General features: G+C 70.6%; 57 protein-coding genes (2 of these 57 running past the window's edge). 16 read left to right on the plus strand and 41 right to left on the minus strand.

The window, feature by feature from the left end:
- The 17 genes from ASD84_RS01370 to mraZ all read right to left on the minus strand — a co-directional run.
- On the minus strand, positions 1-89 hold the 5' portion of the coding sequence (locus ASD84_RS01370) for a cell division protein SepF (RefSeq protein WP_056705990.1). Its footprint begins 397 nt before the window's first position; 89 of the gene's 486 nt are visible here — the first part of the coding sequence; it begins with the start codon at positions 87-89; its stop codon lies beyond the left edge, outside the window.
- A gap of 61 nt (positions 90-150) precedes the next feature.
- Entirely contained in the window at positions 151-849 is a 699-nt protein-coding gene (locus ASD84_RS01375; protein WP_056705992.1) for a YggS family pyridoxal phosphate-dependent enzyme, read from the minus strand.
- Positions 846-1,580 (minus strand): peptidoglycan editing factor PgeF, encoded by a 735-nt coding sequence (pgeF, locus tag ASD84_RS01380; RefSeq protein WP_056705994.1) that lies wholly within the window; start codon positions 1,578-1,580, stop codon positions 846-848. Before pgeF ends, ASD84_RS01375 begins: the two co-directional genes overlap by 4 nt.
- 31 nt (positions 1,581-1,611) lie before the next feature.
- A complete protein-coding gene (gene ftsZ, locus ASD84_RS01385; RefSeq protein ID WP_056705995.1) occupies positions 1,612-2,781 on the minus strand; it encodes a cell division protein FtsZ in 1,170 nt (389 codons plus the stop codon).
- 172 nt (positions 2,782-2,953) lie between these two features.
- Positions 2,954-3,709 carry a cell division protein FtsQ/DivIB gene (locus tag ASD84_RS01390; RefSeq protein ID WP_056705997.1) on the minus strand — a complete coding sequence of 252 codons (756 nt, stop codon included), beginning with the start codon at positions 3,707-3,709 and terminating at the stop codon, positions 2,954-2,956.
- Between the two features lie 3 nt (positions 3,710-3,712).
- Positions 3,713-5,113: a UDP-N-acetylmuramate--L-alanine ligase gene (gene murC, locus ASD84_RS01395; RefSeq protein WP_056705999.1), complete on the minus strand. Its 1,401-nt coding sequence runs from the start codon at positions 5,111-5,113 to the stop codon at positions 3,713-3,715.
- Positions 5,110-6,204: an undecaprenyldiphospho-muramoylpentapeptide beta-N-acetylglucosaminyltransferase gene (gene murG, locus ASD84_RS01400; RefSeq protein ID WP_056706001.1), complete on the minus strand. Its 1,095-nt coding sequence runs from the start codon at positions 6,202-6,204 to the stop codon at positions 5,110-5,112. Before murG ends, murC begins: the two co-directional genes overlap by 4 nt.
- A gap of 9 nt (positions 6,205-6,213) precedes the next feature.
- Positions 6,214-7,578: a putative lipid II flippase FtsW gene (gene ftsW / locus ASD84_RS01405; protein WP_082573087.1), complete on the minus strand. Its 1,365-nt coding sequence runs from the start codon at positions 7,576-7,578 to the stop codon at positions 6,214-6,216.
- On the minus strand, positions 7,491-8,981 hold the full coding sequence (gene murD, locus ASD84_RS01410) for a UDP-N-acetylmuramoyl-L-alanine--D-glutamate ligase (protein WP_056706004.1): 1,491 nt from the start codon (positions 8,979-8,981) through the stop codon (positions 7,491-7,493). The genes ftsW and murD overlap by 88 nt, the downstream gene beginning before the upstream one ends.
- A 10-nt stretch (positions 8,982-8,991) precedes the next feature.
- Positions 8,992-10,062: a phospho-N-acetylmuramoyl-pentapeptide-transferase gene (gene mraY / locus ASD84_RS01415; protein ID WP_056706006.1), complete on the minus strand. Its 1,071-nt coding sequence runs from the start codon at positions 10,060-10,062 to the stop codon at positions 8,992-8,994.
- The gene (locus ASD84_RS01420) at positions 10,059-11,441 is read right to left on the minus strand and encodes a UDP-N-acetylmuramoyl-tripeptide--D-alanyl-D-alanine ligase (protein WP_056706007.1); all 1,383 of its coding nucleotides are present in this window, start codon (positions 11,439-11,441) and stop codon (positions 10,059-10,061) included. The genes mraY and ASD84_RS01420 overlap by 4 nt, the downstream gene beginning before the upstream one ends.
- A complete protein-coding gene (locus tag ASD84_RS01425) occupies positions 11,438-12,961 on the minus strand; it encodes a UDP-N-acetylmuramoyl-L-alanyl-D-glutamate--2,6-diaminopimelate ligase (RefSeq protein WP_235530923.1) in 1,524 nt (507 codons plus the stop codon). The genes ASD84_RS01420 and ASD84_RS01425 overlap by 4 nt, the downstream gene beginning before the upstream one ends.
- Entirely contained in the window at positions 12,958-14,772 is a 1,815-nt protein-coding gene (locus ASD84_RS01430; protein ID WP_235530924.1) for a peptidoglycan D,D-transpeptidase FtsI family protein, read from the minus strand. The genes ASD84_RS01425 and ASD84_RS01430 overlap by 4 nt, the downstream gene beginning before the upstream one ends.
- A gap of 64 nt (positions 14,773-14,836) precedes the next feature.
- Entirely contained in the window at positions 14,837-15,355 is a 519-nt protein-coding gene (locus ASD84_RS01435) for a hypothetical protein (RefSeq protein WP_056706017.1), read from the minus strand.
- A complete protein-coding gene (rsmH, locus tag ASD84_RS01440; RefSeq protein ID WP_056706018.1) occupies positions 15,352-16,332 on the minus strand; it encodes a 16S rRNA (cytosine(1402)-N(4))-methyltransferase RsmH in 981 nt (326 codons plus the stop codon). Before rsmH ends, ASD84_RS01435 begins: the two co-directional genes overlap by 4 nt.
- Positions 16,333-16,338: 6 nt before the next feature.
- Positions 16,339-16,503 (minus strand): hypothetical protein, encoded by a 165-nt coding sequence (locus ASD84_RS24955; RefSeq protein ID WP_156391521.1) that lies wholly within the window; start codon positions 16,501-16,503, stop codon positions 16,339-16,341.
- A gap of 275 nt (positions 16,504-16,778) precedes the next feature.
- Entirely contained in the window at positions 16,779-17,192 is a 414-nt protein-coding gene (gene mraZ / locus ASD84_RS01445; RefSeq protein ID WP_321164000.1) for a division/cell wall cluster transcriptional repressor MraZ, read from the minus strand.
- A 324-nt stretch (positions 17,193-17,516) separates the two neighbouring features.
- Here mraZ and ASD84_RS01450 point away from each other — a divergent pair, with 324 nt between their 5' ends.
- Genes ASD84_RS01450 through ASD84_RS01460 form a run of 3 tightly spaced genes read left to right on the plus strand, consistent with a single transcriptional unit; the run spans position 17,517 to position 22,043 of the window.
- Positions 17,517-18,476, plus strand: coding sequence for an AAA family ATPase (locus ASD84_RS01450; RefSeq protein ID WP_056710506.1), 960 nt, complete (start codon positions 17,517-17,519; stop codon positions 18,474-18,476).
- Between the two features lies 1 nt (position 18,477).
- On the plus strand, positions 18,478-19,707 hold the full coding sequence (locus ASD84_RS01455) for a DUF58 domain-containing protein (protein WP_056706022.1): 1,230 nt from the start codon (positions 18,478-18,480) through the stop codon (positions 19,705-19,707).
- On the plus strand, positions 19,704-22,043 hold the full coding sequence (locus ASD84_RS01460; protein ID WP_056706025.1) for a transglutaminaseTgpA domain-containing protein: 2,340 nt from the start codon (positions 19,704-19,706) through the stop codon (positions 22,041-22,043). Before ASD84_RS01455 ends, ASD84_RS01460 begins: the two co-directional genes overlap by 4 nt.
- A gap of 99 nt (positions 22,044-22,142) precedes the next feature.
- Here the strand turns inward: ASD84_RS01460 and ASD84_RS01465 are convergent, their stop codons facing one another.
- The 5 genes from ASD84_RS01465 to ASD84_RS01485 all read right to left on the minus strand — a co-directional run bounded on the left by ASD84_RS01465 (position 22,143) and on the right by ASD84_RS01485 (position 25,801).
- A complete protein-coding gene (locus tag ASD84_RS01465) occupies positions 22,143-22,586 on the minus strand; it encodes a DUF3040 domain-containing protein (RefSeq protein ID WP_056706027.1) in 444 nt (147 codons plus the stop codon).
- 110 nt (positions 22,587-22,696) lie between these two features.
- The gene (dinB, locus tag ASD84_RS01470; RefSeq protein ID WP_056706029.1) at positions 22,697-23,908 is read right to left on the minus strand and encodes a DNA polymerase IV; all 1,212 of its coding nucleotides are present in this window, start codon (positions 23,906-23,908) and stop codon (positions 22,697-22,699) included.
- A 66-nt stretch (positions 23,909-23,974) separates the two neighbouring features.
- Positions 23,975-24,688, minus strand: coding sequence for a methyltransferase domain-containing protein (locus ASD84_RS01475; RefSeq protein ID WP_056706031.1), 714 nt, complete (start codon positions 24,686-24,688; stop codon positions 23,975-23,977).
- 18 nt (positions 24,689-24,706) lie between these two features.
- Complete coding sequence (locus tag ASD84_RS01480) at positions 24,707-25,168, minus strand: SAV_6107 family HEPN domain-containing protein (protein WP_156391522.1); 462 nt, start codon at positions 25,166-25,168, stop codon at positions 24,707-24,709.
- 75 nt (positions 25,169-25,243) lie between these two features.
- Entirely contained in the window at positions 25,244-25,801 is a 558-nt protein-coding gene (locus tag ASD84_RS01485) for a hypothetical protein (protein WP_056706033.1), read from the minus strand.
- Between the two features lie 61 nt (positions 25,802-25,862).
- Between ASD84_RS01485 and ASD84_RS01490 the strand changes: the two genes are divergently transcribed.
- Together ASD84_RS01490 and ASD84_RS01495 are read left to right on the plus strand one after the other, a co-directional pair.
- Complete coding sequence (locus ASD84_RS01490) at positions 25,863-26,342, plus strand: YbaK/EbsC family protein (protein ID WP_056706035.1); 480 nt, start codon at positions 25,863-25,865, stop codon at positions 26,340-26,342.
- 9 nt (positions 26,343-26,351) lie between these two features.
- A complete protein-coding gene (locus ASD84_RS01495; RefSeq protein WP_056706037.1) occupies positions 26,352-27,668 on the plus strand; it encodes a phytoene desaturase family protein in 1,317 nt (438 codons plus the stop codon).
- Between the two features lie 21 nt (positions 27,669-27,689).
- Here ASD84_RS01495 and metF read toward each other — a convergent pair whose 3' ends face one another.
- Complete coding sequence (metF, locus tag ASD84_RS01500; RefSeq protein WP_056706039.1) at positions 27,690-28,580, minus strand: methylenetetrahydrofolate reductase [NAD(P)H]; 891 nt, start codon at positions 28,578-28,580, stop codon at positions 27,690-27,692.
- A 76-nt stretch (positions 28,581-28,656) separates the two neighbouring features.
- On the opposite strand from metF, the gene ASD84_RS01505 reads away from it, so the two are divergent.
- Both ASD84_RS01505 and ASD84_RS01510 read left to right on the plus strand, forming a co-directional pair.
- Positions 28,657-29,745, plus strand: coding sequence for a polyprenyl synthetase family protein (locus tag ASD84_RS01505; protein WP_056706041.1), 1,089 nt, complete (start codon positions 28,657-28,659; stop codon positions 29,743-29,745).
- A gap of 96 nt (positions 29,746-29,841) precedes the next feature.
- Entirely contained in the window at positions 29,842-31,710 is a 1,869-nt protein-coding gene (locus ASD84_RS01510; RefSeq protein WP_162251476.1) for a M48 family metallopeptidase, read from the plus strand.
- Between the two features lie 8 nt (positions 31,711-31,718).
- Here the strand turns inward: ASD84_RS01510 and ASD84_RS01515 are convergent, their stop codons facing one another.
- From ASD84_RS01515 to ASD84_RS01525, 3 genes are read right to left on the minus strand one after another with little or no spacing between them, the layout of a single operon-like run.
- Complete coding sequence (locus tag ASD84_RS01515) at positions 31,719-32,132, minus strand: barstar family protein (protein WP_056706045.1); 414 nt, start codon at positions 32,130-32,132, stop codon at positions 31,719-31,721.
- Between the two features lie 7 nt (positions 32,133-32,139).
- Positions 32,140-32,640 carry a ribonuclease domain-containing protein gene (locus ASD84_RS01520; protein ID WP_056706046.1) on the minus strand — a complete coding sequence of 167 codons (501 nt, stop codon included), beginning with the start codon at positions 32,638-32,640 and terminating at the stop codon, positions 32,140-32,142.
- Positions 32,641-32,661: 21 nt separating this feature from the next.
- Positions 32,662-33,045, minus strand: a complete 384-nt coding sequence (locus ASD84_RS01525) for an Rv2175c family DNA-binding protein (protein ID WP_056706048.1) — start codon at positions 33,043-33,045, stop codon at positions 32,662-32,664.
- A gap of 115 nt (positions 33,046-33,160) precedes the next feature.
- Here ASD84_RS01525 and pknB point away from each other — a divergent pair, with 115 nt between their 5' ends.
- From pknB to ASD84_RS01545, 4 genes are all read left to right on the plus strand, one after another.
- Entirely contained in the window at positions 33,161-35,248 is a 2,088-nt protein-coding gene (gene pknB / locus ASD84_RS01530) for a Stk1 family PASTA domain-containing Ser/Thr kinase (RefSeq protein WP_235530925.1), read from the plus strand.
- Positions 35,249-35,250: 2 nt separating this feature from the next.
- The gene (locus ASD84_RS01535; RefSeq protein ID WP_082573090.1) at positions 35,251-36,159 is read left to right on the plus strand and encodes a DMT family transporter; all 909 of its coding nucleotides are present in this window, start codon (positions 35,251-35,253) and stop codon (positions 36,157-36,159) included.
- A 93-nt stretch (positions 36,160-36,252) separates the two neighbouring features.
- Positions 36,253-36,735, plus strand: coding sequence for an SRPBCC family protein (locus ASD84_RS01540; RefSeq protein WP_056706051.1), 483 nt, complete (start codon positions 36,253-36,255; stop codon positions 36,733-36,735).
- A gap of 61 nt (positions 36,736-36,796) precedes the next feature.
- Positions 36,797-37,822, plus strand: a complete 1,026-nt coding sequence (locus ASD84_RS01545; protein WP_156391523.1) for a zinc ribbon domain-containing protein — start codon at positions 36,797-36,799, stop codon at positions 37,820-37,822.
- On the opposite strand, the gene ASD84_RS01550 is transcribed toward ASD84_RS01545, so the two are convergent.
- The 5 genes from ASD84_RS01550 to ASD84_RS01570 form a co-directional block, all read right to left on the minus strand.
- On the minus strand, positions 37,809-38,810 hold the full coding sequence (locus tag ASD84_RS01550; RefSeq protein WP_056706054.1) for a threonine aldolase family protein: 1,002 nt from the start codon (positions 38,808-38,810) through the stop codon (positions 37,809-37,811). The genes ASD84_RS01545 and ASD84_RS01550 overlap by 14 nt on opposite strands.
- Positions 38,807-40,144 (minus strand): class II 3-deoxy-7-phosphoheptulonate synthase, encoded by a 1,338-nt coding sequence (locus tag ASD84_RS01555; protein ID WP_056706056.1) that lies wholly within the window; start codon positions 40,142-40,144, stop codon positions 38,807-38,809. The genes ASD84_RS01550 and ASD84_RS01555 overlap by 4 nt, the downstream gene beginning before the upstream one ends.
- A 33-nt stretch (positions 40,145-40,177) precedes the next feature.
- Positions 40,178-41,680, minus strand: coding sequence for an APC family permease (locus tag ASD84_RS01560; protein WP_056706058.1), 1,503 nt, complete (start codon positions 41,678-41,680; stop codon positions 40,178-40,180).
- A gap of 88 nt (positions 41,681-41,768) precedes the next feature.
- Positions 41,769-42,977, minus strand: a complete 1,209-nt coding sequence (locus tag ASD84_RS01565; protein WP_056706059.1) for an amidohydrolase family protein — start codon at positions 42,975-42,977, stop codon at positions 41,769-41,771.
- A 54-nt stretch (positions 42,978-43,031) separates the two neighbouring features.
- Entirely contained in the window at positions 43,032-44,060 is a 1,029-nt protein-coding gene (locus ASD84_RS01570; protein ID WP_056706062.1) for a 6-phosphofructokinase, read from the minus strand.
- Positions 44,061-44,100: 40 nt separating this feature from the next.
- On the opposite strand from ASD84_RS01570, the gene ASD84_RS01575 reads away from it, so the two are divergent.
- Positions 44,101-44,919 carry a DUF1028 domain-containing protein gene (locus ASD84_RS01575; protein WP_056706063.1) on the plus strand — a complete coding sequence of 273 codons (819 nt, stop codon included), beginning with the start codon at positions 44,101-44,103 and terminating at the stop codon, positions 44,917-44,919.
- 6 nt (positions 44,920-44,925) lie between these two features.
- On the opposite strand, the gene ASD84_RS01580 is transcribed toward ASD84_RS01575, so the two are convergent.
- The 5 genes from ASD84_RS01580 to ASD84_RS01600 form a co-directional block, all read right to left on the minus strand.
- Complete coding sequence (locus ASD84_RS01580) at positions 44,926-45,822, minus strand: hypothetical protein (protein ID WP_056706066.1); 897 nt, start codon at positions 45,820-45,822, stop codon at positions 44,926-44,928.
- A complete protein-coding gene (locus ASD84_RS01585; RefSeq protein WP_056706068.1) occupies positions 45,815-46,459 on the minus strand; it encodes a response regulator in 645 nt (214 codons plus the stop codon). The genes ASD84_RS01580 and ASD84_RS01585 overlap by 8 nt, the downstream gene beginning before the upstream one ends.
- Before the next feature lie 93 nt (positions 46,460-46,552).
- The gene (locus tag ASD84_RS01590; protein ID WP_056706070.1) at positions 46,553-47,062 is read right to left on the minus strand and encodes a flavin reductase family protein; all 510 of its coding nucleotides are present in this window, start codon (positions 47,060-47,062) and stop codon (positions 46,553-46,555) included.
- Positions 47,059-48,210 carry a MacS family sensor histidine kinase gene (gene macS / locus ASD84_RS01595; protein ID WP_082573091.1) on the minus strand — a complete coding sequence of 384 codons (1,152 nt, stop codon included), beginning with the start codon at positions 48,208-48,210 and terminating at the stop codon, positions 47,059-47,061. The genes ASD84_RS01590 and macS overlap by 4 nt, the downstream gene beginning before the upstream one ends.
- Before the next feature lie 11 nt (positions 48,211-48,221).
- Entirely contained in the window at positions 48,222-48,959 is a 738-nt protein-coding gene (locus ASD84_RS01600; protein WP_056706074.1) for a lysophospholipid acyltransferase family protein, read from the minus strand.
- 103 nt (positions 48,960-49,062) lie between these two features.
- Between ASD84_RS01600 and ASD84_RS01605 the strand changes: the two genes are divergently transcribed.
- Genes ASD84_RS01605 through ASD84_RS01615 form a run of 3 tightly spaced genes read left to right on the plus strand, consistent with a single transcriptional unit; the run spans position 49,063 to position 51,691 of the window.
- Positions 49,063-49,836, plus strand: coding sequence for an alpha/beta hydrolase (locus ASD84_RS01605; RefSeq protein WP_082573336.1), 774 nt, complete (start codon positions 49,063-49,065; stop codon positions 49,834-49,836).
- Entirely contained in the window at positions 49,833-51,209 is a 1,377-nt protein-coding gene (locus ASD84_RS01610; RefSeq protein ID WP_156391524.1) for a hypothetical protein, read from the plus strand. The genes ASD84_RS01605 and ASD84_RS01610 overlap by 4 nt, the downstream gene beginning before the upstream one ends.
- A gap of 56 nt (positions 51,210-51,265) precedes the next feature.
- Complete coding sequence (locus tag ASD84_RS01615) at positions 51,266-51,691, plus strand: hypothetical protein (RefSeq protein ID WP_056706079.1); 426 nt, start codon at positions 51,266-51,268, stop codon at positions 51,689-51,691.
- A 16-nt stretch (positions 51,692-51,707) separates the two neighbouring features.
- On the opposite strand, the gene ASD84_RS01620 is transcribed toward ASD84_RS01615, so the two are convergent.
- The 5 genes from ASD84_RS01620 to ASD84_RS01640 are packed head-to-tail and all read right to left on the minus strand — an operon-like array spanning position 51,708 to position 55,710.
- Positions 51,708-52,622 (minus strand): ROK family protein, encoded by a 915-nt coding sequence (locus ASD84_RS01620; RefSeq protein ID WP_056706081.1) that lies wholly within the window; start codon positions 52,620-52,622, stop codon positions 51,708-51,710.
- Positions 52,623-52,632: 10 nt separating this feature from the next.
- Complete coding sequence (locus ASD84_RS01625; RefSeq protein ID WP_082573092.1) at positions 52,633-53,580, minus strand: ROK family glucokinase; 948 nt, start codon at positions 53,578-53,580, stop codon at positions 52,633-52,635.
- Positions 53,577-54,011: a hypothetical protein gene (locus tag ASD84_RS01630; RefSeq protein ID WP_056706083.1), complete on the minus strand. Its 435-nt coding sequence runs from the start codon at positions 54,009-54,011 to the stop codon at positions 53,577-53,579. The genes ASD84_RS01625 and ASD84_RS01630 overlap by 4 nt, the downstream gene beginning before the upstream one ends.
- Positions 54,008-55,240, minus strand: coding sequence for an ArsA family ATPase (locus ASD84_RS01635; protein WP_235530926.1), 1,233 nt, complete (start codon positions 55,238-55,240; stop codon positions 54,008-54,010). The genes ASD84_RS01630 and ASD84_RS01635 overlap by 4 nt, the downstream gene beginning before the upstream one ends.
- Positions 55,241-55,251: 11 nt before the next feature.
- Positions 55,252-55,710 (minus strand): SRPBCC family protein, encoded by a 459-nt coding sequence (locus ASD84_RS01640; protein WP_056706085.1) that lies wholly within the window; start codon positions 55,708-55,710, stop codon positions 55,252-55,254.
- Between the two features lie 87 nt (positions 55,711-55,797).
- On the opposite strand from ASD84_RS01640, the gene ASD84_RS01645 reads away from it, so the two are divergent.
- On the plus strand, positions 55,798-56,919 hold the 5' portion of the coding sequence (locus ASD84_RS01645; protein WP_056706086.1) for an AMP-dependent synthetase/ligase. 669 nt of this gene lie beyond the right edge of the window; 1,122 of the gene's 1,791 nt are visible here — the first part of the coding sequence; the start codon lies at positions 55,798-55,800; the stop codon falls past the right edge of the window.

Genomic DNA, 56,919 nt, shown 5'->3' on the forward strand with positions numbered 1-56,919 from the left:
GCCTCGTTCACCTCGTCGTCGTACTCGTCATAGCCGGTGTCTTCCAGCAGGCCGAGGTACTCGCCGATCCTGCGCATCGCACCGCTCATGACTGTTGCCTCCGTGATTCGTGCCCCTGGGTAGAAGGGACATCTGGTGGTGTTCTGGACATTACTGGACTCCAGGCCTCGATCCGAGGACCGCAGTGCCGACGCGCACGTGTGTCGCGCCAGCGGAGATCGCCGCCTCGAGGTCGCCGCTCATGCCGGCGGAGAGGATGGATGCTTCGGGGTGGTCCTCGACGAAGGTCGAGCGGATCTCGGCGAGCCGGGCGAAGGCCTGATCCGGGTCCTCGCCGAGGGGCGCGACCGCCATCAGGCCGCGCAGCTCGAGCTCGGAATGAGCGGCGACGGCGGCAGCCAGATCGTCGAGCCTGCCCGGGTCGGCACCGGCGCGGTGCTCGCTCCCGGGCGCATCCAGGCTCACCTGCAGGAGTACGTCGACCGGCCGACCACGCTCGGCTGCGCCTCGTGCGATCCGGGCGATCAGCTCGGGCCGGTCCACGGACTCGATCACGTCGGCATACCGCGCGACGGCCGCGGTCTTGTTGGACTGCAGTCCACCGATGTAGTGCCACCGGACGTCGAGGTCGGCACACGCCGCGGCCTTCGCCTCGGCCTCCTGGTGGCGGTTCTCCCCCACGTCGGTGACGCCGAGGTCCACGAGCAGGCGCACGTCGGAGGCCGGGAAGAACTTGGTCACGACGACCAGGCGGACGTCGCCGGCCGGTCGTGCGGCGGCCGCACAGGCCGCATCGATGCGGGTGCGGACGACGGCGAGGTTGGCCACGAGCTCCTCACGCCGGCTCATCGGTGGCCACCGAGGCGGATGAGGCCGGCGTGCCGGCCGGCACCGGCGCCGTCGCGTCGATAGGAGTACAGGTCGGGCGACTCACGGGTGCAGCGGCCGGCGTCGATGACCTCGACACCGGCGGCCACGAGCTGCGCGCGCACGCCCGCACCGATGTCGAGGGCAGGCGTGCCCCAGGACGTGGTCGCACGACTCGCGGGAACACGGGCCGCGACCTCTTCCTGCAGGTCGGCCGGGACCTCGTAGCAGGAGCCGCAGATGTGCGGCCCCACCCACGCGCTGACGTGTCCGGCACCCAGCTCACGCATGCGGGCAACCGTCGCAGGGACCACGCCCAGCGCCATGCCGAGCCGACCAGCGTGGGCGGCACCGATGACCCGGGCGTCCGGGTCCGCGAGCAGCACGGGGACGCAGTCGGCCGCGCGGACCATCAGGGTGACGCCCGGTGTGGCCGTGACGATGCCGTCCGCCTCCGGCGGACCGTCGTACGACGTCCGGTCGCCCTCGTCGGCGAGCACCACCGCGTTGCCATGCACCTGGTGCAGGTCGGCGAGGTCGTCACCGGGCGCGAAGTCGTCGAGCAGCAGGCGCAGGTTCTCCGACCGGGCGGACTCCGCGTCCTCGCCGTCCCGGGCGAGGTTCAGCTCGCCGTAGGGGGCAGCACTGACCCCGCCGACCCGGTCCGTGAAGGCCAGGTCAACGGGGCCTGTGGTGATGCGAAACGAATACATGGGTCCTTTTGATGGTCGAGCTCGTCGACCCCTACTTCAGGAAGTCGGGGACATCCAGGTCGTCACCGTCGTCGAACTGGATCGGCGCCTGCGGGGTGCGGGCACCGACCGGCTGCGGCTGCGGCTCGGGGGCCGACTCCCGCACCGGGGTCTCCTCGCGCCGGCTGGCGACCGCGCCTGCAGCGGCGCGGGTCTCGGCCTGCGTCGTCTGCGGGCGGGCCTCGCGCCGGGCGACCGAGTCCTGGCGCTTCGGCAGGCCACCGTCGAAGCCTGCGGCGATGACCGTCACGCGGACCTCGTCACCGAGGGCATCGTCGATGATCGTGCCGAAGATGATGTTGGCGTCGGCGTGCACCGCGTCGGCCACCATCGCGGCGGCCTCGTTGATCTCGAAGATGCCGAGGTCGGAGCCGCCGGCGATCGAGAGCAGGACGCCGTGGGCGCCGTCGATGGACGCCTCGAGCAGCGGGCTGCTGATCGCCATCTCGGCGGCGGCCAGCGCACGGTCCTCACCACGGGCCGAGCCGATGCCCATCAGCGCGGAGCCGGCGTTGCTCATGACGGCCTTGACGTCGGCGAAGTCGACGTTGATCAGACCGGGGGTCGTGATCAGGTCGGTGATGCCGGAGACGCCCTGGAGCAGGACCTGGTCGGCCTGCTTGAAGGCGTCGAGCATCGAGACGTTGCGGTCGGAGATCTGCAGCAGGCGGTCGTTGGGGATCACGATGAGGGTGTCGACCTCTTCGCGGAGCCGCTCGATGCCGTCGTCGGCGGACTTCTTGCGGCGCGCGCCCTCGAAGCTGAACGGACGGGTGACGACACCGATGGTCAGCGCTCCGAGCGAGCGGGCGATGCGAGCGACGACCGGAGCACCACCGGTGCCGGTGCCGCCGCCCTCGCCGGCGGTCACGAAGACCATGTCGGCGCCCTTGATGACCTCTTCGATCTCTTCCGCGTGGTCCTCTGCTGCCCTGCCGCCCACGTCGGGGTTGGCGCCGGCGCCGAGGCCGCGGGTGAGCTCGCGACCGATGTCGAGCTTGACGTCGGCGTCGCTCATCAGCAACGCCTGCGCGTCGGTGTTGATGGCGATGAACTCGACGCCCTTGAGGCCGACCTCGATCATCCGGTTGACGGCGTTCACGCCGCCGCCACCGATGCCGACGACCTTGATGATGGCCAGGTAGTTCTGTGCAGCTGCCACGGCGGCTTCACCTCTCCAGGTGTGTGATCGGAATCGACGGTGCGTTTCGGAAACTGTCACCCTCAGGTAGAGGGTTATAGTTATGTCAACCTCGTCGTGTCCATGACAGTAGGTACGCCACAGACCCTCGCGGCGCAGACACGCCGCACCTGCGCGGGATCATGCGAAAAGATCAGCGTGTGGTCGGTGAACCCGGCACCGAGACGTCGTAGGTCTGCGCCTTGCGGCTGAGCAGCTCCAGCAGGACGGCGGCCTTGTCCGCGGACTGGTCCGCGCTCCCCCACCGGACCAGGCGACCGTCGCGCAGGTGGAGCAGGATCTCGTCGACCGTGCGCACCTCGGCGAACTCGACCATCGCGGAGACCTCGGGATCGAGCGAGGCGACGACCGCCGCGCCTTCCTGGAGGGCGTCCTTGTTCGCGCCGGCGCCGACCTTCACGCGAGGCAGCCCCTTGCGGGCCCGGGCCGGTGCGGGGAAAGCCGTCCCGTCGGCATCGAGGGCCGCTTCGCGCTTGCCGAGGTCGAGCACGGCGATCGGGGTGCGCTCCACGATGTCGATGCGGATCTGGTGCGGCCACTTGCGGGAGACGTCGACGCTCTTGACCGTGGCCAGGGAACGCATCCGCTTCTCGATCGCCTCGAGGTCGACCTGGACCAGCGGTCCACCGGTCGGGACCTCGGCAGCGGCGAGCACCTGCTTCTCGGTGAGCAGGTCGTTGCCGATGACCTGGACACCGTCGGCCCGGAGCCACGAGGAGAAGTACAGCGCGTAGACGCCGAGACCGAGCAGGGCGACGAAGACGATGGCGGCGGCGATGTAGCGCCAGGTCAGCCACCGCCGGGAGCGCTGGCGGCGCGCGAAGGCCTTGCGGGCACGTGCCTGGGCGTCACCGCGGCGAAGGCGGGGTGCCGGTCCCCTGCCGGGCACCCCTCAGCTCCGTTCGACGAGGACGGCGAGGAGCTCGGGTGCGAGCGCTGTCACGTCTCCGGCGCCGAGCATGAGGACCAGGTCGCCCGGGCGGGCGATGTCGCTCAACGTCACCACCACCTGGTCGCGCTCGGACACGAAGCGGACCTGACCGGACGGCAGCGGCACCGCATCGGAGACCAGCGCGCCGGTGACCTGGGGATCGGGGTCCTCGCGGGCGACGTAGACGTCGAGGACGACGACCTCGTCGGCAGCGCCGAGCGCCTCGCCCATCTCCACACCGAAGATCCGCGTGCGCGAGACGAGGTGCGGCTGGAAGCAGACGACCAGGCGCTCGGTGTCTCCCACGAGGGAGCGAGCCGCCTCGAGGTCGCCGCGGATCTCGCTCGGGTGGTGCGCGTAGGAGTCGTAGACCCGCACGCCTGCAGCCTCGCCGATGAGCTCCATGCGCCGCTTGGCGCCGCGGTGGCGGGCCAGCCCTCGGATGAGGGCGGCCGGGTCGGCGCCCAGGTCGAGGCCCGCGGCCAGCGCCAGCAGGGCGTCCTGGGCGTAGTGCCGGCCGGGGACGGCGAGGGTGACGACACCGAGGTCGTCCTCACCCGCGCGCACCCGGAACGTCGCGCCGCCGTCGACGACCACGAAGTCACTGCCCTGGAGGTCGGCACCGTCCTCGAAGCCCGCGCTCGCGACTCCGCTCCACGAGTCGGCAAGAGCAGCAGAGCCGGGGTCGTCGGCGCTGACCACCGCCGTCGATGACGCGCCAGCGACGAACTGTGCGAACGCGGCGGCGTACGCCTCGGGCGTGCCCCAGTGGTCGAGGTGGTCGGCGTCGACGTTGGTGACCACGGCGACCTCGGGGGTGTAGACGAGGAAGGCTCCGTCGGACTCGTCGGCCTCCACGACCGCTACGTCGCCGGTGCCGAGACGAGCGTTCGTGCCGAGGGTCTCGACCTCCGCACCGATGACGAAGGTCGGATCGAGGCCGGCCTCCTGGAGCGCGACGGTGAGCATCGCAGTCGTGGTGGTCTTGCCGTGGGTGCCGGCGACGGCGACGACGCGCTTGCCGATCAGGACCGACTGCAGGCCCGCAGACCGCGGCCAGAGCCGCAGTCCCTGCGCCTGAGCGGCGACGATCTCGGGGTTGTCCTCGCGTGCGGCGGTGGTCGCGACGACGGTGTCGACGCCGTCGACCTGGGCAGCGGAGTGGCCGACGTGGACCGTGATGCCCTCGGACCTCAGGGCCTGTACGACGACCGAGTCGTTCGCGTCGCTGCCGCTGACCGTGATGCCCTGCTGGTGCATCAGGCGGGCGATGCCGGACAGTCCGGCGCCACCGATGCCGACGAAGTGGACCCGACCGAGCTGCTCGGCGGGCAGGATCTCGGCGGGGACGGGGATCTTCACCGGGCGGCCCCGGCGACGTCGCGGATGATGCGCGCCAGCTTCTCGTCGGCATCGCGCGGCACCAGGTCAGCGGCGGCCGCGCCCATCCGGACCAGTCGCTCGGCGTCGGCGACCAGCGCGAGCACCGTGTCGGCGACGTAGTCGGCGGTGAAGTCGGCGTCCTCGACCAGGAGGGCTCCCCCGGCCTCGACGACGGGACGGGCGTTGAGGGCCTGTTCGCCGTTGCCGATCGGCAGGGGCACGAAGATCGCGGGCACGCCGCTCGCGGACGCCTCGACCACGCTGGAGGCACCGGACCGGCAGACCATCAGGTCGGCAGCAGCCAGGGCGAGGTCCATCCGCTCCACGAACGGGAGGACGACGTAGGGCACCCCCGTGGCCACCGGGTCCTGCCACGAGGGATCGCTCGCGCCGTTCGGTCCGATCACGTGCAGCACCTGCACGCCGGCCGAACCGAGCGCCGCGGAGGCACCACTGATGGCCTGGTTGACGCGGCGCGCGCCCTGCGAGCCACCGGTGACGACCAGGGTCGGGCGATCGGCCTCGAGACCGAAGAACGCACGTGCCTCCGCGCGCAGAGCCGGGCGATCGAGGGTCGAGATCATCCGACGGATGGGTAGGCCGACGTACTCCCCCTTCTTCAGGGGGGTGCCGGGGAAGCTGACCGCGACCCGGGTGGCCAGCCGCGATCCGACCTTGTTCGCGATGCCGGGCAGGGCGTTCTGCTCGTGGACGACCAGCGGGATCTTGCGCCGGCGGGCGGCGACGTAGGCCGGCATGGAGACGTAGCCGCCGTAACCGACGATCACGTCCGGCTGGACCTCGTCGATGATCTCGAGAGCCGCCTTGACCGCCGCACGGAGACGCTTGGGCACCAGGAACAGGTCCTTGCCGGGCTTGCGCGGCAGCGGCACAGGGGGCACCAGGCGCAGCGTGTAGCCGGCGGCGGGGACCACCTTGTTCTCCAGGCCGCGAGGGGTGCCCAGGCAGGTGATCTCCACGTCAGGATCGAGGCGACGCAGGGCATCCGCCGTCGCGAGCAGGGGCGAGGTGTGACCCGCCGTTCCACCACCGGCCAACAGAACGCGCACGCGAGAAACCTACCCGCGCGCCGAGAGTCCGGCCGACCTGGCCCGACGACGCTGCGCGAGTGCGCGCGCCGCAGCAGGCTCGCGCCGGGCGAATCCGATGACCAGGCCCAGGGCACTCAGCGTGGGCAGCAGGCTCGAGCCGCCGTACGACACCAGCGGCAGCGGGATCCCGATGACCGGGAGCAGGGCCAGGACCATGCCGACGTTGATGATCATCTGGCCGAGCAGCCACACCACGATGCCGAAGGTGCAGTAGCGGACGAACGGGTCCTTGGTCTCGCGCGCGACGCGGAGGCCGGCGTAGGCGATGACGAGGAACAGGGTGATCACCAGGAGCGTGCCGACCAGGCCCAGCTCTTCTCCCAGTACGGCGAAGATGAAGTCGGTGTAGGCCTCGGGCAGCTGGCCCCACTTCTGCTGGCTGGCACCGATCCCCTCTCCGAAGATGCCGCCGCTGGCCATGGCGTACAGGCCGTGGGCGGGCTGCCAGCCGTTGCCGTGGAAGTCCTTGAACGGGTCCCAGAAGTTCAACAGGCGCTGGACCCGCTCGCCGTTGGTGGCCGCCAGCGCGAGAGCGAGTGAGCCGACGCCGAGGAGGGACACGACGAACAGCTTGTTGGGGGCACCGACGACCCACAGCATGCCGATCAGCAGCGCGAAGAACACCAGCGCCGTACCGAGGTCGTTCCCGAGCACCACGAGCGTCGTGGCCACCACCATGCCGGGAACCACCGGCACCAGCATCTGGTGCAGGCTCTTGAGCCGGCGTTCCTTGTTGGCATAGATGTGCGCCGCCCAGATCACCAGCGAGAGCTTGGCGAGCTCCGAGGGCTGGATCTGGACCGGCCCCAGCGCCAGCCAGTTGGTGTTGCCGTTGGCCTCGACGCCGAGCTTGGCCGTCAGCGCGAGCAGCAACAGCGAGATGGAGAACGCGGGATACGAGAGCCCACGCACCCACGTGGTCGACACCCGGGACGCGATGAACGCGCACGGGACGCCGATGGCCACCCACATCAGCTGCCGCTTGACCACCGCGTAGGAGTCGCCGGTCTCGCTGTAGGCCCGGACGCTGGAGGCGCTCAGCACCATGATCAGGCCGATGGTGAGCAGCAGGGCCGTCGCGCCCAGCAGCAGGTAGTACGTCGTCAGGGGGCGGTCGAGCGCATCCTTCAGCGCGCGCGCCCAGCTGGGTCGCCGGGTGACGACGGCTCGCGGACGACGCCGTACCAGCGACTGGAAGGACAGGCGCGGGCTCTCGGGGTTCGCGGTGGTGATGACGACCCCCTTCAGTCCCTTGCGATGAACTCCCTGACCGCCTCGGCGAACGCGTCGCCGCGGGCGGCGTAGTCGGTGAACTGGTCCATCGAGGCACATCCCGGCGCCAGCAGCACGGTGTCGCCCGACTGGGCCATACCGGCAGCCAGCGCAACGACGCGCCTCATCAGGTCGCCACTTGACTCACCAACTACCCCACCAGTTTCAGGGCTGTTGGCATCGATCACGGGCACATCGGGTGCGTGTCGCGAAAGCGCCTCCGCGATGACCTGCCGGTCCCGCCCGATCAGGACCACGCCGCGCAGCCGCTCACCGACTGATCGGACCAGGTCCTCGAAGCTCGCTCCCTTGGCCAGACCACCGGCCACCCAGACCACCGGCGCGAACGCGGCGAGAGAGGACGCGGCCGCATGCGGGTTGGTGGCCTTCGAGTCGTTGATCCACGTGAGGCCGTCGTGCTCGGCGACCACAGCGATCCGGTGTCCGTCGGGACGGAACGCCTTCAACCCGTCTCGTACGGCGGTCCGGCTGACCCCGTGGGCCAGGGCGAGCGCCGCGGCGGCGAGGGCATTGGCGATGTAGTGCGGAGCACTGGATGCGAGGTCATCGATGGTGCACAGCTCGGCGGCGCTGCTCGAACGCTCCTCGAGGAAGGCGCGGTCGACGAGGAACTCGTCGACAACACCGAGCATTCCGACGCTGGGCATGCCGAGCGTGAAGCCGATGGCGCGAGCGCCCTCGGTGACGTCGGCATCGCGCACGAGCTGCTCGGTCACGGGGTCACTGACGTTGTAGACGCACGCCCGCTGGACGCCGGTGTAGATCCGGCCCTTGTCCCGGGCGTAGCCGTCCATGCCACCCGTGCCGTCGTACCAGTCGAGGTGGTCCTCGGCGACGTTGAGCACGGCAGCGCTCTCGGCAGCCATCGTGTCGGTGGTGTGGAGCTGGAAGCTCGACAGCTCGACGGCGATGACGTCATAGGGCTCGGGGTCCATGACCGCTTCGGTCAGCGGGAGACCCACGTTGCCGGCGGCGACACTGCGCAGGCCAGCGGCGCGCAGGATGCTGTCGAGCATCTGCACGGTGGTCGTCTTGCCGTTGGTGCCGGTGACGCACAGCCAGGGAGCGGGAGCATCGGGATCCCGGAGTCGCCAGGCGAGCTCCACCTCGCCCCAGACCGGTACGCCGCGTTCACGGGCGGCCACGACGATCGGCGCGTCCGGGCGGAAGCCCGGCGACACGACGAGCACGTCGACCTCGCCGTCGGGCAGGGTCGCGGTCGCACCCTCGTGGATGTCGATGCGGGCGCCGAGCACCTCGAGCAGCTCGGCACGTTCGAGGAGAGCGGGCCGGGCCACCTCGGCCACGGCGTGCACGTCGGCACCGAGGTGGAGCAGGTTGTCGACCGCAGCCGCGCCGCTCGTCCCGAACCCGGCGACGACGACGCGGACTCCGTCCCAGGCGTCCTTGCGGCCCAGGGTGGACACGTCGCGGGTGCTCATGCCGTGGTGGTCACAGTCGTGAGACCCACTCGGCGTAGAAGATGCCGAGGCCGGTCGCGACGCACAGGCCGGTGATGATCCAGAACCGGATCACCACGGTGACCTGCTCCCAGCCGAGCATCTCGAAGTGGTGGTGGATGGGCGCCATCCGGAAGATCCGCTTGCCCTTGGTGAGCTTGAAGAAGCCGACCTGCATCATCACCGACGCCGTCTCGAGGACGAAGAGTCCACCGAGGACGACCAGCAGCAGCTCGGTGCGGGTCAGGATCGCGAACCCGGCGAGGGCGCTGCCGAGCGCCAGCGAGCCGGTGTCCCCCATGAAGATCTTGGCGGGCGAGGCGTTCCACCACAGGAAGCCGAAACAGGCCCCGGTGATGGCGGCCGCGATGATCGCGAGGTCGAGCGGATCTCGCACGTTGTAGCAGGAAGCGCTCGGCTCGTCCTGGCAGAACTGGTTGTTCTGCCAGATGTTCACGAGCGTGTAGGCGCCGAAGACCATCACGCAGGCGCCTGCTGCGAGGCCGTCCAGCCCGTCGGTGAGGTTGACGGCGTTGCTGAAGCCGGCAACCAGGAGCCAGATGAACAGCAGAGCCAGCACGGTCGGCAGGACGAACCAGTCGAGCTCGCGCAGGAAGGAGACCTTGTCGCTCGCCGGGCTCCGGCCGTTCTCGTCCTCGAGCCACGTCGACAGTGCAAGCCAGCCGAAGACCAGCGCGACAACGGTCTGCCCGGCCATCTTGGCCTTGCTGCGCAGGCCGAGACTGCGCTGCTTGGAGATCTTGATGAAGTCGTCGAGGAAGCCGACCAGGCCCATCCCGACGAAGAGGAAGAGGAGCAGCAAGGCCGATGCGCTGGGCGTCGTGAGCGTGATCAGCTTCGCTGCGAAGTAGCCGATGACCGCAGCAAGGATGATGACGACGCCGCCCATGGTGGGGGTGCCGCGCTTGGTGTGGTGACTGGTCGGGCCGTCGTCGCGGATCTCCTGCCCGTAGCCCCACTGCGTGAACCAGTGGATGGCCACACGCGTGCCGAGCAGTGAGATCAGCAACGAGATGCCGCCTCCGAGAAGGATCGCTCTCACTGCATGGTCCCCTTCAGGATGCTCGCTGCCACCAGCTCCAAGGCGGCGCCGCGCGACGCCTTGACGAGGACGACGTCCTCCGGTCCGGCATTCTGCCGCACCCATGCCACCGCGTCGTCCCGGCCCGCCGTGACGATCACCTCACCGACCGTGTTACCGGACTCCGACCGGGCACCCTCGGCCATGCCGCGGGCCGCCTCGGTGACCACGAGGAGTACGTCGACCCCGAGCTCCGCGGCAGCGCGGCCCACTGCTCGATGGCCGGCCTCGTGCTCCGCACCGAGCTCCTTCATCTCCCCCAGGATCGCGACGGTACGACGGCGCGAGCCGCCCTCGCCCCGGCCGATGGCGACCAGCGCCTCCAGCGCTGCCCGCATCGATTCGGGGTTGGCGTTGTAGGAGTCGTTGATCACGACGAGCCCGTCGGCACGCTCGGTGACCTCCATCCGCCACGGCGATGCCGCGGCTGCTGTGCCGAGCGCGACGGCCACGTCCGCAGGAGCGAAACCTGCGCCGATCGCCATCGCGGCCGCGGCCGCGGCGTTGAGCACCTGGTGCGCACCGGACTGCAACAACGTCACGGCATGCCACTGGTCGTCGTACCCGAGCTCGAAGGTGGGCCGGCCCAGCGCGTCGAGGGTCAGGTTGCGCCAGCTCACCGCACCGGCCGAGCCGAAGGACACGATGCGCGCGGAGGTCCGGGTCGCCATCGCAGCCACGAGCGGGTCGTCGGCGTTGAGGACGGCGACCCCGTCGTCCGGCAGGGCCGCGATGATCTCGCCCTTCGCCTGCGCGATGACGTCCTGGCCGCCGAACTCACCGACATGGGCGCTGCCGACGTTGAGGGCGGCCGCGATCCGGGGCGGCGCGATCTCGCACAGGTAAGAGATGTGGCCGACGCCGCGCGCGCCCATCTCCACGACGACATGACTGGTCGTGGTGCTCGCACGGAGCACGGTGAGCGGGACACCGAGCTCGTTGTTGTTGTTCGCCGTCGTGGCGACCACGGCCTCCGCGGACGTGAGTGCCCGCAGCACGGCAGCGAGGTAGTCCTTCGTGCCGGTCTTGCCCTGCGAGCCGGTGAGCGCGATCACGGTCGTGTCCAGGAGGTCGAGGACATGGCGTGCGAGCAGGCCCAGGGCGACGACCGGGTCGTCCACGACGACCGTCGGCGCGGTGGTCGGGCGGCTGCCCAGCACTGCGTGCGCACCCTCTGCGTAGGCGTGGCCGTCGGTCCGCTCCCCCACGATCGCGACGAAGAGTCCGTCGGGGACCGGTGAGCGGCTGTCGACGTACGCCGGACCGGCGACGACGACGTCGTCACCGTGCAGGGCGCCACCGACGACCCGAGCGACCTCGGACAGCTGGAGGGGAATCATCGTGGGCCGTCCAGGGCGGCGAGCACCTCGCGCGCCACCTGGCGGTCGTCGAACGGATGAACCACGCCGGCGACCTCCTGTCCGGTCTCGTGCCCCTTGCCGGCGATCAGCACGACGTCGCCGTCACCGGCTCCGGCCAGGGCGGACTCGATCGCGGCACGACGGTCACCGATCTCCACGATCTCGGCGTCGGAAGCCACTTCGCGGGCACCGGCGAGGACCTCGGCCCGGACCGCGGCAGGGTCCTCGGACCGCGGGTTGTCGTCGGTCACGATCACGACGTCGGCGAGCTCGGCAGCGATCGCTCCCATCACCGGGCGCTTCCCCCGGTCACGGTCCCCGCCCGCACCGATCACCACGACGAGGCGCCTGCGGGTGACCGGGCGCAGCGTACGAAGGACGGCGTCGACCGCGTCGGGCTTGTGGGCGTAGTCGACGACGACGGTGAGGTCGCGGTCGGTGTCGATCCGCTCCAGACGACCGGGAACCCCGCCAGAACGGGCAATTCCGTCCGCGACGTCCTGTGCGTCGAGTCCTGCTTCGGCTGCAGAGGCGATGGCGGCCAGGGAATTGGCGACGTTGAACTCCCCCGGCAGCGGTACGACGCCCGCGACCGTGATGCCGTCAGGCCCGTGCACGGTGAACCGCGACCCGTCGGCGCCGAGCACGACGTCGCTGACCGTCCAGTCGGCGGCAGCGGCCGCGGGGCCGACGCCGTAGGTGCGGACCGGGATCGGGGCCTCGCGGGCCAGCCGCTGCCCGTGCTCGTCGTCGATGCAGACCAGGCCACGCCGCGCGTGCTCCGGAGTGAACAGCAGTGCCTTGGCCGAGAAGTAGTCCTCGACGTCGACATGGAAGTCCAGGTGGTCGCGACCGAGGTTGGTGAACACCGCGACGTCGAAGCGGACGCCGTCGACCCGGCCCATCACCAGAGCGTGGCTGGACACCTCCATCGCACAGGCCGTCACTTCGAGCTCGCGCATCCGGGCGAAGAGCCCGTGCAGGTCCGGCGCCTCAGGGGTGGTGAGGGCGGTCTTGACCTCCTCACCCGCGATCCGGGTGCCGACCGTGCCCACCACCGCGCTGCGGATCCCGCTCGCGAGGAGGCCACCGTCGAGGAGTCGGGTGACCGTCGTCTTGCCCTGCGTGCCCGTGACGCCGATCGTGGTCAACGCCGCAGCGGGTTCGCCGTAGATCTGTGCGGCCACCGCGCCCAGCACCGCCCGCGGATCGTCCACGACGAGCAGCGGCAGGTCCCAGCCCGACGCCTCGGCCACACCGGACGGGTCGGTCAGCACGGCAGCGGCGCCCGCCGTCCATGCCTGCTCGGTGAACGAGGCACCGTGGGCGCGGCTGCCCGGCAGCGCGGCGTACAGGTCGCCCGGCTGGACGCGACGCGAGTCGAGGGTCATCCCGAGGAGGCTCACCCCTGGGAAGACAGGCGCCAGCCCGAGGGCCCGGGCGATGGCGTCGAGGGACGTCAGCGGCGGGTGGACGGGGCGGGTGGTCGGGTCGCTCACCACTCGACCGGAGTCTGGTTGGGCTTGGCCCCGGTCGGCGGGACGCCGTACCGACGAAGGGTGTAGCTCATCAGCTTCGAGAAGGCCGGACCGGCCACGCTGCCACCGCCACTGCCACTGCGCGGGCTGTGGACGACGACGTAGATCGTGAAGCGCGGGTCATCGGCAGGTGCGAAGCCGGCGAACGAGACCGAGGTGCTGCCGTCGTAGCGGCCCTCCTTGCCGACCCGCTGCGCGGTACCCGTCTTGCCGGCGACCCGGTAGCCGGGGACTGCCGCGCGCGGAGCCACACCGGCGTCGGGGTCGACCACCCGCTCCATCATCAGCATCGTCTCGCGGGCAGCGTCGGCGCTGACCACCCGGCGGGTGCCGGCGGCGTCGCTGCCGACCTTCGCGCCGTCGTCGGTCGTCGCCTCGCCCTGGATCAGGCTGGGGTCGATCCGCACTCCCCCGTTGGCGATCGTGTTGATCGCAGCCGCCATCTGGAGTGCGTTGACCGACAGGGACTGCCCGAACGCGATGCGGTCACCGACCTGCGACGTCCACGCGGCCCCCTTCGGGAGCAGGCCCTTGGTCTCGCCGCCGAGCCCGACGCGGGTCTGCTGGCCGAGCCCGAACTTCTCGAGGTAGGACCGCAGCTGGCCGCGCTTGAACTGGTCGGCGGCCAGCACCGTGCCGATGTTGGAGGACTTGGCGATGATGCCCGCCAGGGTCAGCTTGATCGTCCCGTGGTCCCAGTAGTCACCGATCGGCCGGTCCTGGCGGTTCAGCTGACCGGGCACCCGGAACTTCTGCTCCTTGAACGCCAGGCCGGCATCGACCAGCGAGCTGATCGTCAGCACCTTCTCGACCGAGCCGGGCTCGTAGACGTCAGTGAGGGCAGAGGACTTGTAGAGCTCGTCGGTGTACTCGTAGGGATCCGACGCGTCGTACGTCGGGTAGTCCGCCAGGGCGAGCACCTGACCGGTCCGGCTGTCCATGATGATCGCGATGCCGGACTCGGCGGCTGCCCTGACGACGGTCTGCTGGAGGACCCGTTGGGCGTAGAACTGCAGGTCGCGGTCGATCGTGGTGCGCACGTCCTTGCCGTCGACGGCCGGCGTCACCGTGTTGTCACCGAGCGGGATCTGGTTGCCGGCACCGACCTGGTAGCGCGCCTCGCCGTCCTTGCCCGAGAGGTAGCGGTCGAACGAGTCCTCGAGGCCGGCGAGCGCCTGCGCGGAGCCGTCGTTCTTCGGCGTGCCCAGGAAGCCGAGCACGTTGGCGGCGACCTCGTCGTTGGGATAGATCCGCAGCGGGTCGCGCTCGGTCATCAGTCCGGCGAACGGGCGACCCTTGTCGTCCTTGAACTTCTCGGCGACGTCCGACACGACCTTCTCGGCCTTGCTCGCCGGGACCTGCCGGGCGACGTACTGGAAGCGACTTCCCTTCGTGCGCAGTCGCTTCAACGTGTCGAAGTAGTCGACACCGAGCCGGTCGGACAGCAGCGTCGCCAGCTCCGGAGCGACCGCGGCGGTCACGGCCGGGTCGGCCACGATCATCCGGCCGTCGACGGTCTCGGCCAGCGCCTCACCGTTGCGGTCCAGGATCTCCCCGCGGGTCGCCGGCAGCGTGACGATCTGCGACCCCTCGGCGGCGGCCATCTGCGCGTAGTCCTGCGGGTCGATGCCCTGAAGCTGCACCAGGCGGGCGGCGAAGACGGACAGGACCATCGCGATCAGCAGGAAGCCGATCTGCATCCGCCGCTGGGGCGATCCGCGACGCACCGCACCGGTGGTGCGGGTCTGGCGGAGTGGATTGTGTCGGCTCAACGCTCTCGTCCTGGTCGCTGACGTTGTCTGGGTGCCCGGAGAGTGTCCAACCTAGGCGGAGCGATCAACGATTCCGGGCGGGCGCGCCGTCGGCGCGCACCTTGACCGTCTTCGCCTTGAGGGAGGCTGGCTTGCGCGGTCCCGGAGTGGCCAGCGGAATGCTGTCCTCCGCGGACGCAGGCGTCGGGTGGCCGCTGATCTTGCCGCTCCCGAGATGCAGGACGCCGGCAGGCGTCGAAGGGATCACCATGCCGAGCTTCTGGGCGGCCTGCGCCACCCGCTGGGGACCGCGCAGCTCCTGGATGTCCATCTCCAGCGCCTCCTGCTGCGCGCTGAGGTCGGTGGCCTGCTTCTCGAGCGCGGTCGCCCGGAACGACGCCTGCTGCATCGAGGTGTTGAACAGCAGCAGACCGATGACCCCCGCCAGCAGGATGATGCTCACGAACGTCACGAACGGCACCCGGGGTGCCGTCGTACGACGGCGCGGCACCACGGTGAGCCGGGCACGCTCCAGCGCAGCCTGGGCCAGCCGGGGCGCAGCGTGCGGCAGGCGGCTGCGGAGGGCGGATGCGGTGCTGCTCATGATGCGGCTCCCTTGCCGGACGAGGTGGAACGTGGACGAGTGCGCTCGATGGCGCGAAGTCGGACGGAGGCGGCGCGAGGGTTCTCCTCGATCTCCGCTTCGTTTGCCTGCTCCGCGCCCCGCGTGACCAGCCGGTACGACGGCTCGGACCCTTCGGGCAGGAACGGCAGGTCGTCGGGGACCGTCGAGCGGGTGACGTCCGCGAACGTCCGTTTCACCAGCCGGTCCTCGAGCGAGTGGTACGACTCGACGACCACCCGGCCACCGAGCCCGATCGCCTCGACGGCGGCCGGCATGGCCCGCTCGAGCACCCGGAGCTCGTCGTTGACCTCCATCCGCAGCGCCTGGAAGGTGCGCTTGGCGGGGTGGCCACCGGTGCGGCGTGCGGGCGCGGGGATGGCGGCGTAGAGCAGCTCCACGAGCCTGGCCGAGTTGGTGAACGGCTCGACCTCCCGCTCCCTCACGACGGCCGAGGCGATCCGCTTGGCCATCTTCTCCTCGCCGTACCTCTGGAGGATGCGGGTCAGGTCGCCGGCGCTGTAGGTGTTGAGGACGTCGGCCGCGGTCGGGCCGGTGGTGCCGTCCATCCGCATGTCGAGCGGTGCGTCGATCGAGTAGGCGAAGCCCCGTTCGGGCAGGTCGAGCTGCATCGACGAGACGCCGAGGTCGAAGAGCACGCCCGCGACCTCCCGCAGCCCGAGGTCGGCGATCACGTCGGGGATCTCGTCGTAGACGGCGTGCACCCCGGTGAAGCGGTCGCCGTACGACGCCAGCCGCTCGCGGCTCATCGCCAGCGCCTGGGGGTCGCGGTCGATGCCGACAACGCGAGCCTGGGGACACCGTTCCAGCACTGCTTCGCTGTGACCGCCGAGCCCGAGGGTGGCGTCGATCAGCACCGCGTCGGGGTGGTCGAGCGCGGGCGCGAGAAGGGCGACGACCCGGTCGAGGAGGACGGGGACGTGGCGCGGAGCGTTCATGTCGCGTCAGCGCCCTGCAACGTGGGTGGCGAGCAGGAGCAGGGAGCACGCGAGCGAGACCGCCAGGGAGAAGGCCATCAAGGCCAGTGCCTCCCGGGCCTGTTCCCTGACGCGCGGCGACACCGAACGCTCGCCGGACGCATCCGGTGCGTGCGTGCGAATGACGCTCATGGTTTCGACCCTTTGAGTACTGGTGCTGGAAATGAGGCGGATCCGCAGAGCCAGGTCCCTGCCCGCTCCCGTGCCGGCGTGTGTTCGGGTGCCGTCTGGTGCCGGGGAAGTGCCCCAGAAGGCCGGGTGTCCCCGTTGTCGCCGTGACCGCCTGGTACCGGGGAAGGTGTCCCAGGTGGGGGTCGACATCGGGGTGTCGGGAGCGGGAGCGGGCTGAGACCTCGTCCTGCGGATCCGCGATTGAGTTGTGAAGGCGCTGGTTCGCGCCGGTGCTGCTAGTCGTCGTCCTCGTCGAGGTCGGCGAACTCCTCCAGCGCTTCGAGCTGGAACTCGCGCCATGCAGTCGGGTTCCAGATCTCGAGCCGGTCCCGCACACCGATCACGACGACGTCGCGCTCGAGTCCGGCGTACTCACGCAGGAGGGCCGGAATGCCGATCCGTCCCTGCTTGTCAGGCGTGCTCTCGTCGCCACCGGCGAAGAGCACTCGGGCGTACCGGCGGGCGGCGCGGTTGGTCATCGGCCGGGCGGAGGCCCGCTCGGCTTCGTCGGCGAAGACATCGGTCGGCCAGACGACCAGGCACTTGTCCTGTCCCTGTGTGACCACGATGCCCTCCGCCAGTCGATCCCTGAACTTCGCCGGGAGGAACAGGCGGCCCTTGTCATCGAGCTTGGGGGTGTAGGTGCCCATGAAGAGCATCCGGCACCCCCAGCCAGTCAACGTGTGGTCTGTCCTCCACTTTGCCCCACAGTACTCCACTTTGCCCCACCGTCAACCACCATTCACCACGATTCGGCCACTGGGGTCGGCTCGAGGCCGCTGGCGTGCGCAAGGAACCGCAGGTCAGCGGCCTGTTCGGTGCGGTGGAGCGAAGTGGAGGAGAAGTGGAGGAGAAACCGCCCCGAACGGGAACGGAGTGGAGGAGGGCGTCTTCACCCAGTGGCGCCGTAGGGTGACTCCACCGATCCACAGCAGGCAGAGGGAGACGACGTGGAGTCCCAGATCAGCCCACCGATGACCGAGAGCGACGTGGAGTCCGTCGCTCGGGTCGCCGGCCGGATCCGCGCCAACGTCGAGAAGGTCATCGAGGGCAAGAGCGACGTGGTGACCGCGTCGATCATCGTGATGCTCGCCGAGGGCCACCTGCTGATCGAGGACGTGCCGGGCGTCGGGAAGACGATGCTGAGCAAGGCGCTGGCCCGCAGCATCGACTCGACGGTCCGACGGATCCAGTTCACCCCCGACCTGCTGCCCTCGGACATCACCGGCGTCTCGGTCTACAACCAGTCGACCCGGGCCTTCGAGTTCCGCCCGGGCGGGGTGTTCGCCAATGTCGTCATCGGTGACGAGATCAACCGGGCCTCACCCAAGACCCAGTCGGCACTGCTCGAGTGCATGGCCGAGCGCCAGGTGACCGTCGACAACGTCACCTACCAGCTCGAGTCGCCGTTCATGGTGATCGCGACCCAGAACCCGGTCGAGATGGAGGGCACCTACCCGCTCCCCGAGGCACAGCGCGACCGGTTCCTCGCCCGGGTCTCGGTCGGCTACCCCGTGCCCGCGGCGGAGATCGCGATGCTCGAGAGCCATGGCACCACCAACCCGCTCGACGACCTCGGTCCGGTGACCGACAGTGCCGAGATCCGTCGCCTCTGCGGCATCGTCGCCCGCGTCCACGTCTCGCCGGCCGTCCAGCGCTACGCCGTCGCCCTGACTGCGGCGACCCGCGAGAGCCCCGAGCTGCTGCTGGGCGCCTCCCCTCGCGCGACCTTGCACCTGGTTCGAGCAGCGAAGGCGCGCGCCGCGGTGCACCACCGCGACTACGTCCTTCCCGACGACGTGCGGTCACTCCTGCAGCCGGTGCTGGCCCACCGCCTGCTCCCGAGCGCCGAAGCAGCGGTCGGCGGCCGGGGCGCCGCATCGATCCTCGAGGCCATCGCTGCACAGGTTCCGGTGCCGGACTCCCCTGCCTGACATGGTCCGTCCCAGCCTGTCCTCCCTGACCCTGCGCGGACGTGCGTTCGTCGCGGCGGGCCTCACCGCCGTGGCCTGCGCCCTGGTGTTCGCACAGCCGGCACTGACCCAGGTGGGAGTACTGGTGCTGACCCTGCCGCTCATCGCGGCCCTGGTCGTGAGCCGGCGACGCCACGACCCGACCGTCACCCGTTCGGTGTGGCCCCGGCTGCTGCGGGCGGGAGAGTCCGCGCGGATCGATCTCACCATCGCCAGCGACCGCGGGCGATCCGACGGCGCCCTGCTGGTCGAGGACGCCCTTCCCTATGCCCTCGGCAACCGTCCGCGCTTCGTCCTTCAGGGACTGGGCCAGCGGTGGGAACGCACCGTGAGCTATCCGGTCCGCGCTGACCTGCGCGGCCAGTACGTCGTGGGACCCCTGAACGTCCGGATCACCGATCCGTTCGGGCTCGTCGAACGCCGCCGCTCCGTCGCCGGTACGGCGGAGCTGATCGTGACGCCGCGGGTGCTCCCCCTGCCGCCCATCCCCCTGACCGGAGGCTGGCAAGGAGCGGGCGAGCACCGGCCCCAGGCCTTCGCGTCGGGCTCGGCCGAGGACGTCAGCGTTCGGGAGTACCGCCGCGGCGACGACCTCCGGCGGGTCCACTGGCGCAGCTCGGCGCGCATCGGCGAGCTGATGGTGCGTCGCGAGGAGCAGCCGTGGGAGGCACACGCGACGGTCCTGATCGACAACCGCAACTACGCCCACCGCGGCCAGGGTCCGGCGTCCAGCTTCGAGGCAGCCGTCGTCGTTGCCGCCTCGCTGGTCGTCCACCTCGAGCAGCACGGATACGCCGTCCAGCTCGCCACCGCGGCCGGCACCGAGGCTTCCGGCGCCGAGGAAGCGCTGCGACAGCTCGCCGTCCTCACCACGACCACGCGGGGCACCCTGGACGTCGGGTGGTGCGGAGACCAGTCCCGCGGAGGTGTCGTTGCCGCCGTCTTCGGCGCGATGATCGGCGGTGACACGGCGTCCTTGCGCCGGATCCGTCACGACGCCGGGGTCGCGCTCGGCGTCGTACTCGATGTCGAGCAGTGGTCGGCGACCCGCGGCAGCGCGGGACCGGCTGCCGCGGCGTCCCTGCTGGGCGCGCTCGGCTGGCGGGCAGCCGGGATGGGGCCGCGCGATCGGCTCGATGCGGCCTGGCGCGACCTGGGACGAGCGCCCGCGCGGGGCGGAGCCGGACGATGAGCGGTCCGCGCCCCACCTTCTCCTCCGCCCTGATCATGGGGGTCGTGGCAGCAACCACCACCTGGGCAGCACTGACCGCCTGGAACGGCTTCCTCACCGAGCCCGGCTCCTACCTCCGCCGCCTGGCCGCCGTCGCCCTTCTCGTAGCCGTGCTGGGCGCTGTCCTGCGCTGGCGCAACACGCCGCGCTGGGCTGTCGCCCTCATCCAGGCCGTGGCAGCCGCAGCCCTGGTGACCTACCAGATCACCGGTTCCCTGCTGTTCGTCGGCCCGCCCGGCGCCGAGGTCGGAAGCTCCCTGCGCGCGGCCATGGACGCGGCGCGGACCTACGCCGCGCCGATCAGCGACCGGGTCGGGCCGGTGTGGCCGCTCCTGGTCGTGAGCGGCGCGGTGTTCATCGTTCTCGTCGACGTCGTCGCCTGCACCTACCGACGCGTCCCCGGTGCCGGACTGGCGTTGCTGGCGATCTACTCGGTGCCCAGCGGCCTGCTCGACGACGGCCCCGGTTGGGGCAGCTTCGCGATCGCCGCCGTCGGATTCCTCGTCCTGCTGCACTTCGACGCCCGCGACCAGCTGCAACGATGGGGCCGCGCGATCGGTCCCGAGGACAACACGATGTGGGGGCACGCCAACCCGGTCCGCGAGGCCGCCCGCGCCGGCGCCGGCCGGATCGGGATCACCGCGATGGCGCTGGCTCTCGTCGTACCTGCGTTCATGCCCGCCATCGGCGTCGACGTCTTCGACTTCGGGTCCGGCCAGGGCAGCGGTGACATCCGGATCCGCAAACCCATCGCCGACATGCGACGCGATCTCGAACGCGAGCAGGACGTGCCGCTCATCGACTTCGCGACCGATGACCCCAGTCCCGAGTACCTGCGCATCTCCGTGCTCAATCGCTTCACCGGCCAGGAGTGGAGCAGCGGGGACCGCGACGTCGCCCGGCAGGACACCGCGAGCGGCGCCCTGCCCGCACCGGAGGGTCTGGCCGGGTCGGTCCCGCGCCGCGAGTACGACTACCAGCTGCAGATCTCGGACCGGTTCGACTCCACCTGGCTGCCGACGCAGTTCCCTGCGGCGGCCGTGGACGCGGAGGGTGACTGGCGCTTCGACCCGGCGTCCATGGACTTCCTCGCCGCCGACGACGACCTCGACACGCGGGGCCTCTTCTACTCGATGACGTCCCTGGAGCCCGACTACGGCACCGACGGCAGGTACTTCGTCAACTCCCGCACCGGCGACGTGTCCGAGGAATCGCTGGAGCTCCCCGGCAGCGTGCCCGCCATCGTGAGCGACCTGGCCCGCAGCGTCACCGCCCCTGCCTCGAACGACTACGAGAGTGCCCTGCTCCTGCAGCGCTGGTTCCGCCGCGACGGCGGGTTCGTCTACGACGTGAGCCGCGCTCCGGACGGCACGGGGAACGGCACCTTCGAGGCCTTCCTCTCGACCCAGGGTCGCGTCGGGTACTGCGAGCAGTTCGCCTCTGCGATGGCGGTGATGGCCCGCACCCTCGGGATCCCAGCCCGGGTCGCCGTCGGCTTCCTCGAGCCGACCCCGATCGGCGACGGCCGCTGGCAGTACAGCAGCCATGACCTGCACGCCTGGCCGGAGCTGTACTTCTCGGGCGCCGGGTGGGTGCGCTTCGAGCCCACGCCGTCCGGGCGGGTGGAGAACGTGCCGGACTACAGCCGGGTCCCCGTGAACGGCATCGGCGAGGAACCGGTGCTCCCCTCGAACAGTGCGACCCAGAGCAGCGGCGGTACGGCGACCGTCGCACCAACCACGAAGCCCACCGACCCCACGGCCGAGGACGCCAACGCCGGGCAGGACCAGAACGACGGCCGCAGCGTTCTGCAGCGCGTGCTCATCGCCGCCGCCGCCCTGGCGCTGGTCCTGCTGGTCATCGCCGCGCTCCTGCTCGGCCCGCGGTCCGTGCGACGGCAGACGCGACGCAGCCGCCTGGACGGCGGGCCGGACGACGTCTGGTCCGAGCTTCGCGCGACCGCACGCGACCTCGGCGTGCCCTGGCCCGAAGGCCGCTCACCCCGCGAGGTCGGGACGGTCCTGGTCGACCATCTCGCCGACGCGAACGGACCGGTCGAGGAACGACCCCGCACGGGACCGGACGCTGCACCCGAGGCAGCCGAGGCCCTCGAACGCCTCGTCCTGCACGTCGAGCGCGCCCGCTATGGGCGACCGGGAGCGGTCGCCACCCTGGAGCGGTCGACGCTGAACGCCGACGCCGAAGCCGTCACGGCCGCGCTCGCTGCAGGGGTGACGCCGCGGGAGCGCCGACGGGCAGAGTGGCTGCCGCGCTCGGTCTGGAAGCGCAGGGTCTGAGCCGGCAGCGCGGCGAGCAAGCCGGCAGCGCGGCGAGAGGCGTCGCCGGCGAGCTTGCTCGCCCGTCTGACCGCCGAAGACGCGCTCGGCCCATCAAACTCAGAAGCCCCCACGTTCCTTCCTGCGACGCCAGCGGGCCTGGAGGGTGTCCATGAAGCCGGAGGACGACTTGCTCGAGCGACCCCTGCCGCTGCGGCCACCCCTGCCGCTGCGGCCACCGTGAACGACGCCGAAGCCGGAGGGGTGTGCGGAGACCTGGGCATCCGCGCCGCCGCGATGGCCACCGAGCGCCGTGAGGAGCACCGTGGCCGAGGCGAGCATGATCACGAAACCGGCCACACCGACCGGCCAGTAGCCACTGACGGCACCGGTCATCAGCACGGTGACACCGGCTGCGAAGACCACGCCGGCGAAGATGGCGCGCCGACGAGCTGCTTGCCGCAGTGAAGTGCCACGCAACGTCGAGGCGAACTTGGGGTCCTCCTCGCTGAGGGCGCGCTCCATCTGCTCCAGCAGTCGCAACTCCTCGTCTGAGAGTGGCACCGATTCCTCCGACACGTGCGGGGCGCAGATCCGCCCATTGGCTCTGTTGCAAGTGTAGGCGGGCATCCCCAGCCCGGGTAGGGCGTCCTGCGAAATAGTGCGTTCGTGGCTCAAAGAAGGCTCGCCCGGCGAACGGCGCTTGCACCGAACCGGAGGGCCGCCCGGTCGACCGCCCGGTCGGCGTCGGTCCAGCCCGGATCGCGCTCGCCCAGCACCAGTTGCCGGGAGTCCCCCTCCTGGCGGGTCCTCAGGCCTTCGACGCGCACACCGACCAGTCGGACCGCCGGTCGCCGCGGAGCCAGTCCGTCGAGCAGGACGTCGAGCAGGGCCACGGCGACGGCGTAGACCTCCTGCGTGACGTCGGTGGGTTCGCGAAGGGTCCGCGAGCGGTTGACCGTGGTGAAGTCGCTGAAGCGGACCGTGATCGCGACCGTGCGGCCGCACTTGCCAGCGGCGCGTACCCGGGCGGCGACGCGACTGACCAGCCGGAGCAGCTCGCGGTGCAGCGAGCGGCGGTCGCGGATGTCGATGGCCAGGGTGTGCTGGGCACCCATGCTCCCCTCGGGCTCGCCCTCACCGAACCCGAAGACCCCTGCTCCGCCGGGGACCAGCTCGGTGCGGTCGGTGCCCCACACGAGCGTGTGCAGGTGGTGGCCGAGGTGGCCGCCCAGCATCCGTCGCAACTGGTCGACCGGGATGGCGGCCACGTCGCCCACCGTCTCGAGCCCCAACCGGTGCAGGCGCTGCCGGGTCGCCTCTCCGACGCCGTACAGCACACCCACGTCGAGCGGGTGCACCAGCGCGACGAACCGGTCCGGCGAGATCACCCGGACACCGTCGGGCTTGGCCTGGCGACTGGCGAGCTTGGCCACCGAGATCGTCGCGGCGATGCCGACGGAGCAGGTGATCTGGTGCTCGGAGTGGATCCGTGCCCGGATCAGCTCGGCAATGTCCTCCGGCGGGCCGAACAGGCGAACCGCACCCCGCACGTCGAGGAACGCCTCGTCGAGCGAGGTCACCTCGACGAGCGGGGTGACCGTGCGGAAGGTCTCCATGATGGCCCGCGAGACCGGCGTCAGCACCGAGAAGTCGGGCGGCATGGTGACGGCCTGGGGACACAGCCGGCGGGCCTCGGTGCCCGACATGCCCGACCGGATCCCGAAGCGCCGCGCGGGATAGTTCGCCGACAGGACGACACCGCGGTGGCCGCCTCCGACGACCACGGGGACATGGTGCAGCTCGGGGCGGTCGCGGATCATGACGGCCGCGTAGAACGCGTCCATGTCGACGTGCAGGATCGGACACACCGGCGGCGCGGTCATCGCTGCGTCTCGATACGCGGCCCGCTGGCGCTCGCCGCTACTCGACGACCTTGGGGTGCGAGTTCGTCAGGGGCGGCGCGCGAGCACGTGCAGCTGCGCAGCGAGGTGGAAGTACTCCGGGCGCTCAGCGACTGCGCGCTCCAGGTCGACGAGGGCCGCTGCGGCGCCGGGCTCGATGTCGACGAGGGCAGCCGGGACGAGATCGGTGAAGACCCGGACTCCGTGCATCGCGGTGCGGGTGAACCCGGCAGCATCGAGCAGGTTCTCGATCTCGGCCACCGTGAACCGGTGACCGGTGCGACCGTCGGCCGGATCCGCACCGTCGAGCAACGCCCGGGCCTGCGGGAAGTTGCCGGCCATCGCCCTCGCGAGAACAGCGGCGTGACGCTGGCCGACCACGAGGCTGACGAGTCCGCCGGGGCGCAGCACCTGTCCGATGTGGTCCAGGGCCAGCACCGGGTCGACGACCTCGAGGACACCGTGGCACAGCACCACGTCGGCACTGCCGGCACCGACGACGTCCACCAGGTCGGTGACGTCACCCTGCAGACCGGAAACCTCCAGGTCGGCCTCCTGGGACCGCCGGCCCAACGCCGCAAGGGCATCGGGGCTCGGGTCGACGACGCGCACTCGGTGGCCCGACTCGGCCAGGCGTACGGCGAAGCCGCCGGTGCCGCCACCGAGGTCGACCACGTCGCGTGGACCGTCGGCCAGGGCCGACTCGAGTGCGTCCCAGACGACGGCGGTCCGTACCGAACCACGCTGCTCGCGAGAAGCCATGCGGGAAACACTAGTGCGTCAGCCGACGGCCCGGACCACCAGTTGCTCGCCGACGGTCGCATGCGGGGTGAGGCCGAGCGATTGCTCGACCAGGGCGAGGAATCGATCGGCGTCGCGGACCAGGTCGTCGGCCTCACGGGGTGAGGCCGCCCGCGAGGATCCGGCTTCGGCGGCAGCGCGCTTGGTGGCCCCGGCTGCGAAGAACGTCGCCCACTCCCCCATCTCGGGCGCAACCTCGGCCAGCAGCACCCAGGCATTCTTCTGGTGCCGCATCCGCCCGGCGGCGGGGCGGGCCCGCGCGGACAGCAGCGCGGCAGCGGCCCGGAGCGCCGCGACATGGGCGCAGGCGTAGCGGGTGGCGACGTCGCTGGCCGTCACGGCCTCACTGAGCGACTGTGCCGCGCGAAGGAGGTAGTTGTGCGTCGTCGCCGGCAGGGTGTGCGGGCTGACCTGGGACGAGGGTGCGAATTGCTGGTCCACGGAGCGGTCTCCTTCGAACGGGATTCGAACACTTGTTCGAACAGGTCGAAGGTACACCCCCGCTCCGACACGACGTCAAGAGTCGATCGGAGCCGAGTCCTTCTGTGCTGCGTCCTGCGGTGCCGAGTCCTTCTGTGCTGCGTCCTGCGGTGCCGAGTCCTGCGGTGCCGAGTCCTGCGGTGCCGAGTCCTCCTGCAACGGCCCGCGGGCGGCGGCACGCACGAACTGGTGGCTCTGGGGATGCCAGATGAAGACGAGGGTCACCGCGCTGAGCACGGCCGCGGCGATCGCGGACCACTCCACCAGCACCGGCGGATCCGTGCGCACCGTCGCCACGGTGACCAGGAAGATGCTCACGACGATGCAGGCGAGCGAGTGGCGCGCCCAGTTGTTGCCGGTGCGGAACAGGGCGATCAGGGTGGCCGCGAGGACCGCCGTGACGCCGTACAGGACCAGGATGACCGGCACGAACTCGACGGGCTGGACGGTGCTGTCACCGACCTGCATCGGCGACCAGACGGCACCGAGGTCGTCACTCTTGACCACCACCATCACGCACACGAGCGCTCCGGCGACCACCAGCAACCACAACAACCAGCACGCGAGCTCGACTGCCGGTGGTCTCTTGGTCATCGTTCCTCCTGCATCAGCGGGCTGGCCATCTGCGCACCGGCCCGGTCGATAGGGTCTCCCCATGTCGGCCGACCACCCCTCGATCGCCCGGTTCCGAAAGGAGCACGAGCGTCTCAGCGGCAGCGGGGAAATTGTCATTCTGCCCGACTCCGTCCACACGGCCGCACTTGCGGCCGAAGCGCTCGGCTGTGAGGTCGGTGCCATCGCGAACAGTCTGCTCTTCGACGCCGACGGAACTCCCGTCCTGATCCTCACCTCAGGCGCGCACCGTGTCGACACCGCGCTCACCCGCGACCGGATCGGTGGCGCCGAGCTGCGGCGCGCCCAGCCGGACTTCGTCAGGCAGCACACCGGTCAGGTGATCGGAGGGGTCTCCCCCATCGCCCATCCGGCACCCATCGCGACGTACCTCGACTCATGGCTCCAGAAGTACGACGTCGTCTGGGCGGCGGCCGGTCACCCGGCCGCAGTGTTCTCGACGTCGTACGACGAGCTCCTGGCGCTGACCGGCGCCACCCCGATCGACGTCGACCAGGAGTAGGGACCGGACATGGCACGCATCGTCGTCATCGGAGGCGGACTCGGTGGCATGGCCACCGCCGCCCGGCTGTCCAAGCAGGGCCACGAGGTGGCGCTGCTCGAAGCCGCGGGACACCTCGGCGGCGCGCTCGCGCCCGTCCACCAGGACGGATACACCTGGGACGCCGGACCGACGTCGACACTGGTACCGGCCGCCCTGCGCGACCTGTTCCGCAAGACCGGCCGCCCGCTGGAGACCGAGCTCGGCTGCGAGCTGGAGCCGCTGGCCGTGCTGCGCGAGCACCGGTTCGCCGACCGGACGTCGGTCCAGCTGCCCGGCGGTTCGCGCGCCGGCCAGATGGCGGCGATGGACACCCTCGGCGAAGGTCTCGGCGAGAAGTGGGCGCAGCACGTCGACATCTACGGACCCGTGTGGGAGGTGCTGCGCAAGCACTACGTCGAGACGCCCTGGGATCCGCGCACCAAGGGAGCGGTGCCCAAGGACCTGGGTGAGCTGTTCGACATCCGCGAGACGCTCCACAAGCGGCTGCGCCATGACTTCCGCGACGAGCGGCTCGCGCTGATCGCCGGACACCTGGCCATCGCCGAGGGCCACGACCTGCGCAACACCCCGTCCTGGGTGGGTGTCACGTCGTACCTCGAGCAGACCTTCGGTGGCTGGCAGGTCCCCGGCGGCATGCGCCGCCTGCTCGAGCTGCTCGAAGCGCGCCTCACGCTGCGCGAGGTCACCGTCCGTACCAGCACCGAGGTCGTCGACCTGGTCATCAGGGAGGGTCGGGTGGTCGGCGTACGCACCGCCGACGGCGACGCGGACGCCGATCTGGTCGTCGTCGCGATCGACCCCCGCCGTCTGCCTGCGCTCGCGTCGTACGTCGAGCGCACCATGCCGGCCATCCCGCCCGTGGTGGCCCACCTGGGCCTGGAGGGCGACGTGCCCGACCTGCCGCACGAGGTCGTCTTCCATGCCGAGCCCCTGATCACGGTTCGTCCCGGCGGCGCAGCGCCCGAGGGCGGTGCAGCGTGGACGCTGCACGGCCGCGGCAAGATCGCCGAGGACATGGTCGATGCGCTCGTCCGTCACGGCATCGACATCCGGGACAACATCGTCACCCGCGTCGACCTGTCGCCGCGCGACCTCGTCGAGCAGTGGCGCGGATCCCCGCTCGGCGTGCTGTGGCAGGGCCGTGGCACGGTACGGAACCGGCTCGGCCCGACCACCCCTGTCCAGGGCGTGTACGTCGCCGGCGCCCACGGCGCGCCGGGGGCCGGCGTGCCGTTCGTGACCCAGTCCGCAGCGCTCGTGGCGGGGTTGATCGGCCCCGCCTGAGCCACCAGGTCCGTGCAGGCGTCAGACCGTGATCTGCAGGGCCTCGAAGATCTCGAGCGTCGCCTTCGACCTGTTGAGCGTGTAGAAGTGCAGGCCCGGCGCACCGCCGGCCAGCAGCTCGTCGCAGAGCTCGGCAGCGATCTTGATGCCTTCGGCGCGTACGGCGGCCGGATCGCCCTCGAAGGCGGCGATCCGCGCGACGATGTCGTCCGGCACGCTGGTCCCGATCAGCTCGCCCTGACGGCGGATCGCGCTGAGGTTCAGGATCGGCATGATGCCCGGAAGGATCGGGATGTCCGCGCCGCGAGCGCGCACGCGCTCGACGAGACCGAAGTAGTCCTCGGCACGGAAGAACATCTGGGTCACGGCGAACTCTGCGCCGGCCTCGGCCTTGGCGACCAGGACGTCGGCGTCCTGGTCGAGCGACGCGGCCGAGGGGTGGCCCTCGGGGAACGCGGCCACACCGACCCGGAAGTCACCGCGCGAGCGGGCCAGGTCGACGAGGTCCACGGCGTAGTTGAGGCCGCCCTCGGTCGGGGTCCAGTCGGCGCGCGGGCCCTCCTGCGGGTCGCCCCGCAGCGCCATCACGTGGCTGACTCCCTCGGCGACGTAGGAGTCGAGGATGCCCTCGAGCTCCTCGCGGGTGTGCCCGACGCAGGTCAGGTGGGCCATCGGGACGAGCTCGGTCTCGCGGGCGATCCGGCCGGTGATGGACACCGTCTTGTCGCGGGTCGCCCCGCCGGCGCCGTACGTCACGGAGACGAAGGTGGGACGGTAGGGCTCCAGGGCCCGGATCGCGTCCCACAGCTGCGCTTCGCCAGCGTCGTCCTTGGGGGGAAAGAACTCGAACGAGAAGGACCGTCCGCCATCGCGGAGGATCTCGCCGAGGGAGCGCCCAGCACCGGTAGTCATGGCCGGAAGTGTAGATGTGGCGGGCTCTCCGGGGGGCATTGTCTCGACATCCCGCGGCCTCACTAGGCTCGGTCGGGTGAGCGAGCAGGCGTGGGACCCGACGAGTTTTCGCACGACGGTCCAGGCCACGGTGGATGCCTTCCTCGCCGAACAGGAATCCCGCCTCGCCCCGCTGGGCACCGATGCCACCCGGCTGATGGCCGAGGCCAGGGCGCTCGTGTCCGGCGGCAAGCGGTTCCGTGCCGCGTTCTGCCACTGGGGTTTCGCCGCGATCGCCGGGGTCCCGGAGGGCGCCGAGGCCGAGGCCGTCGGCCGCGCCTCCGCCTCGCTGGAGCTGTTGCACGCGAGCGCCCTGGTCCACGACGACCTGATGGACGCCTCCGACACCCGCCGGGGACGTCCGGCCACGCACCGCGGCTTCGAGGCCGAGCACCGCGCTGACGGATGGCGCGGTGACGCCGAGCAGTACGGCGCCGCTGCGGCCATCCTGCTGGGTGACCTGCTGCTCTCCTGGGCCGACGAGCTGCTGCGCCGCTGCGGCCTCGACCGTGATCGCGTCAGTCCGGCACTGGACGTCTTTGACCTGTGCCGCTCCGAGGTGATCGCCGGCCAGTTCCTCGACGTGTCCGTCCAGGCGCGTGGCCGGGCCAGCGTCGAACAGGCAATGACGGTGCTGCGCTACAAGTCCGCGAAGTACTCCATCGAGCGACCGCTGCACGTCGGCGCCGCCCTTGCCGGGGCCGACGCCGCCACCCTCGACCTGCTGACGGCCTTCGGCCTGCCGCTCGGCGAGGCCTTCCAGCTCCGCGACGACCTGCTCGGCGTCTTCGGCGACCCGGCCACCACGGGAAAGCCGGCCGGCGACGACCTGGTCGAGGGCAAGCGGACCGTGCTGGTGGCCCTGGCCCTCGACGCCGCCGCCCCGGCCGATGCCGCGCGCCTGGACGCCGCACTCGGCACCGCACTGGCCGAGACCGAGGTCGCTGAACTGCGTGCCGTGATCGACAATTGCGGCGCGCGCGAGCAGGTCGAGGCGATGATCGAGGGCCTCACCACCCGGGCCGTCGAGGCGCTCGACGCCGGCCAGGCTGCCGGCGGTTGGGACGCCGACGCGTGCCTGGTGCTGCGGCAGCTGGCGGCCGCCGCGACCAGTCGCGCGTACTGACGGTCGACCGAGCGAGGGCCTGACCGACTGCGTCGTTTCGCTGACAATCAGCACCTGCTCACCGATCATGGGACCTTCGCGATGGGTGGAGGGCTGATGCGGTACAGATCTCGGGCTCTGTTGGCGGTTGGCCTGCTCGTGGGGTTCTACGTCCTGGCGGTGGCCGTCGTCGGCGCGCTGGCCACCGGAGCGGTCCTGCTGGCTCGATCCGGCCTCGACGCGAGCGCCACCGGTTCCGTCGTGGTCATCCTCTTCACCCTGGGCGTGACCGTTGCCCTCGGTCGTGCGCTCCTCCTCAGCCGAGGGACCGTCGGCCCTCCGCCGGGAATGGCCGTGTCCGAGACCGAGCAGCCAGCCCTGTGGCAGGAGGTCCGCACCCTCGCCGGCGAGATCCAGACGCGCGCCCCCGACGAGATCCGGCTCATCGCCGAAGTCAACGCAGCGGTCTCCGAGGACAACCGGTTCCTGGGCCTGGTCCCAGGCAGGCGCCGCATGTACGTCGGGATTCCCCTGCTGCTGGGCCTCAGTCCTCTGGAGATGCGGTCGATCCTCGCCCATGAGCTCGGCCACTACAGCGCACGGCACACGGCTCTGGGTCCGGTGACCTACCGCGGGATGATGGCCATCGGTCGAGTGGCACGCGAGCTCGGGCACACGTCGGTCCTCGGCCGGGCCGCAGGGCTCTACGGACGTCTCTACGTCGCGGTGTCGCACAGTGTCTCGCGGCGCCAGGAGCTCGAAGCGGACGCCTTCAGCGCACGCCTTGCCGGCCCCGAGGCCGCGGCCTCCGCCTTCCGGATGCTTCCGCCGCTCGACGTTGCGTGGGACCGATTCACGAGCGAGTACGCCGGACTCGGCGAGGACCTCGGCATGCGAGCACAGGGTCTGCTCGAGGGCTTCGCCGCCATGCTGGAGGACCCCGATGTCCTCATGCGTCTGGTCGGGGTCGCCGACGCAAAGCTCCCGGACACGGTCTCCATCTACGACACCCACCCACCGTTGGCCGAGCGCGTCGCGCGCTTCGACGCGCTCCCCGCCCAGACACCCCCCACGACGCCCGGCTCCTTCCTGGTCAGCGTGCCCGAGACCTTGGCTTCGTTCGAGGAGTCCCTGTTCGAGGGCTCCGATCTTCGGCCAGCCACTTGGTCCGAGGTCGCCGCGGCCAGCGGCGCCGCCCGAGCGCGCCGCAACCGCCACGTCCTCGGTGGGCTCGCCGGATCCGAGTCGACACTCGAGTCCTTCACCACCAGGATCAGCCACCGCGGCCCGGTCGGGCTGTTGCAGGGCTACCCGACCGAGGACGAGCGCGGAATCCTGACAGCGCTCCTCGGTGAAGCCATTGCTGACGTGCTGGTGCAGCGGGGCAGCGCCCACTTCGCGCTGGACTGGGCAGGCCCAGCAAAGCTGATCGACGCCGACGGCACCAGGATCGACCTGTCCGAGTCGCTGCGGCCGCTGGCGGAGTCCGGCGACGGCGGACCCCTGCGGGCTCATCTGCAGGAACTCGAGGTCGACATCGCCGAACCCCTTCCGATCGCCGAGGAGGAGGTGCCGCAGCGGCCCAGACCGCCGATTCTCGGCGCATTCAGCACGGTGTGGGCCTCGCCCTGGTCGGTGCTGCTCGTGACCCCCGACGGCATGCTCTTCGCGCCCCTCACCCGCCAGGAGCGCCTCACCCTGTACGTCCGCACCCTTGCCGGTCCGGGGTCGCTCACCAGAGGAAGCGAGCTCGTGCTCGAACGTGTCCTTGCCGCGCCGCTCGGTGAGCTGGACACCGACAGCCCCCTCTTCCACGCGTGGGACGCCATCGCGCGAGCCGAGGTGTCAGGGACGTCCGGAAAGGTCGTGCTCCACCTGACGAACGGTCAACGGCGCAGGCTCACGTTCAACAAGCTGTCCGCAACGGCCGGTGAACCGTGGGCCGTGGTGGCCCGCCATCTCGGAGAGCGCTGGATCGTGCGCTGACGCGTGGCTCACGCCAGCAGCGGTACGACGTCCTCGGGTCCGGGGCCGCGCAACAGGACCTCGAGCACGGGGTCGGAGCGATCCCTCTCGCCGAGCACCCGCGTCACCCGGGCGAAGTCGGCCGGCACGTTGCGTGCGAAGCCGGACCAGGCGTCCCACAGGAGCACGGTCGATCCGGGCAGGTCGCGCAGGCAGTCGTTGAGTGCGTCGAGGTTCACGCCGTAGTGAGAGGGGAACAGGAGTGCCTCGCCGATCGCGCGCAGCACCTCCGCGCGAGTCTCGAGGCCGGCGCCGTCGACGTACCCGAAGGTCCAACCGGCGTGCTCCGCTGCGTGCCGCACGTCCGCGACGTCGAGGCCTGACTCCCAGCGATGCACTGCAGGGAGGTGGCGTCCGGCCAGGACGGCTGCCAGTCCGCTCATGGGTGGGTCATCTCCGGATCCTCTCGAACGACTCGTAGTGGTCCTCGGTCCAGTAGAGCTCTCCCCCGTCGCCGGCGATGATCCGTCGGGCGCCGCGGTGCGAGAGTCCGGGCGTCTCGACGGTGTACTCCGCGTAATAGCCCCGTTGCCGGTCGGGGAGCACGCCCTCGAAGTTGCCGAAGGTCGAGCCGTCCTTCCCGGGATACGGGTACGGGCCACCGTCGTCGATCAGATCGAGGGTCTCGGCGGCTTCGGGCGGCAGCTCATCGACGGCGACGTAACGGAACCCGTCGCTGTCCTTGTCCGGCGTGACACCGCCCGGCGTGGGCCGGTCGGACGGCCGCGTGCTCGGCGACGGAGCCGCGTCCTTCGTCGTCGAGGTGAACACGTCCTCGCGGCCCCGCGCGGCGCTGTCGTCGTCGGCACCGCGGCTCTGGAGCCACCACACCGCCAGCAGCAGCGCGATCGTGGCGATCGTCGAGACGACCTGCCGGGTCCGCCGGCTCATCTGCGGCACTTGAGGGCCCCGTCAGAGCAGCAGGGCCTGGGCGCGGCGCTTGACCTCGGCGCCCCGGTTCTCCCGGAGCGCGTCGATCGGACGACCGGGCAGGTCCGCGTCCAGGAAGATCCACGCGATGCACTCGCGGTCGTCGAAGCCGTTGTCGTGCAGCACCGTCAGCAGCCCCGGAAGGCCCTTGACCGGCTCCCCGTCGACGATGAAGAGCGAGGGAATCCCCTGCTTCACCCCGGTGGTCGGCACGAGTGCGGGCACCGCCGCGGCCAGCTGGTGGTCGCGAACCATCGTGCGCGCCTTCGCAGGCGTCACACCGAGCAATTCGGCCGCCTCCTCCCACGTCAACCAGTCGGAGACGAGGGCGGCAAGGTCCTGATCGGCCAGTCGCGGTTCACTCATGCGCCCATCTTCCCCTACGGCGTGCCCGATCGGTGAGCGTGGCCTTGCGCCGTACGATGTCCCTCCCGGTCACCTTCCCCGGCCGGGCCAGCGGAACATGCACAGGAGGGTCGCTGTGCGAGACGATCAGCGTGCCCGCGGCGACGCCGCCGCGCGAGCCGGCGACCCCCGCCGCACCCGTGACCACCAGACCGGCCGGTTGCTCGACAACCGTTACCGGATCGGGTCGCGCATCGCGCGCGGGGGCATGGCCAGCGTCTACGAGGCCGTCGACACACGCCTGGACCGCACCGTCGCCGTCAAGATCATGCATCCCGGGCTGGGCGACGCGACGTCGCACGACGACGACTCGTTCGCGCGGCGCTTCGTCCGCGAGGCGAGGTCGGCTGCACGGCTCTCACACTCCAACGTGGTCGCGGTCTACGACCAGGGCCGCGACGAATCGGGCGACGGCACCATCTACCTGGTGATGGAGTACGTCCCCGGCCACACGCTGCGCGACACCATCACCAAGGAAGCGCCGATGTCGCCCGAGCGGGCGCTGTCGATCATCGACCCGGTGCTCTCGGCGCTCGCGGCTGCGCACCGGGCGGGCCTGATCCACCGCGACGTGAAGCCCGAGAACGTCCTGATCGCCGACGACGGCCGGATCAAGGTCGCGGACTTCGGTCTCGCCAAAGCCGTGAGCGCGGAGACCCAGCACACGGCGACCAACGGCGTGCTGATCGGAACGGTGTCCTACCTCGCTCCCGAGCTGGTCGTCGAGCAGCGTGCCGACGCCCGGGCCGATGTGTACGCCGTCGGCGTGATCCTGTTCGAGCTGCTCACCGGCACCAAGCCGCACACCGGCGAGACGCCGATCGCCGTGGCCTACCGCCACGTCCACCACGACGTGCCTGCTCCCTCGTCCGTCGTCCCCGGGCTCCCGGCGTACGTCGACGCGCTGGTCGCGCGCGCCACCACTCGCGACCCGAGCCTGCGTCCCGCCGATGCGACCGTGCTCCTGCACCACGTGCACCGCGTCAGCCACGCCCTGCACAGCGGGGTCCGCGACGACCCCGAGCTGGTCGACGACCTGCTCCCCAGCTCCCGGGTGCTCGAGCCGGACGACGGCCACGACGACACCCACGACACGACCCCCGAGCCGGTGAGCTCGCTGTGGGAGCGCACGCCCGACCTGGTCCCTGCGTCGCGCCCCCACACGGTCAACAGGGCGGACGACCGGGAGGCGACGACGGTCATACCGGCCCCATCCCGCTCGCTCCCCCCTCCCCGACCGCAGCAGCAGGCGCCCAGGGAGCGACGTGGCCGGCGGGGCGTCGTACTCACCCTGTTGGTGGCGCTGCTCGTCGCCGCCCTCGCCGCCGGCGGCTACTGGCTGGGCTGGGGTCGGTACACGTCGACACCGAGCGTGGTGAGCCTGGACCAAGCGGCCGCCACCGCCAAGCTGGACGAGGCCGGGCTCGAGGCCAAGGTCGACCAGGAGGTCTACTCCGAGAGTGTCGCTGCGGGGGTGGTGATCGCCACCGATCCCAAGCCCGGCGAACGGATCCTGCCCGGTGACACCGTCGAGCTGACCGTCTCCCGCGGCAAGGAACGTTACGACGTGCCCGACCTGCGTGGGATGACCGTCGAGGAGGCAGAGGCTGCCCTCGACGAGGTGAAGATGGTCCTCGGCCGGACCGAGCAGGCGTTCTCCGACACCGTGCCGAAGGGCCAGGTCATCGCGACCAAGCCGGCGTTCGGCACTGCGGCCGCGAAGACGCAACCGCCCAACACCACGGTGGACCTGGTCGTCAGCAAGGGCAGGACGCCGATCACCGTGCGTGACTGGACCGGACGCGACTACCAGGAGGTCGAGAAGGGCCTGGAGCGTCGCGGCCTGCAGGTCAAGGTCACCGACTCGGAGTTCAGCGACGACGTCCCGAAGGACGCGATCATCAGCCAGGACCCGAAGACCGGCGTCGTCTACAAGGGCGACACGATCGAGCTGGTGATCTCCAAGGGGCCCGAGCTCGTGGCTGTCCCGCCGGTTCGCTACATGTCCACCAAGGACGCCGTCGACAAGCTCAAGGACCTCGGTTTCAAGGTCAAGAAGGAACACGCATCGATCTACCTGAGCGGTCAGGTGGCCTGGGCCACTGATCCGGAGGCAGGCGAACGGGTGAAGAAGGGCAGCACGATCGTCCTCTATATCGTCTGAGCGTGACCCAGCCCGACGGCCGCCGCACCACCTTGTTGGCAACTCTCGCGCTGCTGGCGATGACCGCCTGTTGGGGTTCGACGTTCTTCCTGATCAAGGACCTGCTCGAGCGGGTTCCGACCGTGGACTTCCTGGCCGTCCGGTTCCTCATCGCCGGCGGGGCGATGCTGGTGGTCGCACCGCGTGCGGTCAGTCGGCTCTCCCCCGAGGTGCGCCGCCGCGCGCTGGTCCTCGGCAGCCTGTACGGCGTCGCGCAGATCCTGCAGACCGCGGGGCTGGCCCACACACCCGCCAGCGTGTCGGGTTTCATCACCGGCCTGTACGTCGTCGCGACCCCGCTCTTCGCCGCGGTGATCCTGCGCAGCCGGATCTCGGGCGGCACCTGGGCCGCCGTCGCGCTTGCCACGGTCGGCCTCGGCGTGCTCTCCCTCGAGGGCTTCTCCATCGGGTACGGCGAGGCGATCACGCTCGTGGCGGCGCTGCTCTACGCGGCCCACATCGTCGGCCTCGGCGCGTGGTCGAAGCCGGCCGACGCGTTGGGCATGTCCATCCTGCAGGTGCTGGTCATCGCGGCGATCTGCGCGGCGGCCGCTCTCGTGACGGGCGAGCGGGGCGTCGTACTGCCTGACCGCGGAGCGGACTGGGCCTCGGTCGTCTACATGGCGCTGGTCGCCGGCGCCGCTGCGCTGTTGGCCCAGACCTGGGCGCAGGCCCACCTGCCGCCAACGCGCAGCGCGATCATCATGAGCATGGAGCCGGTGTTCGCGGCGTTCTTCGCGGTGCTGCTCGGAGGCGAGTCGCTGACGGGGCGGATGGCGATCGGCGGCGCGATGGTGTTGACGGCGATGCTGGTCGTCGAATCGCTCCCCCGTCGCAAGATCGAGGCGGAAGTGCCCCACATCGCGGTCTGAGGCTGCGCACAATCTGGTCATGCGCCGGGGGTGGCGTTCCGCGCCGACCGGGCGCACCATGGAGTCCTGGGGGAACCCGCGAGGAGTCAATCCATGGCTGGTCACATCATTCATGTCCACGGCACGATCTCCGCTCCGCCGGAGCAGGTGTGGGACGTCATCACCGACGTCGCCCACGCGAACGACGTGCTGCGCAGCGTCAGCGAGACAGAGCTCCTGACCGAGGGCGAGTACGACGTCGGCACGTCGTGGCGCGAGCGCCGCACCCTCTTCGGCCATCACGGTCCGGAGGAGATGCAGGTCGTCGAGTCCCAGCCTCCGCTGCGGACCGTGGTCGAGGCCGAGGTCGGCAACGACATCATCCGGACGGCGTACCGGCTCACCCCGACCGGGCAGGACCGCGACCAGACCCGGCTGGCGATGACCACCACGGTGGAGATGAGCCACCGCTCCGTGATGTCGCGCGCGCTCTGGGCCGCGTTCGGCGGCTTCAGCTACGAGCGCACCCGCAAGGTGCTGGAGCACGACCTGGAGGACATCGAGGCCGAGGCCAGGCGACGCGCGATGGCAGGCTGAGAGCTGACTGTCCCCATCTGACCTGCCCTGAAGCGAGGCTCGCGGTAGCGTTGCCCCCGCGATGACCACCCCGACCTTTTGCACCGACTGCGGGCACGAACTCGGGATCGGCCGGTTCTGCACGAATTGCGGCAGGCCCGTCCCCGGCCGACACCCCGAGGCGACGCCCACCGTCAGCGCGCCCGCAGCCCCGCCGAGGTCAGCCCCCGTCGTCCCGCCGTCCGCCGACCAGGTCCCGCCCTCGGCCCGTTATCCGTTGTACGCCGACGCGCCGCCGACCGTGACCAGTCCGGCCACGCGACCCCAGCAGGCGCCCCCGACACCGCCGCCGCTCCTGCCGCCGGGTGCCGCGCCGGCACCGTCGTACCCCGCCGCCCAGCGCGCAGCTCGGCCCTGGCTGCCCTGGGTGATCGCACTGGTGGTGCTCGCCCTCGTGGCGGCCCTCGGCGCCTTCCTGCTCCTGGGTGGGGACGACGCCGAGCGTGCCGCCGACGACAGTCGCGACGACCGGTCCGAAGGTCCCGCCAGCCCGGGCGCATCCGACACCGGCACTCCCGAGCGGCCGGACAGCACCGGCACCGGCGCCCCTGTCGACGCCCCCGATCCGGAGGACGTCGTGGACCTCACGAGCGAGGTCACGGCCACGGTGCCGTCGATCGCACAGCCGAGCCGCGACCGCCAGGGCAAGGTCGTGAAGTTCGTGGCGTCGAACATGTGGGACGGCAAGGCGCGCACCGCATGGCGGATGGCCGGGGACGGCACGGGCGAGACGTTGACGTTCGACCTCGGCTCCGAGGTCGTGATCACCGACGTCGGCATGATCAACGGCTATGCCAAGGTCGACGGCCCCATCAACTGGTACCGCAGCAACCGTCGCGTGCGCGCCGTCCAGTGGGAGTTCGACGACGGCACCCGGATCACCCAGGAGTTCGGCGACGAGCGGACCATGCAGATGGCCGCCATCGGGCCGGTCACGACGAGCACGATCCGGGTCCATCTGTTGACCGTGACTGCGCCGGGCAAGACGGACGGCCGGGACTTCACCGCGATCAGCGAAGTCCGTTTCTTGGGCGCTACCTCGGACTGATCCCGGCGAGCAGTCCCGCGGCGCGCTCGGCGTCGGCCCGGGACACGTCGAGGTGCGTGACCAGACGGACCGTGCGCGCACCGACGGCGCCGACAAGGACGCCGGCGTCACGCGCCGCGGCCACGAAGGCCGGCGCATCGGCACGATCGAACGCGACGATGTTCGTGTCGACCGTTGCCGGATCGACCCCGCATGCCTCGGCCAGGAGGCGGGCGTTCTCGTGGTCGTCGGCCAGCCGATCGAGGTGGTGCTCGAGGGCGTGCAGGCCTGCCGCAGCGAGGATCCCGACCTGGCGCAGGCCTGCCCCGAGTCGCTTGCGGCGCACTCGCGCCCGGACCATCCGCTCACGGCTGCCCACCAGCAGCGACCCGACCGGGGCACCCAGGCCCTTGGACAGGCACACGGCCAGCACGTCGGCCACGGCGCCGTACTCCGCCAACGGCGTGCCGGTCGCCACGTGGGCGTTCCAGATCCGGGCGCCGTCGAGGTGCACGGCCACACCACGCTCATCGGCGAAGGCACGCAGTGCCTTGAGGTCCGCGAGCGGCACCACCGTGCCGCCAGCGAAGTTGTGGGTGTTCTCGACCGAGATCGCGGCCGTCTTGACGAAGAACGGGCCGAGGTCGGGCGCGAAGAGGTCGTCCAGAGCGGTCAGGTCGAGCTGGCCACGCGGGTGCGACCAGGTGCGCATCGTCAACCCGCTGACCGCGGCGTGGGCGCCGAGCTCGGCTCGGGCGATGTGGGCGCGCGCCTCGCAGAGCACCTCCTGGCCGGGCGCGACCACCAGCGAGACAGCCAGGACGTTGGCCAGCGAACCGGTCGGCGTGAACAGGGCGTCCTCGTGCCCGAACATCGCGGCCACGCGCTCCTCGAGGGCCCGGACCGTGGGGTCCTCGCCGTAGACGTCGTCGCCCACCTCGGCTGCGGCCATGGCGGCCCGCATCGCGTCGGTCGGACGCGTCACCGTGTCGGAGCGGAGGTCGATCACGCCTTGCGAAGCATTTCGGCCACGAGGAACGAGAGCTCCAGGGACTGCACCCTGTTCAGGCGGGGGTCGACGACCGACTCGTAGCGGTGGGCCAGGCCGAGCTCGTCCAGCTCCTCGCCGCCACCGATGATCTCGGTGACGTCATCGCCGGTGTTCTCGACCAGGATGCCGGCGGGGACGGTGTCGAGCGCGCGGTGCACGTCGAAGAATCCCTGCACCTCGTCGATGACATCCTCGAAGCGACGCGTCTTGTAGCCGTTCGACGCCTCGAACGTGTTGCCGTGCATGGCGTCACAGACCCACGCGACGTCGACACCCTCGGCGGTCACCTTCTCGACCAGCGCCGGGAGTCCGTCACGGATCTTGCCGGCACCGAAGCGGGTGATGAAGGTCAGCCGGCCCGGCTCGTTGGTCGGGTTCAGCTTGGCGGCGAGCGACAGTGCGTCGTCGGCCGTCGCGGACGGGCCGAGCTTGCAACCGATCGGGTTGCGGATGTGGCTGAAGTACTCGACGTGCGCGCCGTCGAGCTGGCGGGTCCGCTCGCCGATCCAGACCATGTGGCCCGAGACGTTGTACGGCGCCTCGGTGCGCGAGTCGATCCGGGTCATCGCGTGTTCGTACTCGAGCAGCAGCGCCTCGTGCGAGGAGTAGAAGTCGACCCGGTGGAACTCGTCGGGGTCGGCACCGATGGCCTGCATGAAGTTCAGGGCGCGGTCGATCTCGGCGGCCATCGCCTCGTAGTGCTGGCCGACCGGGCTGTTGCGGACGAACTCGGAGTTCCAGGTGTGCACCTGGCGGAGGTCGGCGTAACCACCGGTGGTGAACGCGCGCACGAGGTTCAGCGTCGAGGCGGACGAGTGGTAGACGTCCAGCAGACGCTGCGGGTCGTGACGTCGCGAGTCGGGGGTGAAGTCGAAGCCGTTGACCGCGTCGCCGCGGTACGCCGGCAGGGTCACCCCGTCGCGGGTCTCGGAGTCGGAGGAGCGCGGTTTGGCGTACTGCCCCGCGAGGCGACCCACCTTCACGACCGGCACGGACGCGGCGTAGGTCAGCACGACCGCCATCTGCAGGAGCACCCGCAGCTTGTTGCGGGTGTTGTCGGCCGTCGCGTCCACGAACGTCTCGGCGCAGTCACCGCCCCAGAGCAGGAAGGCCTCGCCGCGGCTCGCGGCCGCGACCTTGGACTTCAGCTCGTCGCACTCGCCCGCAAAGACCAGCGGAGGAAGCGTGCGCAGTCGGGTGACGGCCGCGGCCAGGGCCGCGGGGTCGTCGTACGACGGCTGCTGCTTCGCGCCGATGGCGTGCAACTGCTCGAGGGACGGGAGATTGCTCACTCCCCAAGGGTACGGCGCACCGAGCCGGTTGCGTCAGCGCGGGTCATCCGTTGGATCGATGTCCATGTGTTCGATGTCGGCGAACTGGCCACCCTCGGGCTCGTAGAAGATCCGGGTCACCCCCCACAGCACGATCCCGAGCAGCAGCATGAAGCCGGCGATGACGTACTGGATGCGGTCGGGAGCCAGCCGCGCCCAGGGGCCGAGGAGGTACAGGCAGAACGCGGCGCCGAGGACGGGCACCACTGTCGGCGCCTTGAAGTGGCCACTGTCCGGTTCGCGGCGCAGCACCAGGCAGGAGATGTTGACGATCGAGAAGACCGCGAGCAGGAGCAGGCCGGTCGTGCCGGACAGCGCGCTCACCACGGACACCTGGGTGCCCTCGTCGGCGTCGCCGAGCTTGGCATCACGCAGCCTGACCACCGCGACGATCAGGCCCATGGCCAGCAGGGTGGTGAACGCGATCGCGGCGTACGGCGTGCGCCGGCCCGGGAGCACCTTGCCGAGCACCGGCGGCAGCACCTTCTGCTGGGACATCCCGTAGAGCAACCGGCTGGCCATGAGCATGTTGATCAGCGCCGTGTTGGCGACCGCGAACACCGTCATGAACGGGAAGAAGTCGTCGATCGGGATGTCCGGAGCCCCCAGCTTGACGACGTCGATGAGGATGCCGGCGTCCTCGTTGGTCGGTGTGCCGATGCTTCCGGGCGGGATCACGATGATCACCGAGATGGCGACCAGCATGTAGATCACCACGGCGATGCCGAGGCCGGTGAGCATCATCCTCGGGAAGATCCGCTCCGGCTCCTTGGTCTCCTCGACCATGTTCACCGAGTCCTCGAAGCCGACCATCGAGAAGAACGCGATGGCCGTGGCGATGGTGACCGCCATGAAGATGCCCTTGTCCGAGGGGCTCTCGAAGACGGTGATCCGGTCGAAGTCGCCGTCCCCCTTGACCATCACCGAGAAGCCGATGCCGATCACGATCGCCAGCGCGGCCATCTCGATCAACGTCAGGATCACGTTGAACTTCACGCTCTCACCGACGCCACGAAGGTTGATCAGCGCCAGCAGGCCCATGAAGCACAGGGCGACGAACAGCGCCCAGCCCGGCGTGGTCGGGACGTCCGACCAGATCTCGTTCAGGCCGAGGAGCAGGTTGTTGGCCAGCAGGTTCGCCGACGTCGACGCGCTGGTGATGCCGGAGCAGATCACGGTGAACGCCACGAGGAACGTGATGAAGTGGATGCCGAACGCCTTGTGCGTGTACAGCGCAGCACCTGCCGCCTGGGGGTACTTCGTGACCAGCTCGAGGTAGGAGAAGGCCGTCAGCGTGGCAACAGCGAAGGCCACCAGGAACGGCAGCCACGCGATGCCGCCGACCTGTCCCGCAAGCCGGCCGGTGACGGCGTAGACGCCGGCGCCGAGGATGTCACCGACGATGAAGAGCAGCAGGAGCCCGGGGCCGAGGACCCGCTTCAGCTCCGGCTGGCCCTGTTGGTCCGGCACGCTGGTCGTCGTGGTGTCTGTGGTCATCGGGCTCCCCGTCCTGCCGAGTCAGAAGGTCTGCGTCCCCCGCAGGTCACCCTCGCGCACGGCGCCGCGAAAGTGAAGCACCGGACGCCTACCGCGACACGGCCGTGTCTCCGCGCACCATGACGGCCAGGGGTGAACCGAGGCTCCGTGGCGCGGCGGTCAGGTCCCCGGCCACGACGAGCAGGTCGGCTGCGAGGCCCGGACGGAGCCGACCGGTGACCGTGTGCAGGCCGCAGGCATCAGCGGCACCGGCCGTCCCGGCAGCCAGCGCCTCTGCGAGCGTCCACCCGGCAGCGACCAGGTCCAGCACCGCCAGCCAGGCATTGCCGTGTGCCTTGAGCGGCATCGCGCCCGCGTCGACACCCGGCACGACCCGGACACCGTGCTCGCGCATGCGGCCCACGTCGACGAGCCGTTGGGCGAAGAAGCCGAGCATGTCCATGCCGAGCCGTTCCATGATCGCTGCCACCTGCGGCGGGGGCGGGGGCATGCTCGCGACGAGCGCCATGTCGTTGCCCATCGTCGGATCGACCACGACACCGGCCGCTGCCGTGCGCTCCAGCAGGTCGTCGCTCAGCAGGGCGCCGTCCTCGGTGACTCCTGTGAAGTGCTCGATGCCATCGACGCCAGCGGCGAGCGCTGCCTCGATCGCGGTCACCGAATGGGCATGCGCGAGGACCGGGAGGCCATGGTCGTGCGCGGTCTCGACGACCGCGCGGATGGCCGTGGCGGCGTACTGCGCGCCGACCATGTCGGTGCCGGGTGTGAGGAAGCCACCGCCGGCCATCACCTTGACGGCATCGGCGCCACGCTCGTGCCGCTCGATGACCGCGGCCCTCAGCTCGTCCTCCGTCGCAGCGACGCCACCGAGGAAGTGGCAGTGCCCATGCGGCGTGGTCACGGGCGGTCCCGAGGCAACGATGCGCGGCAGCCCGGCAGCACCCCGGTCCCGTGCCGCCAGGGTGCGGTAGCCCCGGTCGCCGAGGTCGCGGACCGTGGTCACGCCCGCCGCCACCTGTGCGGCCAGCGACTGGTCAATTGCCTCATCGATGGCGTCCTCGTCGAGCTCGCCCACGCGCTCGAGAGCACCCATCGAGCCGTCGGAGACGAGGTGGACGTGAGCGTCGATGAGGCCCGGCACCAGGGTGCCGTCGTACGACGTCACGGGGCAGTCGGACGGCACGGCGAAGTCCGCCGGCTCCACGCCGACGATCCGGTCGCCCTCGACCAGCACCGTCGCCCCACCCGGAAGGAACCTGTCGCCGTCGAACGCGCGGGGAGCACGCCACGCCTGCACGACTCGAGTGTGGACCCGGGACCGGCGTCCTGTCACGGGTCGGCGCGACACCTGTCAGCCGAAGAAGACCTGCGCCTCGGCGTACTCCTCGGGACTGACGACCTTGAGCGCACCCGTGCCCTCGATGAGCGGCACCCGCACGATGTTCGTGCCACGAAGGGCCACCATGACGCCGTACTCACCATCGGCGACGGCACCGATCGCCTGCAGTCCGAACCGCGTCGCCAGCCACCGGTCGAACGCCGAGGGCGTCCCACCCCGCTGGATGTGCCCGAGTACGACGGCGCGGGCCTCTTTTCCGGTGCGGTGCTCGATCTCGCTGGCGAGCCGGTCGCCGATCCCACCGAGCCGGACGTGGCCGAACGCGTCCTTCTCCCCGCTGGCCAGCGTCATTCCGCTGCCGTCTGCGGGGAGAGCGCCCTCGGACACGACGATGATCGGCGCGTACTCGCTCTTGAAGCGGGTCATCACGTGGGCACAGACGGCGTCGATGTCGAAGGCGATCTCGGGAATCAGGACCGCACTGGCGCCACCGGCGATCCCGGCGTGCAGTGCTATCCAGCCGGCGTGCCGGCCCATCACCTCGACGACGAGGACGCGGTGGTGCGACTCGGCGGTGGTGTGCAGCCGGTCGATCGCCTCGGTCGCGATGTTGACTGCCGTGTCGAAGCCGAAGGTGAAGTCGGTCCCGGAGAGGTCGTTGTCGATGGTCTTCGGGACGCCGACGACGTTGACCCCGAGCTCGGCCAGCTTCGTGGCCACGCCGAGGGTGTCCTCCCCACCGATCGCGACCAGGGCCTCGACCCCGGCGGCCGCCAGGTTGTCGGTGATCCGCTCGACCCCGCCCTCGACGGCGAAGGGGTTGGTCCGCGAGGACCCGAGGATCGTGCCGCCGCGGGGCAGGATGCCGCGGCACTGCTCGATGCCGAGCGGCATCGTGATCCCTTCGAGGGGGCCACGCCAGCCGTCTCGGAACCCGACGAAGTCGAAGCCATGTTCATTGACGCCCTTGCGGACGACCGCGCGGATGACCGCGTTGAGTCCAGGACAGTCGCCGCCACCGGTGAGCACTCCAACGCGCATGGTCCGACCCTACGTGGCAAGTGGGCCCTACGGTTGTCCCATGACGTTCTCGATCGTGGCCAGGTCCGCTGACGGTGACACGTGGGGCGTGGCCGTCGCCTCGAAGTTCCTGGCCGTCGGCTCGGCCGTTCCCGCCGCCGTCGCCGGTGTCGGCGCAGTGGCGACCCAGGCCGACGCCAACGTCGCCTACAAGGGTCTGGCCCTCTCCCACCTCGACGAGGGTGCGACCGCCTCGGTCGCACTGCAGCGCCTGATCGAGGAGGACGAGGGCCGCGCGCAGCGCCAGGTCGGCATCGTCGACCTCGACGGTGGCGCGGCCTCCCACACGGGCGCCGAGTGCATCCCGTGGGCCGGCAGCCGCACCGGCGAGGGCTGGGCCATCCAGGGCAACTGCCTGGCCGGTGTCGAGGTCGTCGACGCCATGGAGCAGGCCTGGCTGGAGAGCGACGCCGCGACGGCGCTGCAGGACCGGCTCCTCGCCGCGCTGGCTGCCGGCGATGCCGCCGGTGGCGACCGCCGTGGGCGCCAGTCGGCCGCGATGCTCGTCGTCCGCGACGGGGCCGGGTACGCCGGCCTGGACGATGTCGCCGTCGACCTGCGGGTCGACGACCACGAAACCCCGATCGACGAACTGGCGCGCCTCCTGGACCTGCACGAGCTGTACCTCACGGCGTCGACCGAGGACGAGAAGGTCGTCGTCGACGACGCGCTGCGAGCCGAGCTGGAGACGTTTGCCGCGGCCGCCGGCCACCGCGACTTCCTGGCCTGGGTCGGCACCGAGAACTACGAGATGCGCGTTGCGCCCGACCTCTCCTGGATCGACGAGCGGGTCCTGGCAGTGGTGCGCGGCGACTCCTGAGGCCGCTCAGCGGGCTGCGCGGTCGACGGCCTTCTGCGCGGCATCGCGCTCAGCCGTTGCCGTCCTGAGGTCGGCTGCCGCTGCATCGCGGAGCTCCTCGGCCTCACCCGTCTCCTCCTCGACGCCGTCGGACTCCTCCTCGAGGTCGGCGAGCCGGCGCCGCAGCTCGTCGATCTCGGCCTGGAGCTGCAACGACCTGGCCGCGAGACGGGCGACCTCGGCCAGTGCCTCCTCGTGGGTGGCGCTCGCATCGTCGTACTCCTCGACCGCGACAGCGAGTCGTTCCTCGGCGGCCGCGAGAGCCTTGGCTGCGCGGTCCGGATCGGGTACGACGTGCAGGTCGGGCGGGCCGGGCACGACCGCCTCACGAGCGCTCGCGTGGAAGCCGAGGGCCTCCGGTACGGCGATCGCGCCGGCCAGGTCGGCAGGGTCCATCGGCTCGACGCCCGTGGTGTGCAGCGGCGTGACGAGAAGTCCGCTCCGCACGGCGCGTCCGCAGGACTCGTCCACCATCGCTGCGGTGAGGGTGGCCTCGACCTGCTCGGCCACGGCCTCCGTGACCCGGAAACCCTCGTCCCCGGCGAGTCGTCGCGCCTGGGTGGTGACGGCCGCGGTGACCTGGCGACGTTGCCTGGTGAGCGCGCGCAGCTCCCCTGCCGACATCGCCTTCTGCGCCTCACGCAGCGCGGCGCCGACGCTGAGCACCTGGTCGACCTGTGCAGCTTCTCTGCGGACGAGCAGGTTGACGACCCAGGCCGCGGTGGCCGGCTTGCGCAGCGCCTTCACCCGGGCGGCCATCGGCGTGCCCTTGAGCGCCTTGACCCGGGCATCACGAGCAGGGGTGAACTCGGCGAGCGGAAGGGCGTAGAGCTCGTCGGCGATCTCCAGCAGCTCGTCAGTCATCGAGCCCCTGCTCGATCACGTAGCGGGTCAGCTCGACGCGGTTGTGCATCTGCAGCTTGCGCAGGGTGTTCTGCACGTGGTTCTGCACGGTGCGGTGCGAGAGCACGAGCCGTTCGGCGATCTGCTTGTAGGACATCCCCTTCGCGACCATCTTGAGGATCTCGGTCTCGCGATCGGTCAGCTGCTCACCGGGAGGCGTGCTCGGCGCGTTCATCCGCCGGAACTCGCCGAGCACCAGCGCGGCCAGACCAGGCGTGAAGACGCTGTCCCCAGCAGCAACCCGACGGACGGCCGCAACCAGCTCCGCGCCGGACGCCGACTTCACGAGGTAGCCGGTCGCGCCCGCCTTCACCGCCGCCAGCACGTCGTCCTGCTCGCCGGACGCCGAGAGGATCAGCACCCGTGACGACGGATCGGTGGCCAGCACGCTGGCCGTCACCTCGACGCCGCTCGGCTCCGGGATCTGCAGGTCGAGCACGACGACCTGGGGTCTCGTGGCCTGGAAACGGTTGATCGCCTCGGTGCCGGTGGCGGCCGTGGCGACAACAGCGAACCCGGCGGCAGTCAGGTCGCGCTCGACCGCATCGCGCCACATCGGGTGGTCGTCCACGACCATCACCCGGATCTGATCGGACATGGCTCGACCCTAGACGGAGAGCCGGCGAGGTTGCGCAGCAACCGTCCGGCGGCGTTGGTCGAGGAGGTTGCGCCGCAACCGTCTCGAGACCCGTCATGCTCGGTGGAAGCGGCCTCGCCGGTGCAGCAGCGCGTCGTCGGATCCGCTCTCGTCGATCGTGACCTGCTCGATGGCGACCTCCACCTCGACCGACCAGCCCACCTCACGCTCACCGACGTACCGCACGTCGGCCCAGGTGCCTGCCGAGGCGAGCCGCGGACCGTGGTCGGTGTCGACGAACTCGGCCTGCCGGAAGGGGCCACCCGGCGCCGGTGCGGTGCCGGCGAAGGCCTCGGCGAGGTCGCGGTCCGCCCAGGAGAGCAGCTGCACGACGGCGAGGCCGTCGTCACGCAGGACGTCGACCAGGTCGGTGTCGGGGTCCAGGAGCGCGAGGACCGAAGGCGACGGCCCGAGCGCGACCATCAGCGACGACACGGTCAGGCCCGCCCGCTCTGCACCCTGCCCGGCCGTCCACAGCGTGACGGCGCCGCCGACGCGGCCACGGAAGCGACGCGCCGGATCGGGATCGGCGTCGGCGAACGGGTGGGTGGAGTGGATCGTCATCGGTCTCCTCGTGAGGAGGTGACGCGAGGTACGGCGAACGTCCACTCCGTGCCGTGGGCCCCGGTGTCGAGCGTAGCAGTCCCGCCGAGGTCGCGGATCCGGCCCCGGATCGACTCGAGCACGCCGAGGCGACCCTGCCGCTCGGCCTCCTCGAGGCGCCCGGCGGGAATCCCCGCACCCTCGTCGCGGACGGTGACCTCGACGTGATCGCCCAGGTCCTCGAGCAGGATCCAGGCCGGTGCGTCCTCGCCGACATGGCGACTGATGTTGTCGAGGCAGGCGCGGACGACGGCCGTGATCTCGGCGACCGCAGGTGCCGCCATCCCGACCGCACCCGCGGGCAGCGCGACCTCCGTGCGGGGGCGGGCGCCGAGGACGCCCAGTGCGGCTGCCAGGTCGGCGCTCCCTCCTGCCGTGCGTGTCGGCGTCACGGCGTCCTGGGACCGGATCAGGGTGCGCAGCGCCCGTTCCTGGGCGCCGGCCAACCTGCCCAGCTCGGCCGCCTCCCCGCCGAGCTCGCCACCACGCCGCTGGACGAGCGCGAGCACCTGCAGCACCCCGTCGTGGACCACTCGTGCGAGGCGGGCCCGCTCAGCGGCGGCAGCGGCCTCGCTCTGTGCCCGGTCCCGATCAGCGGCCATGGCCGTGAGTGACTCGCAGACGAAGCCCACCATGGAGCCGCAGAGGAGCAACAGGAAGACGTTTCCCCAGTCCTGCTGGCTGATGTGCGACCGGCTCAGGAGGTCGATCGCTCCCAGCAGCACGGCGGCCGTGGCGCCCCCACGCCAGCCGTAGCGAACCGCCCACGCCAGCAGGGCGCCGACGATCCAGTAGCCGGGAATGCTCGCGTGGAACCACTCCCCCTTGGCCACCGGAGTGGCCAGCAACATGCCGACCGCCAGGGCCAGGTCGGCGACCAGGACCGCGGGAACCCGCCGCTCCGGAGCGGCGTAGACGACGATCGCCGCGATCGTGCCCGCCGCCATGACCCCGACACAGGCCCAGCCGAGGGCGGGGTGCTCGAAGTTGTTGCGGTAGGCGTTGAGCGTCACCGTGTGGACCAGGACGACCACCCGCAGCACCGCGAGCGCCCGGAACATCCGGTTCTCGACGGCGACCGCAGCCCGGGTCGTCGTACCGCTGGTCACGACGGAGTCGGTCAGGACGCGATCTTCCGCTCGTCACCCTCGCCGCGTTCGGCCCGCTCGGCGCGCTCGGCCTTCCGCGACTCCTCCTTGGCGCGACCGGCGTACATGTCGACGTACTCCTGGCCGGAGAGGCGCATGATCTCGTACATGATCTCGTCGGTGATCGAGCGCAGGATGAAGCGGTCGTTCTCCATGCCGGCATAGCGGGAGAAGTCCATCGGCTTGCCGAAACGCACGGTCGGACGCGTGATCCGGCCGAACTTCTTGCCTGGCGGCGCCACCACGTCGGTGCCGACGACGGCGACCGGGATCACCGGCACGCCGGTCTCCAGCGTGAGGCGGGCGATGCCCGTCTTCCCGCGGTAGAGCCGGCCGTCGTGGGACCGGGTGCCCTCGGGATAGATCCCGAACAGCTCCTCCTCCGCCAGCACCCGCTTCGCCGAGACCAGCGCTCCGGACGCGGCATCACCGCTGGTGCGGTCGATCGGGATGTTGCCGGTGCCGCTGAAGAACGTCTTCTGCAGCCAACCCTTGACGCCCGGTGAGGTGAAGTACTCCGCCTTCGCGACGAAGCGCACCATCCGCGGAATCACCAGGGGCATGAACAGCCAGTCGGCGTACGACAGGTGGTTGCTGGCGAGGATCGCCGGACCGGACGGCGGGACGTTCTCGAGACCCTCGGCACGCGGCCGGAAGATCAGCTTCAACAGCGGCCCGAGCGCGATGAACTTGAGGAACCAGTAGAACAACCGACCGACCTTCCGCTTGGACTTCCCTGCCGCGAAGCCTAGTGCCTCCACGGCCTTGTGCGGTCACCCGCGCATGCCTGCGTTCGTACGGCACAATCACGCCATGCCGCCGAGCCCCGCGTCCCTCACCGCGCCACTGACGATCGCCGCCCGCCCGGAGCTCACCGGGGGCCGCCGCATCGGCGTGCTCCTCAGCCACGGGTTCACCGGCTCCCCCGCGTCGATCCGGCCCTGGGGCGAGTACCTCGGCGACCTCGGGTACGGCGTCGCCGTACCCCGCCTTCCCGGGCACGGCACCACCTGGCAGGAGCTCAACCAGCGCACCTGGGCCGACTGGCACTCGGAGATAATCTCGACCTTCGATGCGCTCCGGGCCGACCACGACGCGGTCGTCATCGGCGGGCTGTCGATGGGCGGGGCGCAGGTGCTGCAGCTCGCCGCTGCCCGCAACAGCGAGATCGCGGGCCTCATGCTGGTCAACCCGGCTGTGTCGACCAAGCGTCTCGACGTCAAGCTGCTGCCCGTCCTCAAGCACCTCGTCGGCTCCTTCCCGGCGATCGGGAACGACATCAAGAAGTCCGGCGCCGACGAGCTCGCCTACGACCGCACGCCGCTCAAGGCGGCCCACTCGATGATGCAGGCCTGGCCCGGCATCATCCGGGACCTCCCGAAGATCACGGTGCCGGTCATCTACTTCCGCGCCGACGACGACCACGTCGTCGATGCCTCGTCCGAGAAGATCATCCGCGAGAAGCTCTCGTCGGACGACGTCACCCGCGTGCCCCTTCCGGAGAGCTATCACGTGGCGACACTCGACAACGACGCCCCGACCATCTTCGAGCAGTCGGCGGCCTTCATCGCCCGGGTCGCTGGGTGACCGTACCCGCAATCGAACCTGCCGCAACCGGTACGGGCAACGCCATGGACCGGATGCTGCTGGCCTTTGTCCGGTTGTGGGCGTTCGCGTTGTTGCTGCACGTGTGCATGGCGGACCGTCACCGCCTGGACACCCTGTGGGGGGTCGCGGTCGCTGCGCTGTCGTTCGCTGTGCTGGTCCGTCCGGCCTCGCTGCGCCTCTTCGGGATCCTGCTCATCGCGCAGCTCGCCGACATGGTCGCCGAGATGCCGTACTCCCCCAACCACTGGATGCTCGACGGCTTCGTCGGGCTCACGATCCTTGCCTGCTTCGCGCTGCGACGCGAGGTCACCCTCGACGCGCTGCGCCGTGCGGTCCCTGGCATCCGGATCGTGTTGCTGATCGCCTATTCGGCCGCGGCCCTGGCGAAGTACAACACCACCTTCCTCGACCCGGTGACCAGTTGTGCGTCGGCCATCGCGTCGCGCGCATCGTTCGGGGCGACCCGTGACCTCCCGATGGATCCGGTGTGGATGCTGGTCACGATCACGGCCGAGAGCCTGATCCCCCTCCTGCTGCTGATCCCGGCGACCCGGCGTCACGGGGTTCGCTTCGGCATGGCATTCCACTGCCTGATCACGTTGAGTCCGGCGATCGGCGTCCAGGACTTCAGTGCCACCCTCATCGCCCTGTTCTTCCTGTTCCTGAGCGCCCCGGACGCCGAGCACCTCCTCGACAGGCTCCAGCGGCTCACGGGCAAGTCGGCCGTGGTGCGCGACGTACGCCGGTTTCCAGACGTGGCGGCGTTCCTCGGCCTCCTGGCGATCGGGTTCGCTGGCTACGTCAGCTTCGCAGCGGCCTCCGCAGCGACGAACGTGATCAGCAAAGTGGTGCTGGTCGCCGTCGTCATCGCTGCCGTGTGGTCCTGGCGCCAGCCAGCGCCCACCGCACCCCTGGCCGGCATCACCTGGATCCAGCTCCCGATGATCCTGCTGACGTTGGCCTGGGCCATGAACCCCTATCTGGGGCTGCGTACGACGGCCTCCTTCACGATGTTCTCGAGCCTGACCACAGAAGGCACCGAGGCCAACCACCTCTTCCTGCCCTCGGTCCACCTGACCGACTGGCAGGAGGACCTCGTCTACATCCAGTCGTCCAACGACGCTTCGATCGACCGCGCTGCCGATTCGGACGTGGCCATTCCGCTCATGGGACTGCGGTCCATCGCGATGAACGACTCCGACCTCGAGGTCACGGGCGTCCTGCACGGTCAGCAGGTGACGTTCGGTCCCGAGGCGGGCCAGACCCCCCTCGAACCGCTGTCCTGGTGGCAACGGAAATACGCGCACTTCCACGCCATCCCTGTCGGCGACCATGCCTTCTGCACGGACTGAACAGACTCGTCTGGCTAGGCGGGCGGACCCCAAGGCCCGCAGCGTAGGCTGATGCCGTGAAACGGGAGAACCCCGAGGAGCAGGACTCCGCGTGGCAGAAGATCGTCGAGAACTACGGCGAGCGCGCCGAGCTCGACGCTGTCGATGACGCGGTCGAGGTGGCCATCGAGCCGGAGCCAGACCTCCGTGACGACGACCCGGCGGGTTCGAGCCTGTTCGACGACGACGCCATCGACGAGATCGACCGCTTCGTGCCGGACAGCCCGCCGCCCATCCCGATGCCACCGCCCGACCGGTTCCTGGCCTGGCTGGGCGTCTTCGGTTCGCCGACCGTGCTGCTGGTCTTCCTCGTGCTCGGGATCGGCATGCCGCCGTTCCTGGGGTGGATCCTCGTCGGCGGCTTCGTCCTCGGCTTCTGCTACCTGGTGTTCACGCTTCCGCGAACGCCCCGCGACCCGTGGGACGACGGCGCGGTCGTCTGAACATTCCTCGGACCCGTCAGGCGGGTGAATGGTCGCGCGCCAGCAACGCGGCGCCGACCGCCCCGGCTTCGGGTCCGGTGCGCGCGGGAACCAGCGGCGGCACCGGCCGAAAGGCCGTGCCCTGCAAGGACTCGGCGAGCGCAGCCCGGGCTGGCTCCAGCAAGAGGTCGCCCACCGTCGAGACGCCGCCACCGACGACGACGAGCTGGGGATCGAACGCGGACACCAGTCCCGCGACACCCACTCCGAGCCACGTGCCCACCGAGGCGAAGGCCTGACGCGCGACCTCGTTGCCGGCGAACGCCATCGCGGCGACCTCGGGTCCGTCGAGGTGCCTGCCCAGCGCCACCCGGGTGACGCGCTCGAGCGCCCGGCCGCTGCAGTACTGCTCCCAGCAGCCACTCAGACCGCACTCGCAGGCCAGCCCGTCCGGGACGACCTGCATGTGGCCGAACTCCCCGGCCAGCCCATGGGCTCCGCGGACCACGCGCCCGCCGAGGACGAGCGCGCCACCGATGCCGGTGCCGATGGTGATCATCAACATCGAGTCGGCACCGCGGGCAGCTCCCACGACCAGCTCGGCATGCGCCGCGCAGTTCGCGTCGTTGTCGAGTACGACGACGAGACCGGTCCGTTGCGCGATCCGCTCCCGCACGGGGGCATCGCGCCACGGCAGGTGGGCGCCGAAGAGATAGCGCTCGCCGGCACCGTCGACCAGCCCCGCGGCAGAGATGCCGAGCGCGACAGGCGGCCGGTCGTCGTACACGTCACGGGCGGCGAGCTCGACCGCGTCCTCGACCTCCGACTCCGAGGCGCTTCGACCGGGCATCGGGCGGGTCGCCGTGGCTTCGACGTCCCCGTCGGCCGACACCCGCACGGCCAGCACCTTGGTGCCGCCGACGTCGACGCCGACCCACGTGTCCCCGGCCATCAGGGCGACCTCAGGTGCGCGCCAGGTCGGCAGCGCCGATGACTCCGGCGCGGTTGCCCAGCGCAGCGAGACGGACCTCGGCGCGCGGGCGGAATCCACGAGGGGTCAGCTCCCGGTCGAAGGACGCCCTCAGCGGATCCAGGAGAAGGTCTCCTGCTTCGCTGACGCCACCACCGATGACGATCACGGCAGGGTCCAGCACGGCCACCAGCGAGGCGATCCCGTGGCCCAGCCACCGGCCCAGCTCTTCCAGCTGTTCGATGGCGAACCGGTCGCCGTCGCGCGCGGCATCGGTGATCATCGGACCGGTGATCGCAGCAGGGTCACCTCCTGCGCGCCGAACGAGGTCCTGGCCCGGCAGCGGGTCGGCGGCGACGGCTTCCTGCGCGGAGCGCACCAGAGCGGTCCCACTGGCGTACTGCTCGAAGCAACCGCGGTTGCCACAGCCGCACGGACGACCGTCGGGAACGACGCAGAGGTGGCCGATCTCGGCTGCCACGCCGTAGGCGCCCCGCAGCAGGTTGCCTCCGACGACGACCCCACCACCGACGCCGGTGCCGACGGTCACCATCAGCTGGTCGTCGACGTCACGTCCGGCGCCGTACCGGAACTCGCCCCACGCGGCCGCGTTGGCGTCGTTCTCCACGACGACCGGCAGGCCGGTCATCCGGGCCAGGTCGGCTCCGAGGGTCTCGTTGCGCCACGCGATGTTGGGGGCGAAGAGAACGGTCGACCGGTCGGCGGCGACGTAGCCCGCGGCCCCGACCCCGACCGCCGCGACCGGGTGCTGCGCGGCCAGCTCGGCCACGAGACCAGCCGCAGCCGCCTCCATGGCATGCGGATCCGTCGCGGGCGACTCCACCCGCGACTCCGCGATCACGTTTCCTTCGGCATCGACGACGGCACCGGCCATCTTCGTGCCGCCGATGTCGATGCCGCAGGTCAGAGGGGCGGTCACGGTGTCCTTCCCGGGCCATCAGTGGGGTCGCCGGCGTCATCGGTGTCGTCGAGGTCGATGTGCTCGACCCCGGCACCGCGCTGGTGCGCACCGTCCGCACCGGGCGGCGGTGGCAGGGTCTCCATGAACCCGGCAGCGGCCTGGAGCAGCGAGGACGCCGCGACCATCAGGTGGGTCCTGACCTCGGGCGAGGTCTGCCGTACGGCGTGCACGACCCGGCAGACCGGGCAGTAGCGACACTCCGCCTCCCCGGTCGCGATGTGCTCGTTCACCTCGTGCGCCATCGCCGCCGCCTGGGCGGCGAACCCGGTCGCACTCCCCGCCGCCTCACCGGCCTGCTGGCGCGCGGCGTCGGCCAGGGCGCCGAAGAGCTTCATGGCTTCCTCGCCGACGCTGCCGATCTCGTGCTTGTTCTCGTGCTCGTCGCTCATCGGCGCTCCTCGACCGGGCCGGCGGCCGCCGCGGCAGGAGTCGGCTCGGCGAACCGGACGCGCAGCTCGCCGTCGACGACCCGAGCTCCCGCGACCCGCAGTCGCGCCAGTCCGGCCGGCAGGGTCAGCAACCGCCGGTAGGAACCCACCGTCATCACGAGCTCGTCTCCGTTGCGGGCAAGGTCGACCTCCGAACGGGTGACGAACGGCAGGGACAAGTGCACCACGGCCCCGCCGTCGTCGGGTCGGGACACCCGGAAGGGACCCTCACCGGTCGGCGGCGCGAGCGGGTCGGCGCCGTCGTACAACGCCGCGGCCAGGGTGGCGACCGCCTCGACCCCGACCGGTTCGGCGGGTTGGTACTCGGACGTGAAGATCGGCAGACCCGTGAAGGACTCGGCAACCTCGGCGAGGACGCCCTGTTGCGCAGCGACCCACCCGGCCCGCCACTCATCGGCAGCGTCGGCAGGGAAGACACGGTTCGCGACCACGCCGTCCACCCGATAGCCGTACAGGCACAGGCTCGTGAAGGCCCGCCGCGCTTCGGCCAGCACCATCTGCTCAGGAGTGAGGACGAGGCGGACGCTGGCATCGGGGCCGGACAGCAGGGCGTGCACGTCGTCGAGCTCCGCGTGGAGACGAGTGATCGCGTCGAACACGTCATCGCCCGGCATCGGTACGCCGGCGGCGCGGTTCAGGATCGGGCGCAGCGCCTTGACGAGGCGGCGCTGGATCGGGAGCAGGCGCTCGAGGTACCAGCCGAGGGCTTCGGGAAGGGCGAGCAGGCGCAGCGTCTCGGCGGTCGGCGCGCAGTCGACGACGATGACGTCCCACTTCCCGGAGCGGGCGTGCTGACGCAGCTCGAGGAGTGCCAGCACCTCCTCTGCCCCCGGGATGACGGTCATCTCCTCGGCGGCAACCGGATCCATGCCGACCGCGTCGAGCACCGTCAACAGGTACCGCTGGATGTCGGCCCAGGACTGCTCGAACCGCAGTTGGGCGTCGACCTGCTGGAGGAACAGGTGAGGCGCCACCTCGGTCGGCTCGGAGGGGCGGGAGTCTCCGGGCGCGCCGTAGGCGTCGGCCAGGGAGTGCGCCGCGTCCGTCGAGATCACCAGGGTGCGCAGGCCTCGTGCCGCTGCGAGCGCGGCTGTACCGGCGGAGACGGTCGACTTGCCGACGCCACCCTTGCCGGTGAACAGAATGATCCGCACGGACTGGTCCCGCATCCGCGGCGCCCTCAGGCGCCGGACTCGACGCGCTTCTTCAAGCCCTTGAGCGCAGTGTCGATCAGGATCTTCTCGCCCTTGCGCTTGAGCATCCCGATCAGGGGGATCGAGACGTCCAGGGACAGCCGGTAGGTCACCTGCGTCGTGTCGGGTCCGGTCTCACGCAGCACGTAGGCACCCTCGAGCGCCTTGAGCATCTTGCCCTCGACGAGGGTCCAGGTGACCTGGTTGTCCCGGTCCCAGTCGTAGGCGAGCGTGTACTCGTCCTTGATCGGTGACACGTCGAGCTCGAAGAACACCTCACGCGCCCGACCACGCTGCGCCTCGTCGCCAGCGTCGAAGGAGGACGTGACCTTCGCGACGGTGACGCCCTTGGCCCACGCGGGGTACGCCGGGAAGTCCGCGATGACGGCCATCACATCCGCTGCGGGGGCGTCGACAACGATCGACGAAGACGTCTGTTCGGCCATGGCGGCAGGCTACCGGACTTCACGGCTGGGGATGGCAGCGGTCGGACGGCGGAGTACCCTTCGTCCGGCCCCACAGCAGGAGGAACGGTGCGCGAGTACTCCACCCCGCAGACCATCACGATCCCCACGTCAGGCAACCTGACCGACGACGTCGTCCGGAACGCCGAACAGGCTCCTGACGAGGCACAATTCAGCCGACCGGACGAGACCGGCGGGTGGTACGACGTCTCGTGCGCGCGCTTCCTCGCCGACGTCTCAGCCGTCGCGAAGGGCCTGATGGCGGCCGGTGTCGAGCCCGGCGACCGGGTGGCCGTGATCTCGCGCACACGCTACGAATGGACCCTGTTCGACTACGCCATCTGGTTCGCCGGCGCAGCCACCGTGCCGATCTACGAGAGCTCCTCGGAGGAGCAGATCCGGTGGATCCTGTCCGACTCCGGCGCACGGGCGATCGTCGTCGAGGACCGGGAACACGCTGACCGCGTCCGGCCCTCGCGCCCGGACCTCCCCGACCTCGAGTACCTCTGGACGATCGAGGGTGACGCCGTCGGCGAGCTCACCGGTCTCGGTTCCGGCGTCAGCGACAAGGAGCTGGAGGCGCGCCGTACGACGGCCGGTCCGGGCGACCTGGCCACGCTGATCTACACCTCCGGCACCACCGGGCGTCCCAAGGGCTGCATGCTGACGCACGCGAACTTCCAGACCGAGCTGACCACCGCAGTGGCCGAGCTCGAGCGGCTCTTCCAGGCCGAGGACGCCTCGACGCTGCTCTTCCTGCCCCTCGCGCACGTCTTCGCCCGGATCATCCAGGTCGGCTGCATCAAGTCACGCACCCGGCTCGGCCACAGCTCCGACATCAAGAACCTGCTCCCCCAGCTCGCCACCTTCCAGCCGACCTTCATCCTTGCCGTCCCACGGGTCTTCGAGAAGGTGTTCAACACGGCGTCCCAGAACGCCACCGCTGACGGCAAGGGCAAGATCTTCGATCGCGCGGCCGAGGCAGCGATCGCCTACTCGCGGGCCCAGGACAACGGGCGCGTCCCGGTTCGGATTCGCGCCCAGCACGCGCTCTTCTCGCGCCTTGTCTACGGACGTCTCCGCGCCGCCCTCGGCGGTCACTGCGAGTTCGCCGTGTCGGGCGGTGCACCGCTGGGCGATCGTCTCGGGCACTTCTACCGAGGTGTGGGCATCACCGTCCTCGAGGGCTAC

The organism is Nocardioides sp. Root682, from assembly GCF_001427795.1.
In the GTDB taxonomy this organism is placed as follows: Bacteria; Actinomycetota; Actinomycetes; order Propionibacteriales; family Nocardioidaceae; genus Nocardioides.

Coding starts and splice junctions, on each gene's coding strand:
- ASD84_RS01375 (WP_056705992.1), bottom strand. CDS start 849: ATGAGCCGGCGTGAGGAGCTCGTGGCCAACCTCGCCGTCGTCCGCACC.
- pgeF (WP_056705994.1), bottom strand. CDS start 1,580: ATGTATTCGTTTCGCATCACCACAGGCCCCGTTGACCTGGCCTTCACG.
- ftsW (WP_082573087.1), bottom strand. CDS start 7,578: ATGTGCCTCGATGGACCAGTTCACCGACTACGCCGCCCGCGGCGACGC.
- murD (WP_056706004.1), bottom strand. CDS start 8,981: ATGAGCACCCGCGACGTGTCCACCCTGGGCCGCAAGGACGCCTGGGAC.
- ASD84_RS01420 (WP_056706007.1), bottom strand. CDS start 11,441: ATGATTCCCCTCCAGCTGTCCGAGGTCGCTCGGGTCGTCGGTGGCGCC.
- ASD84_RS01435 (WP_056706017.1), bottom strand. CDS start 15,355: ATGAGCAGCACCGCATCCGCCCTCCGCAGCCGCCTGCCGCACGCTGCG.
- rsmH (WP_056706018.1), bottom strand. CDS start 16,332: ATGAACGCTCCGCGCCACGTCCCCGTCCTCCTCGACCGGGTCGTCGCC.
- ASD84_RS24955 (WP_156391521.1), bottom strand. CDS start 16,503: ATGAGCGTCATTCGCACGCACGCACCGGATGCGTCCGGCGAGCGTTCG.
- mraZ (WP_321164000.1), bottom strand. CDS start 17,192: ATGGGCACCTACACCCCCAAGCTCGATGACAAGGGCCGCCTGTTCCTC.
- ASD84_RS01450 (WP_056710506.1), top strand. CDS start 17,517: ATGACCGAGAGCGACGTGGAGTCCGTCGCTCGGGTCGCCGGCCGGATC.
- ASD84_RS01455 (WP_056706022.1), top strand. CDS start 18,478: ATGGTCCGTCCCAGCCTGTCCTCCCTGACCCTGCGCGGACGTGCGTTC.
- ASD84_RS01460 (WP_056706025.1), top strand. CDS start 19,704: ATGAGCGGTCCGCGCCCCACCTTCTCCTCCGCCCTGATCATGGGGGTC.
- dinB (WP_056706029.1), bottom strand. CDS start 23,908: ATGACCGCGCCGCCGGTGTGTCCGATCCTGCACGTCGACATGGACGCG.
- ASD84_RS01475 (WP_056706031.1), bottom strand. CDS start 24,688: ATGGCTTCTCGCGAGCAGCGTGGTTCGGTACGGACCGCCGTCGTCTGG.
- ASD84_RS01485 (WP_056706033.1), bottom strand. CDS start 25,801: ATGACCAAGAGACCACCGGCAGTCGAGCTCGCGTGCTGGTTGTTGTGG.
- ASD84_RS01490 (WP_056706035.1), top strand. CDS start 25,863: ATGTCGGCCGACCACCCCTCGATCGCCCGGTTCCGAAAGGAGCACGAG.
- ASD84_RS01495 (WP_056706037.1), top strand. CDS start 26,352: ATGGCACGCATCGTCGTCATCGGAGGCGGACTCGGTGGCATGGCCACC.
- metF (WP_056706039.1), bottom strand. CDS start 28,580: ATGACTACCGGTGCTGGGCGCTCCCTCGGCGAGATCCTCCGCGATGGC.
- ASD84_RS01510 (WP_162251476.1), top strand. CDS start 29,842: ATGCGGTACAGATCTCGGGCTCTGTTGGCGGTTGGCCTGCTCGTGGGG.
- ASD84_RS01515 (WP_056706045.1), bottom strand. CDS start 32,132: ATGAGCGGACTGGCAGCCGTCCTGGCCGGACGCCACCTCCCTGCAGTG.
- ASD84_RS01520 (WP_056706046.1), bottom strand. CDS start 32,640: ATGAGCCGGCGGACCCGGCAGGTCGTCTCGACGATCGCCACGATCGCG.
- ASD84_RS01525 (WP_056706048.1), bottom strand. CDS start 33,045: ATGAGTGAACCGCGACTGGCCGATCAGGACCTTGCCGCCCTCGTCTCC.
- ASD84_RS01540 (WP_056706051.1), top strand. CDS start 36,253: ATGGCTGGTCACATCATTCATGTCCACGGCACGATCTCCGCTCCGCCG.
- ASD84_RS01545 (WP_156391523.1), top strand. CDS start 36,797: ATGACCACCCCGACCTTTTGCACCGACTGCGGGCACGAACTCGGGATC.
- ASD84_RS01560 (WP_056706058.1), bottom strand. CDS start 41,680: ATGACCACAGACACCACGACGACCAGCGTGCCGGACCAACAGGGCCAG.
- ASD84_RS01570 (WP_056706062.1), bottom strand. CDS start 44,060: ATGCGCGTTGGAGTGCTCACCGGTGGCGGCGACTGTCCTGGACTCAAC.
- ASD84_RS01575 (WP_056706063.1), top strand. CDS start 44,101: ATGACGTTCTCGATCGTGGCCAGGTCCGCTGACGGTGACACGTGGGGC.
- ASD84_RS01580 (WP_056706066.1), bottom strand. CDS start 45,822: ATGACTGACGAGCTGCTGGAGATCGCCGACGAGCTCTACGCCCTTCCG.
- ASD84_RS01585 (WP_056706068.1), bottom strand. CDS start 46,459: ATGTCCGATCAGATCCGGGTGATGGTCGTGGACGACCACCCGATGTGG.
- ASD84_RS01590 (WP_056706070.1), bottom strand. CDS start 47,062: ATGACGATCCACTCCACCCACCCGTTCGCCGACGCCGATCCCGATCCG.
- ASD84_RS01605 (WP_082573336.1), top strand. CDS start 49,063: ATGCCGCCGAGCCCCGCGTCCCTCACCGCGCCACTGACGATCGCCGCC.
- ASD84_RS01620 (WP_056706081.1), bottom strand. CDS start 52,622: ATGGCCGGGGACACGTGGGTCGGCGTCGACGTCGGCGGCACCAAGGTG.
- ASD84_RS01630 (WP_056706083.1), bottom strand. CDS start 54,011: ATGAGCGACGAGCACGAGAACAAGCACGAGATCGGCAGCGTCGGCGAG.
- ASD84_RS01635 (WP_235530926.1), bottom strand. CDS start 55,240: ATGCGGGACCAGTCCGTGCGGATCATTCTGTTCACCGGCAAGGGTGGC.
- ASD84_RS01640 (WP_056706085.1), bottom strand. CDS start 55,710: ATGGCCGAACAGACGTCTTCGTCGATCGTTGTCGACGCCCCCGCAGCG.